At 70.9% G+C, this 56,516-nt stretch carries 49 protein-coding genes (2 of these 49 only partly in view); 25 read left to right on the top strand and 24 right to left on the bottom strand.

The window, feature by feature from the left end; all coding sequences use genetic code 11:
• Together hrpB and OWC43_RS13905 are read left to right on the top strand one after the other, a co-directional pair.
• Window positions 1-1,988, top strand: the 3' portion of a protein-coding gene (hrpB, locus tag OWC43_RS13910; protein ID WP_393957076.1) for an ATP-dependent helicase HrpB. The gene continues 496 nt to the left of window position 1, outside the view; 1,988 of the gene's 2,484 nt are visible here — the last part of the coding sequence; its start codon lies beyond the left edge, outside the window; it ends in the stop codon at window positions 1,986-1,988.
• Between the two features lie 64 nt (window positions 1,989-2,052).
• Entirely contained in the window at window positions 2,053-2,430 is a 378-nt protein-coding gene (locus tag OWC43_RS13905) for a hypothetical protein (RefSeq protein ID WP_137828698.1), read from the top strand.
• 175 nt (window positions 2,431-2,605) lie between these two features.
• On the opposite strand, the gene OWC43_RS13900 is transcribed toward OWC43_RS13905, so the two are convergent.
• Window positions 2,606-3,001, bottom strand: coding sequence for a VOC family protein (locus OWC43_RS13900; protein WP_393957075.1), 396 nt, complete (start codon window positions 2,999-3,001; stop codon window positions 2,606-2,608).
• Window positions 3,002-3,104: 103 nt separating this feature from the next.
• On the opposite strand from OWC43_RS13900, the gene OWC43_RS13895 reads away from it, so the two are divergent.
• Window positions 3,105-4,100, top strand: a complete 996-nt coding sequence (locus OWC43_RS13895; RefSeq protein ID WP_393957074.1) for a tyrosine recombinase XerC — start codon at window positions 3,105-3,107, stop codon at window positions 4,098-4,100.
• Between the two features lie 108 nt (window positions 4,101-4,208).
• Entirely contained in the window at window positions 4,209-4,346 is a 138-nt protein-coding gene (locus tag OWC43_RS13890; protein ID WP_171015435.1) for a hypothetical protein, read from the top strand.
• Between the two features lie 112 nt (window positions 4,347-4,458).
• Here OWC43_RS13890 and OWC43_RS13885 read toward each other — a convergent pair whose 3' ends face one another.
• From OWC43_RS13885 to OWC43_RS13875, 3 genes are all read right to left on the bottom strand, one after another.
• Entirely contained in the window at window positions 4,459-5,922 is a 1,464-nt protein-coding gene (locus OWC43_RS13885; RefSeq protein WP_393957073.1) for a sodium:solute symporter, read from the bottom strand.
• A complete protein-coding gene (locus tag OWC43_RS13880) occupies window positions 5,919-6,122 on the bottom strand; it encodes a DUF3311 domain-containing protein (protein WP_393957072.1) in 204 nt (67 codons plus the stop codon). The genes OWC43_RS13885 and OWC43_RS13880 overlap by 4 nt, the downstream gene beginning before the upstream one ends.
• A gap of 233 nt (window positions 6,123-6,355) precedes the next feature.
• Window positions 6,356-8,458 carry an ATP-binding protein gene (locus OWC43_RS13875; RefSeq protein WP_393957071.1) on the bottom strand — a complete coding sequence of 701 codons (2,103 nt, stop codon included), beginning with the start codon at window positions 8,456-8,458 and terminating at the stop codon, window positions 6,356-6,358.
• Between the two features lie 278 nt (window positions 8,459-8,736).
• Here OWC43_RS13875 and trpA point away from each other — a divergent pair, with 278 nt between their 5' ends.
• The 4 genes from trpA to OWC43_RS13855 all read left to right on the top strand — a co-directional run bounded on the left by trpA (window position 8,737) and on the right by OWC43_RS13855 (window position 13,083).
• Window positions 8,737-9,567, top strand: coding sequence for a tryptophan synthase subunit alpha (gene trpA / locus OWC43_RS13870; protein WP_238308015.1), 831 nt, complete (start codon window positions 8,737-8,739; stop codon window positions 9,565-9,567).
• Window positions 9,568-9,687: 120 nt separating this feature from the next.
• Window positions 9,688-10,581, top strand: a complete 894-nt coding sequence (accD, locus tag OWC43_RS13865; RefSeq protein WP_393958561.1) for an acetyl-CoA carboxylase, carboxyltransferase subunit beta — start codon at window positions 9,688-9,690, stop codon at window positions 10,579-10,581.
• Between the two features lie 134 nt (window positions 10,582-10,715).
• Window positions 10,716-12,041 (top strand): folylpolyglutamate synthase/dihydrofolate synthase family protein, encoded by a 1,326-nt coding sequence (locus tag OWC43_RS13860; protein WP_137828690.1) that lies wholly within the window; start codon window positions 10,716-10,718, stop codon window positions 12,039-12,041.
• A gap of 148 nt (window positions 12,042-12,189) precedes the next feature.
• Window positions 12,190-13,083 carry an outer membrane protein gene (locus OWC43_RS13855; RefSeq protein WP_393957070.1) on the top strand — a complete coding sequence of 298 codons (894 nt, stop codon included), beginning with the start codon at window positions 12,190-12,192 and terminating at the stop codon, window positions 13,081-13,083.
• A gap of 184 nt (window positions 13,084-13,267) precedes the next feature.
• Here OWC43_RS13855 and trxA read toward each other — a convergent pair whose 3' ends face one another.
• Window positions 13,268-13,588, bottom strand: a complete 321-nt coding sequence (gene trxA / locus OWC43_RS13850; protein WP_137828688.1) for a thioredoxin — start codon at window positions 13,586-13,588, stop codon at window positions 13,268-13,270.
• A gap of 358 nt (window positions 13,589-13,946) precedes the next feature.
• Here trxA and OWC43_RS13845 point away from each other — a divergent pair, with 358 nt between their 5' ends.
• Entirely contained in the window at window positions 13,947-15,245 is a 1,299-nt protein-coding gene (locus OWC43_RS13845) for a PQQ-dependent sugar dehydrogenase (protein WP_393957069.1), read from the top strand.
• Between the two features lie 85 nt (window positions 15,246-15,330).
• Here OWC43_RS13845 and addA read toward each other — a convergent pair whose 3' ends face one another.
• The 9 genes from addA to ahcY form a co-directional block, all read right to left on the bottom strand.
• Window positions 15,331-18,804 carry a double-strand break repair helicase AddA gene (gene addA / locus OWC43_RS13840; RefSeq protein WP_393957068.1) on the bottom strand — a complete coding sequence of 1,158 codons (3,474 nt, stop codon included), beginning with the start codon at window positions 18,802-18,804 and terminating at the stop codon, window positions 15,331-15,333.
• On the bottom strand, window positions 18,771-21,902 hold the full coding sequence (gene addB, locus OWC43_RS13835) for a double-strand break repair protein AddB (RefSeq protein WP_393957067.1): 3,132 nt from the start codon (window positions 21,900-21,902) through the stop codon (window positions 18,771-18,773). The genes addA and addB overlap by 34 nt, the downstream gene beginning before the upstream one ends.
• Before the next feature lie 18 nt (window positions 21,903-21,920).
• Entirely contained in the window at window positions 21,921-22,382 is a 462-nt protein-coding gene (locus tag OWC43_RS13830) for a hypothetical protein (RefSeq protein WP_137828684.1), read from the bottom strand.
• Entirely contained in the window at window positions 22,382-22,669 is a 288-nt protein-coding gene (locus OWC43_RS13825; protein ID WP_137828683.1) for a hypothetical protein, read from the bottom strand. The genes OWC43_RS13830 and OWC43_RS13825 overlap by 1 nt, the downstream gene beginning before the upstream one ends.
• Window positions 22,670-22,713: 44 nt before the next feature.
• Window positions 22,714-23,184, bottom strand: a complete 471-nt coding sequence (locus tag OWC43_RS13820) for a tellurite resistance TerB family protein (protein ID WP_137828682.1) — start codon at window positions 23,182-23,184, stop codon at window positions 22,714-22,716.
• Between the two features lie 53 nt (window positions 23,185-23,237).
• Window positions 23,238-23,987, bottom strand: coding sequence for a nucleotidyltransferase family protein (locus OWC43_RS13815; protein WP_393957066.1), 750 nt, complete (start codon window positions 23,985-23,987; stop codon window positions 23,238-23,240).
• A gap of 19 nt (window positions 23,988-24,006) precedes the next feature.
• A complete protein-coding gene (gene tsaE, locus OWC43_RS13810; RefSeq protein WP_393957065.1) occupies window positions 24,007-25,620 on the bottom strand; it encodes a tRNA (adenosine(37)-N6)-threonylcarbamoyltransferase complex ATPase subunit type 1 TsaE in 1,614 nt (537 codons plus the stop codon).
• A gap of 162 nt (window positions 25,621-25,782) precedes the next feature.
• Complete coding sequence (locus OWC43_RS13805) at window positions 25,783-28,410, bottom strand: ATP-binding protein (protein ID WP_393957064.1); 2,628 nt, start codon at window positions 28,408-28,410, stop codon at window positions 25,783-25,785.
• 499 nt (window positions 28,411-28,909) lie between these two features.
• The gene (gene ahcY / locus OWC43_RS13800) at window positions 28,910-30,316 is read right to left on the bottom strand and encodes an adenosylhomocysteinase (protein WP_137828678.1); all 1,407 of its coding nucleotides are present in this window, start codon (window positions 30,314-30,316) and stop codon (window positions 28,910-28,912) included.
• A 380-nt stretch (window positions 30,317-30,696) separates the two neighbouring features.
• Between ahcY and OWC43_RS13795 the strand changes: the two genes are divergently transcribed.
• Window positions 30,697-31,707 carry a glycosyltransferase gene (locus OWC43_RS13795; protein WP_393957063.1) on the top strand — a complete coding sequence of 337 codons (1,011 nt, stop codon included), beginning with the start codon at window positions 30,697-30,699 and terminating at the stop codon, window positions 31,705-31,707.
• Between the two features lie 163 nt (window positions 31,708-31,870).
• Here OWC43_RS13795 and OWC43_RS13790 read toward each other — a convergent pair whose 3' ends face one another.
• The 3 genes from OWC43_RS13790 to OWC43_RS13780 form a co-directional block, all read right to left on the bottom strand.
• Window positions 31,871-33,496: an acyl-CoA synthetase gene (locus OWC43_RS13790; RefSeq protein WP_393957062.1), complete on the bottom strand. Its 1,626-nt coding sequence runs from the start codon at window positions 33,494-33,496 to the stop codon at window positions 31,871-31,873.
• Window positions 33,497-33,616: 120 nt separating this feature from the next.
• Window positions 33,617-34,228 carry a nitroreductase family protein gene (locus OWC43_RS13785; protein WP_393957061.1) on the bottom strand — a complete coding sequence of 204 codons (612 nt, stop codon included), beginning with the start codon at window positions 34,226-34,228 and terminating at the stop codon, window positions 33,617-33,619.
• 99 nt (window positions 34,229-34,327) lie between these two features.
• Window positions 34,328-34,924, bottom strand: coding sequence for a TetR/AcrR family transcriptional regulator (locus OWC43_RS13780; RefSeq protein ID WP_393957060.1), 597 nt, complete (start codon window positions 34,922-34,924; stop codon window positions 34,328-34,330).
• 145 nt (window positions 34,925-35,069) lie between these two features.
• On the opposite strand from OWC43_RS13780, the gene OWC43_RS13775 reads away from it, so the two are divergent.
• The gene (locus tag OWC43_RS13775) at window positions 35,070-35,468 is read left to right on the top strand and encodes a RidA family protein (RefSeq protein ID WP_393957059.1); all 399 of its coding nucleotides are present in this window, start codon (window positions 35,070-35,072) and stop codon (window positions 35,466-35,468) included.
• An 18-nt stretch (window positions 35,469-35,486) separates the two neighbouring features.
• Here the strand turns inward: OWC43_RS13775 and OWC43_RS13770 are convergent, their stop codons facing one another.
• Window positions 35,487-36,278: a class I SAM-dependent methyltransferase gene (locus tag OWC43_RS13770; protein ID WP_393957058.1), complete on the bottom strand. Its 792-nt coding sequence runs from the start codon at window positions 36,276-36,278 to the stop codon at window positions 35,487-35,489.
• 84 nt (window positions 36,279-36,362) lie between these two features.
• Here OWC43_RS13770 and OWC43_RS13765 point away from each other — a divergent pair, with 84 nt between their 5' ends.
• The 4 genes from OWC43_RS13765 (at window position 36,363) to OWC43_RS13750 (ending at window position 39,369) form a co-directional block, all read left to right on the top strand.
• Window positions 36,363-36,809, top strand: coding sequence for an Rrf2 family transcriptional regulator (locus OWC43_RS13765; RefSeq protein WP_393957057.1), 447 nt, complete (start codon window positions 36,363-36,365; stop codon window positions 36,807-36,809).
• A 31-nt stretch (window positions 36,810-36,840) separates the two neighbouring features.
• Window positions 36,841-37,632, top strand: a complete 792-nt coding sequence (locus OWC43_RS13760) for an enoyl-CoA hydratase (RefSeq protein WP_393957056.1) — start codon at window positions 36,841-36,843, stop codon at window positions 37,630-37,632.
• A 274-nt stretch (window positions 37,633-37,906) separates the two neighbouring features.
• A complete protein-coding gene (locus OWC43_RS13755) occupies window positions 37,907-38,236 on the top strand; it encodes a hypothetical protein (RefSeq protein WP_393957055.1) in 330 nt (109 codons plus the stop codon).
• Between the two features lie 359 nt (window positions 38,237-38,595).
• A complete protein-coding gene (locus tag OWC43_RS13750; protein WP_137828668.1) occupies window positions 38,596-39,369 on the top strand; it encodes an endonuclease/exonuclease/phosphatase family protein in 774 nt (257 codons plus the stop codon).
• Here the strand turns inward: OWC43_RS13750 and cls are convergent.
• From cls to OWC43_RS13730, 4 genes are all read right to left on the bottom strand, one after another.
• On the bottom strand, window positions 39,260-40,696 hold the full coding sequence (cls, locus tag OWC43_RS13745) for a cardiolipin synthase (protein WP_393957054.1): 1,437 nt from the start codon (window positions 40,694-40,696) through the stop codon (window positions 39,260-39,262). The genes OWC43_RS13750 and cls overlap by 110 nt on opposite strands.
• A gap of 185 nt (window positions 40,697-40,881) precedes the next feature.
• The gene (locus tag OWC43_RS13740) at window positions 40,882-42,654 is read right to left on the bottom strand and encodes an MFS transporter (RefSeq protein WP_373324464.1); all 1,773 of its coding nucleotides are present in this window, start codon (window positions 42,652-42,654) and stop codon (window positions 40,882-40,884) included.
• A gap of 285 nt (window positions 42,655-42,939) precedes the next feature.
• Complete coding sequence (gene nudC / locus OWC43_RS13735; protein WP_393957053.1) at window positions 42,940-43,869, bottom strand: NAD(+) diphosphatase; 930 nt, start codon at window positions 43,867-43,869, stop codon at window positions 42,940-42,942.
• A complete protein-coding gene (locus OWC43_RS13730) occupies window positions 43,869-44,285 on the bottom strand; it encodes an HIT domain-containing protein (protein WP_137828664.1) in 417 nt (138 codons plus the stop codon). The genes nudC and OWC43_RS13730 overlap by 1 nt, the downstream gene beginning before the upstream one ends.
• A gap of 90 nt (window positions 44,286-44,375) precedes the next feature.
• Here OWC43_RS13730 and OWC43_RS13725 point away from each other — a divergent pair, with 90 nt between their 5' ends.
• Both OWC43_RS13725 and OWC43_RS13720 read left to right on the top strand, forming a co-directional pair.
• A complete protein-coding gene (locus OWC43_RS13725) occupies window positions 44,376-45,581 on the top strand; it encodes an HD-GYP domain-containing protein (RefSeq protein WP_393957052.1) in 1,206 nt (401 codons plus the stop codon).
• A gap of 93 nt (window positions 45,582-45,674) precedes the next feature.
• Complete coding sequence (locus OWC43_RS13720; RefSeq protein WP_137828663.1) at window positions 45,675-46,376, top strand: SDR family NAD(P)-dependent oxidoreductase; 702 nt, start codon at window positions 45,675-45,677, stop codon at window positions 46,374-46,376.
• A 10-nt stretch (window positions 46,377-46,386) separates the two neighbouring features.
• On the opposite strand, the gene OWC43_RS13715 is transcribed toward OWC43_RS13720, so the two are convergent.
• Entirely contained in the window at window positions 46,387-47,301 is a 915-nt protein-coding gene (locus OWC43_RS13715; protein WP_393957051.1) for an alpha/beta fold hydrolase, read from the bottom strand.
• A 267-nt stretch (window positions 47,302-47,568) separates the two neighbouring features.
• On the opposite strand from OWC43_RS13715, the gene OWC43_RS13710 reads away from it, so the two are divergent.
• From OWC43_RS13710 to OWC43_RS13675, 8 genes are all read left to right on the top strand, one after another.
• Window positions 47,569-49,665: a putative bifunctional diguanylate cyclase/phosphodiesterase gene (locus OWC43_RS13710; protein WP_393957050.1), complete on the top strand. Its 2,097-nt coding sequence runs from the start codon at window positions 47,569-47,571 to the stop codon at window positions 49,663-49,665.
• Window positions 49,666-49,827: 162 nt separating this feature from the next.
• The gene (locus OWC43_RS13705) at window positions 49,828-50,031 is read left to right on the top strand and encodes a CsbD family protein (protein WP_393957049.1); all 204 of its coding nucleotides are present in this window, start codon (window positions 49,828-49,830) and stop codon (window positions 50,029-50,031) included.
• A gap of 147 nt (window positions 50,032-50,178) precedes the next feature.
• Window positions 50,179-50,355, top strand: coding sequence for a DUF1328 domain-containing protein (locus OWC43_RS13700; RefSeq protein WP_082552349.1), 177 nt, complete (start codon window positions 50,179-50,181; stop codon window positions 50,353-50,355).
• A gap of 101 nt (window positions 50,356-50,456) precedes the next feature.
• Window positions 50,457-52,364 carry a pseudouridine synthase gene (locus OWC43_RS13695; protein WP_393957048.1) on the top strand — a complete coding sequence of 636 codons (1,908 nt, stop codon included), beginning with the start codon at window positions 50,457-50,459 and terminating at the stop codon, window positions 52,362-52,364.
• Between the two features lie 34 nt (window positions 52,365-52,398).
• Entirely contained in the window at window positions 52,399-52,953 is a 555-nt protein-coding gene (gene rsmD, locus OWC43_RS13690) for a 16S rRNA (guanine(966)-N(2))-methyltransferase RsmD (protein WP_393957047.1), read from the top strand.
• Between the two features lie 79 nt (window positions 52,954-53,032).
• On the top strand, window positions 53,033-53,950 hold the full coding sequence (locus tag OWC43_RS13685) for an aldo/keto reductase (RefSeq protein WP_137828657.1): 918 nt from the start codon (window positions 53,033-53,035) through the stop codon (window positions 53,948-53,950).
• Window positions 53,940-54,656, top strand: coding sequence for an NADPH-dependent F420 reductase (locus OWC43_RS13680; RefSeq protein ID WP_393957046.1), 717 nt, complete (start codon window positions 53,940-53,942; stop codon window positions 54,654-54,656). The genes OWC43_RS13685 and OWC43_RS13680 overlap by 11 nt, the downstream gene beginning before the upstream one ends.
• Window positions 54,653-55,996: an NTP/NDP exchange transporter gene (locus OWC43_RS13675; RefSeq protein ID WP_393957045.1), complete on the top strand. Its 1,344-nt coding sequence runs from the start codon at window positions 54,653-54,655 to the stop codon at window positions 55,994-55,996. The genes OWC43_RS13680 and OWC43_RS13675 overlap by 4 nt, the downstream gene beginning before the upstream one ends.
• A 14-nt stretch (window positions 55,997-56,010) precedes the next feature.
• On the opposite strand, the gene OWC43_RS13670 is transcribed toward OWC43_RS13675, so the two are convergent.
• Window positions 56,011-56,516 carry the 3' portion of a heme-binding protein gene (locus OWC43_RS13670; RefSeq protein WP_393957044.1) on the bottom strand. It continues 133 nt past the right edge of the window, so only the last 506 of its 639 coding nucleotides appear in the window; its start codon lies off the right edge, out of view — the gene reads right to left on this strand; it ends in the stop codon at window positions 56,011-56,013.

Below are 56,516 nucleotides of genomic sequence, written 5' to 3'. Positions count from 1 at the left end.
GCGCGCGGGTGGCGCGGCTCCTCGGCGATGCCCCGGTGATCGAATCCGAGGGCCGGGCCTATCCGGTCGAGACCCGTCATCTCGATCGGGCCGCCAACGAGCGCATCGAGGACGCGATGGCCGGCGCGATCCTGCGGGCGCTCCGGGCCGATCCGGGCTCCCTGCTCGCCTTCCTACCGGGGCAGGCCGAGATCCGACGGACCGCGGAGCGGCTGGACGGGCGCCTGCCCGAAAACACCGATCTCGCACCCCTCTACGGTGCCCTGACTCAGGGCGAGCAGGATCGGGCGGTCGCCCCGGCGGCGCCGGGCCGGCGCAAGGTGGTGCTCGCGACCTCGATCGCCGAAACCTCGCTGACCATCGAGGGCGTGCGCATCGTCGTCGATTCCGGGCTCGCCCGCGTGCCGGTCTACGAGCCCGGCAACGGCATGACCCGCCTCGTCACGGCGCGGGCCTCCCGCGCCTCGGTCGACCAGCGGAGGGGCCGTGCCGGGCGGACCGAGCCGGGGATTTGCTGGCGCCTCTGGCCCGAGGCCGCGACCGCGGCGCTGGAGCCCTTCGCCCGCCCCGAGATCCTGTCGGCCGACCTCGCCGGTCTCGTCCTCGACTGCGCCGCCTGGGGGCTCGCCGACCCGACCGCCCTGCCCTTCCTCGATCCGCCGCCCGCGCCCGCCTTGGCGGAGGCCCGCGCCCTGCTCGCCGATCTCGGTGCGCTGGATGCCGATGGGTGGCTCACCGCCACCGGACGGACCCTGCGGGCCCTGCCGCTGCCGCCGCGGCTCGCCCGGATGGTGGCCCGCGCCGCCGAGGCCGGGCATGCCCGCAGGGCCGCCGACCTCGCCGCCGTGCTGGTGGAGCGCGGCCTCGGGGGCGATGCCGTCGATCTGTCGGAGCGCCTCGACCGGTTCGGGCGCGACCGCGGCGGGCGGGCCGCCGACATGCGCCGCCTCGCCGAGGGCTGGGCGCGCCAGGCCGAGCGCGCCGCCGGGACGCCCCCTCCCGAACCCGATCCGATCCTGGCCGAGCCCGGCGCGCTCCTGGCGCTCGCCTATCCCGACCGGGTCGCCAGGGCGCGCGGTCGCGAGGGCGCGGTGCTGATGGCGAATGGCCGGGCCGGGCTCCTCGACCCGGCGAGCGCCCTCGCCCGCGAGACCTTCCTCGTGGTGGCGGACCTGACCGGCACCGCCGCCAATGCCCGCATCCTCGCCGCCGCCGCCATCGCGCCGCAGGCCATCGACACCCTGTTCGCCGGAGCCATCGCGACCGTGCGCAGCGTCGCCTTCGATCCGCAGGCGCGGGGCTTGCGGGCGCGGGAGAGCCGCCGCCTCGGCGCCCTCAGCCTCGACGAGCGGACGCTTCCCGTCCCGGCCGACGCGGATGCCGCGCGCGCTCTGGCCCGCGGCGTCGCCGGGCTCGGCCTCGAGCGCCTGCCCTGGACGCCGGCGCTGGCGCAGTGGCGCGCCCGCGTACGCTTCCTGCGCGCGGCGCAAGGTGCGGAATGGCCCGACCTCTCGGACGAGGCGCTGGAGGCATCCATCGAGGATTGGCTTGCGCCGGGGATCGTCGGGCGCACCACCCTCGCGGCGATCACCGCCGACGATCTCGGCCAGGCGCTGCACGCGCTGCTCCCCTGGCCCTTGCGCGCCCGGTTGGAGCAGGAGGCGCCGAGCCATGTCGAGGTGCCGACGGGCTCGCGCATCCCGGTCGATTATGAATCCGGCCCCGAGCCGTTCCTGGCGGTCCGCGTGCAGGAGCTGTTCGGCCTCGACCGGCATCCCGCGCTCGGCGGCGGGCGGGTGCCGCTGGTCCTGCACCTGCTCTCGCCGGCCCATCGCCCGATCCAGATCACCCGCGACCTGCCGGGTTTCTGGCGCGGCTCCTGGAGCGCGGTGCGCTCGGAGATGCGCGGGCGCTATCCCCGCCATCCCTGGCCGGAGGATCCCCTGGCCGAGGCGCCGACCCGGCGGGCGAAGCCCAGAGGCGCCTGATCCGGGACGTGACGGCGCCGCCCCGGGCCGGCTACGACGCCATCAAAAGGGAGGACGTGTGGTGATGCGGATGCGCGCGGCGTTGTGTCTGGCCCCGCTGCTGTGGTCGGCTTCGGCCGCGGCGCAGGAGAGGCCTCAGGACAAGCCCCAGGAATTGCCGCAGGGCAGGCCCCTGGTGATCCCGCAGGCCGAGGGCGAGCGGCACGGCAAGGTCTTCGGGCGCGCGCTCGCCTGCGGCGTACCGCGCGAGCGGGTCGATGCGGCGATCACCGCCGGCCGGACTCGGATGCAGGCGGCGGTCGGCCGCGCCCTCACCGACGAGCGCTACCTGCTCTCCCTCGACGACGCCATGCGCCTGGAAACCAGCCTGCCGGCCCCCTCGCCCGCAGCCTGCGAGAAGGGCATCGCGGCCTTCGAGCGCTTTGAGAAGACGGCGCCGTAAGGCACGACATTATCTTCGGTTTACGTCTCGCCCTCATCCTCATCCTGAGGTGCCGCGCAGCGGCCACGAAGGAGGGCTCCAGTTCGCTCAGCGATCCCTGAAGCTCCCCTCGAGGGCGACGCTTCGCGCCGCCACCTCAGGATGAGGGGGATGGGTTGGATGAGGGCGTCCCCGCTCAGGCGAAGCGACCGCCCTTCTGGATCACCTCGATCTTGTAGCCGTCCGGGTCGGTGGCGAAGAAGAAGGTCGCGAGCAGGGTGTCGCCGTGCTTGAGCGTCTTGAGGTCGGTGGCCGGAAAGCCCTCACGCGTGAAGCGGGCGTGCTCGGCCTCGACGTCGTCGACCACGAAGGCGATATGGCCGTAGCCGTCGCCGAGATTGTAGGGCTCGGAGCGATCCTTGTTGACCGTCAGCTCCAGCTCGAACGGCGAGGCCGGGTCGCGCAGGTAGAGCAGGGTGAAGTCCGGGAAATCGAACCGGTCGGCGGGTTCCAGGCCGAAGGCGCGGGAATAGTAGTCGCGCGAGCGCGCCTCGTCGCGGACGCGGATCATGCTGTGAACGGGCTTGGCCATCGGGGCTCTCTTTCGGGGATGATGGGCGGCCAGATGGCGCAGTCCGTCCTCGGGAAAAGGGGGTTTAACCGATCGTCAACCATAGGCGGTGCTTGCTCGCCGCATGTCCCCGAGCGCCCGACAGGCCGATGCCGATCCGCTCCTTCTCCCCGGCGACGCTGCGCTCCGCGCCGCCGCCGAGAGTTGGCGCCGGGCGCTGGCTCAGGAACGGCGCATGGCCGCCAACACCGTCGAGGCCTATGAGCGCGATCTGCGCCAGTTCCTGACCCATCTCGACGCCCGCTCCGGCACGCCGACCATACCGATCCTCATCGCCCTCAAGCCGCGGGACCTGCGCGCCTTCATGGCGGCCCGGCGCGCCGACGACATCTCCGGACGCTCCCTGATGCGGATGCTCGCGGGGCTTCGCTCCTTCGCCCGCCATCTCGAGCGGGAGGGGCACGGCAGCATCGCGGCGCTCGGCGCGGTGCGCCAGCCCAAGGTCGAGCGGCGCCTGCCGCGTCCGCTGCCGGTGACCGCCGCCGTGGCGATGACCTTGCCCGAGACCCGCCCCGATGCGACGCGGGAGCCCTGGGTGCTGGCCCGCGACGCGGCGGTGATCGCCCTCCTCTACGGTTCGGGCCTGCGCATCTCCGAGGCCCTGGGATTGTCCGCCCGCGACGCGCCGGTGCCGGGGATCGACGCGGTGCGGGTGATCGGCAAGGGCGGCAAGGTCCGCGACGTGCCGGTGCTGCCGGCCGTGTCGGCGGCCGTGGCCGATTATCTCGCCCTCTGCCCGCACCCGCTCGATCCGGAGGGCCCGCTCTTCGTCGGAACGAAGGGCGGCCCGCTCTCGCCGCGGATCGTGCAATACGCCGTCGCGGGCCTGCGCGGCGCCCTTGGCCTGCCGGAGAGCGCGACGCCGCATGCCCTGCGACATTCCTTCGCGACCCATCTCCTGGCCCGCCAGGGGGAACTGCGCGCGATCCAGGAATTGCTCGGCCATGCCTCGCTCTCGACGACGCAGCTCTACACGAAGGTCGATGCGGCGCGCCTGATGAGTGCCTTCGACGCGGCCCATCCCCGTGCCGGACGGTTGGCCGGCACGACAAACCCGTGAGGCTGTCGCATTCACGGACCGAATTCACCTTGGTCTTGCCGCGATTGAGTGGCGGACTGTGCTCCAGCCGGCGGTCGAGGCCGCCCGAGTCGCTCAAGGAAACAACCGATGCGCGTCAGCGGAATCTGCGTGGCGATCCTGCCGGTCCTCGCCGTCCTGGCCGTCACGGCCGTCGTGAAGACGGTGCTTCTCCCCGTCACCGCCCTCAAGGGCGCCCTCGCCCGCGGACGTACCGCGCGGGCCTGACATCCTCCGCGCCGGATCGTCCGGCGCAGCCGCGCACCCGGCGCGGCGACCGTTCGACGGCCCGTCCCCCCTCGTCCTGCCGGCAGGATGAGGGGGCGGGCTTTCGTCACCATCAAGCGGACCGGGCTGCGGTCCGCGCCCCCCGGCCCGCCAGACTCACCGCGAAGGCGACCGCGAGGTTCAGCGCGAGGGCCACGACGCCCGCGTTGAGATCCTGGATCGGCCCCGGCAGACCCGGAAACAGCTTCGCCAGCGTGTAGCCGCCGACCACCGTCACGGAGACGACGGCGACGCCCGCGAGAATTCCCGCGATGGCGCCGGCCTTCGTCAGCGGGTTCTTGCGCCACAGGCTGAAGAAGAAGGCCGGAAACAGCTGCGTGACGACGGCGTAGCCGATCAGCAGCAGCTGCACGATCGTCTCGCCGCCGTAGAGGGTGAAACCGACGCAGGCGAGGGCGAGCACCGGCGCCATGATCTTGGCGAGGCGCCCGGTCGAGGCATCGGTGGCGTCCTTGGCCAGCGGCCGGTAGAGGTTCTGGGCGATGAGGGTCGCCCCCGCGATCAGGATCATCGAGCCCGGCACCAGGGCGGTCAGCACCCCGGTGGCACCGATGACCCCGACGAACCACGGCGGGAAGGTCTCGAGCGCGATCTTGAACAGCGACAGGTCGACGTCGGGGCCGGTCAGGCCCGGCACCTGCAGCACCGCACTGAACCCGGCGAAGAACACGAACAGCAGCATCAGCTGGTAGAGCGGCAGGAACACTGCGTTGCGCCGGAAGGTGCGCGCGTCGCTCGCGGTGTAGATCGAGGCGAAGATGTGCGGAAACATCCAGCCGCCGAGCGCCGTCAGCACCGTGGTCGAGGCGAACCACGTCGCGCTCTGGCCCCGCTCGGGCAGGGCGAGGAAGCCGGGCTTGGCCTGATCGATCGCCGTAAACATCGGGCCGATGCCGCCGTAATAATGGTAGGGCAGGTACAGGCCCAGGAAGACCACCACGGCGAGGATGAGGATGTCCTTGACCACCGCGGTCCAGGCCGAGCCGCGGATGCCCGACACCATCACGTAGACGGTGACCGCCGCCGCCCCGATCCAGATCGCAAGCGTCGGCGGGATCGCGCCGTAGGAGGCGGTCGAGACGATGATGCCGAGCCCCTTGAGCTGGAGCACCATGTAGGGAACCAAAGCCACGAGGCCGACCAGGGCGACGAGGAAGCCGAGCGGCTTGCTGTCGTAGCGGGCGGCGAAATAATCGGGCTGCGAGAACAGGTTGTGCCGCTTGGCGAAGGCCCAGGCCGGCGGAAGCAGCCAGTAGGAGATCACGTAGATCAGCGTGAGGTAGCAGAGGATGTAGTAGGTCGGCCCGCCCTTGCCGTAGGCCCAGCCCGAGCCGCCGAGGAAGGTGAAGGTGGTGTAGATCTCACCCGCCATCAGCAGGAAGACCAGCAGGGTGCCGAAGCCGCGCTTGCCGACGCTCCACTGCTCCATGTCCATGTCGTGGCCTGCGCGGGCCCAGAGGCCGAGGCCGAGAGCCACCGCGAAGGCGAGGGCGATGACGGGAAGCGCCGCGTTCATGCGCCGTCCCCGGAATCGCGGTTGGCCGGATCGGTGAGGTAGATCAGCGCCATGATGGCCGAGGTCGCCACCGTGCAGGCGACGAGCCAGGCGAGCAGCAGCGGCATGCCGAGCACCATCGGCTCGACCCGGTTGAGGAAGTAGGGGCCGAGCAGCATGCCCGCGGGCGGCAGCAGGGCGAGCCATCGCATAGCCGTCACGGGCCGACCCTCCCCGGCTCGGAGGGGACGGATCCCCGCACGGGTCGCAAGGCATCTCCCGAGATGCCCCCCAAGGCGTGTCGCGTCATGCTCTCCCCATCGGCTCCCGGCGGGACCATGAGGCAGAAACCGCGCCAGGGCGAGAGGAAGGATCTTCTGTTTCCCCAAGCGCCACGCGGCATCTCGCGGAGCGTCCACGCGAATTCACCGTGGCTCGGCGCCCCCGGTGGGCGTCAGGCCGCCGCCTTGCGCCCCTCCAGGAGCCCCGGCAGTGCGCGCAGGTTCAGCGGCTTGGCGAGAAAGCCGTCGAAGCCCGCCGCATGGGCCGCATCCATATCCTCGCGGCCGGTATTGGCCGTGAGCGCCACCAGGTGGAGAGGCTCGGCTCCGGTCTCCGCCTCGCGGGCGCGGAGGTGCCGGGCGGTCTCCAGGCCGTCGAGGCCGGGCATGCGGATGTCGATCAGCGCGAGGTCGAAAGGCGCCTCGGCGGCCGCGAGCGCCAGCGCCTCCATGCCGTCGCGGGCGAGCGTCACCTGCGCCCCGAGCCGCTCCAGGGCCTTGGTGGCCAGCAGCGCGTTGATCGGATTGTCCTCGGCGAGCAGCACCCGGCGGCCCGCGCCCCCGGCGGAGGCCGAGACGATGCTTTGGCCGGAACCTTGGCCGGTGCTCGCGACCGGAGCGTCGGTGCGGACGAGGGCGACCGGTCGGGGGGGAGATCCGGCGGTCGCAGGGGCTTCCGCGGGGGGCGCTCCCGGCTCCAGCAGGCGGTCGAACAGGGAGCGGGCGCGCACCGGCTTGATCAGGTAGCCGTCGAAACCCGCCGCGTTCACCGCGCCGAATTCGCGCCGGTCGAAGGGCGAGAGCAGGATCAGGCGGGCGCGCACGCCGCAGCGCCCGGCCTCCGCCGCCAGGGCCCGCACGGGGGCGTCGCCGAGCCAGCGGTCGGCGATGACCGCATCGAAGGAGGCCGCCGCCAGGGCGTCGAGCCCGGCCTCGACGCTGCCGACCACCACCGCCGCCGCGCCGGAGCGGGTCAGGCGGCGGGCGAGATAGGGCGCCTGGAACGGGGAATCCGCCACGATCAGCACGCGCCGGGCTTGGAGCGGAGGCGTGGTGGCCGAAGCGGCGGCGCCCTCCGGTGCGGGAAGCGGCAGAACGACCCGGAAGGTGGAGCCGCGCCCGAGGGTCGAGCGCGCCTCGATCGTCCCGTTCATCCGCTCGACCAGGCGGCGCGTGATGGCGAGCCCCAGGCCCGTACCCTCGTGACGGCGGCTGGCGCTGCCGTCGCCCTGCTCGAACTCCTCGAACAGGATCGGGATGCGGTCCTCGGCCATGCCCGGACCGGTATCCTCGATGGTGAGCGCGATCCCCTCCCCTTCGCGGGTCAGGCTCACGCCGACGCCGCCGGCCTGGGTGAACTTCACGGCGTTGCCGGCGAGGTTGAGCAGGATCTGGCGCACCCGGTCGGCATCGCCGACCCGCAGGGGCACGAGGTCGTCGGCGATGTCGAGGGCGATCTCCAGGCCCTTGTCCTGGGCGCGCGGCGCCAGGAGTTCCACCACGCCCTCGACGAGGAGCGCGGCGTCGAACGGCTCGGCGGCGAGGTCGAGCCGTCCGGACTCGATCCGCGAGAAATCGAGGATGCCGTCGACCAGCGTCAGCAGGGCCTTCCCGCTGGTGCGCAGCGCCTCGACATAGGTGCGCTGCTCGGGGTCGAGGGAGGTGTCGAGCAGGAGGTCGGCCATCCCGAGGATGCCGTTGAGCGGCGTGCGGAACTCGTGGCTGACGGTCGCCAGGAAGCGGGATTTCGCGACGTTGGCGGCCTCGGCGCGGCTCCGGGCCTCGTCGAGCGAGCGCACCGCCTCGACCCGCTCGGTGACGTCGCTGCCGGCGCGGAGCCAGTTCGGGCCGCCCTCGCTGCCCGCGGCGGGCAGCTCGACGAAGGAGAACCAGCGCGGCTTGCCGTCGACCGGGACGAGCCGCTCCTCCACCTGCCGCACGCCGTCGGGGCGCACCTGCACCGGGCCGCGCTCCAGCACCTGGGGCGTCAGCGTCGAACCGATCAGATCGAGCGGCTGGGTCCCGAGCAGGGCGGCGAACCCCTCGCTCGCGAAGGTGATCCGCCCCTGCCCGTCGCGCTGGACCACCGCCTGGGTGGTGGCCTCGACGAGCACCCGGTAGCGCTCCTCGCTCTCGGCGACCTGCCAGAGCCGGTCCTGCAGGGATTCCGACGGAAAGGCCGTCACCGGCGTCGCACGCCGCCGCCACCCCGCGACGATCAGACCCGCGAGCCCGACGACGGCACTCAGGCCCATGATGGTCAGCGCGAGGTTCATCGCTCGGTACGCCGCTCCTGGGCCGCCGGATGTGGCGGCCGGTCGGTGGCGACCCTGACAGGCGCGCGTGAAGTCGGACTTGAGAAAGGCGGTTAGGGGAGCGTCACCGAAAACGGGGGGATTTGCGCATTTCGCCGAGTGCCGGGAGCCGACCCGATCCGCCGGTGCTTCACCTCGGCAAGCGGATGGTGTAGGCGCGCCCCTGGTCTGGGAACTGCGGAGCCGCACGGCCCCGTATGTCGCGAAAATCCCGGCCTTGCCGCCCGGGAGTACGACGGATGACCGCCCGCATCGACGCCGCCTTCGCCCGCTGCCGCGCGGAGAAGCGGGCCGCCCTCGTCACCTACGTGATGGCGGGCGATCCCGATCCCGAGACCTCGCTGAAGGTGCTGGAGGCGCTTCCGGCTTCCGGCGCCGACATCGTCGAGTTCGGCCTGCCCTTCACCGACCCGATGGCGGATGGACCGGCGATCCAGGCCGCGGGCCTCCGGGCGCTCAAGGCGGGCCAGGATCTCAAGGGCACCCTGGCGCTGGTGCGCCGCTTCCGCGAGCGCGACGCCGACACCCCCGTGGTGCTGATGGGCTACTACAACCCGATCCACACCTACGGCGTCGACCGCTTCCTGCCGGATGCCCGCGAGGCCGGCATCGACGGCCTCATCGTCGTCGACCTGCCGCCGGAGGAGGACGACGAACTGTGCCTGCCGGCGCGCGAGCACGGCCTCGCCTTCATCCGGCTCGCCACCCCGACCACCGACGACCGCCGCCTGCCGGCGGTGCTCGCGAACACGGCGGGCTTCGTCTACTACGTGTCGATCACCGGCGTGACCGGAACGGCGACGCCGGATTTCGGCAAGGTCTCCGAGGCGGTGTCGCGGATTTCGGCGCAGACCGATCTCCCGGTCGTGGTCGGCTTCGGCGTCCGGACCGGCGAACACGCCGCGGCGGTGGCGCGGGGCGCCGACGGCGTCGTGGTCGGCTCGGCGCTCGTCGATGCCCTCGCCCGGACCCTCGACACCGAGGGGCGCGGCAGCGAGGGCACGGTGGAGGCGGTCGCCGGGCTGGTGCGCGAGCTCGCCGCGGGCGTGCGCGGCGTGTCGAAGGGCTGACCGGGACCGAGAGGGGCCGACGGTCGGATCCGTCTTCCCGACGCCCCGGCCGCCCTGCCCATGGCGGAGCGGCGGCGGCGGTCCGATATCAGCGTGTCACGGCGTGAGGAGCGGAGCGACATGGTCGAGGCGATGAACTGGATCTCGGAGGTCGTGCGCCCCAAGATCAAGACCCTGTTCAAGCGCGAGACGCCCGAGAACCTCTGGATCAAGTGCCCCGATACCGGGCAGATGGTCTTCCACAAGGAGGTCGAGCAGAACCACTGGGTCATTCCCGGCTCGGAGCACCATCTCAAGATGGGGGCCCAGGCGCGCCTCAAGATGATGTTCGACGAGGGCACCTGGATCGACGTGCCGCTGCCCGAGGTCGCCGCCGACCCGCTCAAGTTCCGCGACGAGAAGCGCTACGTCGACCGTCTCAAGGAGGCGCGGACCAAGACCGGCATGACCGACGCCTTCAAGGTCGGTTTCGGCCGCGTCGGCGGCCTGCCGATGACGCTCGCGGTGCAGGAATTCAGCTTCATGGCCGGCTCCCTCGGCATGGCCGGCGGCGAGGCCTTCATCCGCGGCGCCGAGACCGCCCTGGAGAAGCGCACCCCCTACGTGCTGTTCGCGGCTTCCGGCGGCGCCCGGATGCAGGAGGGCATCCTCTCCCTGATGCAGATGCCGCGCACCACCGTGGCGGTCCGCCGCCTCAACGCGGCCAAGCTGCCCTATATCGTCGTCCTGACGAACCCGACCACCGGCGGCGTGACCGCCTCCTACGCCATGCTCGGCGATGTGCATCTGGCCGAGCCCGGCGCGCTGATCTGCTTTGCCGGGCCCCGTGTCATCGAGCAGACCATTCGCGAGAAGCTGCCCGACGGCTTCCAGCGGGCGGAATATCTGCGCGAGCACGGCATGGTCGATCAGGTGGTGCACCGGCACCAGCTCAAGGACACGATCGGCCGCCTCTGCGGACTTCTCATGGATGTGCGCCGGGAAGCCCCAGAAGCCCTGCCCGACGCGGCCTGAGCCGCCCCTCGGAGCCGGACCCGACCGCCCCGGATCGGATCACGGCTCCGGACCCCTGTTCTGACGCGCTTGCCTCCGGCGAACCGGTATCCACCCCGTCGGACAAACGCCCCCGCCGAAGGTTCGAGCGTGAGATGGAATCGTCCGACGCGCTGATGGCGCGCTTCCTCGCCCTGCATCCGCGCACGATCGATCTGTCGCTCGGGCGGATCGAGCGGTTGCTGGCCGCGCTGAATCATCCCGAGCGGCGCCTGCCGCCGGTGATCCACGTCGCCGGCACCAACGGCAAGGGCTCGACCATCGCCTTCATGCGGGCGATCCTCGAAGCGGGCGGCCTGGCCGCCCATGTCTACACCTCGCCCCATCTGGTGCGCTTCCACGAGCGCATCCGCCTCGGCGGCATCGGCGGCGGACAGTTCGTCGGCGAGGACCGTCTCGCCGACGCCTTCGCCCGCTGCGAGGCGGCCAACAAGTCGCAGCCGATCACCGTCTTCGAGATCACCACCGCCGCGGCGCTGCTTCTCTACGCGGAATGCCCGGCGGACGTGCTGCTGCTCGAGGTCGGTTTGGGGGGGCGGGTCGACGCCACCAACGTCATCGATCGGCCCGCCTGCAGCGTGGTCACGCCGATCGGACGTGATCACGCCGAGTATCTCGGCGACACCGTCGAGGCGGTAGCGACCGAGAAGGCCGGCATCTTCAAGCGCGGCTGCCCGGCGGTGATCGCCGCCCAGGACTACGCCCAGGCCGATGCCGTGCTGTGCCGCGCCGCCGAGCGGGTCGGGGCGAGCCCGGTGCGCGTCGGAAACCAGGACTTCTCCGTCCACGAGGAGAGCGGCCGGCTCGTCTATCAGGACGAGACCGAATTGTTCGACCTGCCCCGCCCGAAGCTCACCGGCCGTCACCAGCTCACCAATGCCGGCACCGCCATCGCGGCCCTGCGGGCGGCGGGCTTCGGCGATCTCGGCACGGCGGCCTTCGAGACGGGCCTGCGCAGCGTCGACTGGCCCGGCCGGCTCCAGCGCCTCCAGCGCGGGGCGCTGGCCGAACGGATGCCGCGGGATGCCGAGCTGTGGCTCGACGGCGGCCACAACGCCGATGGCGGGCGCATCCTCGCCGCCGCCATGGCCGATCTCGGCGAGCGCAGCGACGCGCCGCTCGTGCTGATCGTCGGCCTGCTCGGCACCAAGGACGCGGAGGGCTTCCTGAAGAACTTCGTCGGGCTGGCCCGCTCCCTCGTCGCGGTGCCGATCTCCGGCCAGATGGCGGCCCGGCCCGCCGAGGAGGTGGCCGAGATCGCCCGCTCCGTCGGCCTGCAGGCGGGCACCGCCCATAGCGTCGAGGCGGCGATCGCCGCCCTCGCCGACACCGTGTTCCAGCGCCCGCCCCGAGTTCTGATCTGCGGCTCGCTCTACCTCGCCGGCGCCGTCCTCGAGGCGAACGGGACGATTCCCACCTGAGGTTCAGGGGAGGCCGACCCGTCCGAGACGGTTTCGACCCCCGCGATTGCCCGAAACGCCATCAGCGGGTGTGGCTTGGCGGCTACATCCTGGGGGGCGGAAATGGTCTAGCTTCATGGCGATCGGGCACTCTGCTGGGGATCAAAAAATGAAAAAGCTTCTGACATCGCTCGCCGCCTTCACGGCGCTCACCACCGTCGCTTCCGCTGCCGACCTTCCGCGTCGCGCCGCTCCGCCGGTCTTCACCCCGGTTCCGGTGTTCACCTGGACGGGCTTCTACGCCGGTTTCAACGCCGGTTACGGCTTCAGCGTGCAGGATTCGCTGGGCGTGACGCAGGTCAACACTATCGACCAGCGCGTCATCAACGGCCCGCCCGGCACCGTCGGCGCCTTCCTGTTCGGCAATGGCGGCCGCCAGGATGGCTTCGTCGGCGGTGGTCAGATCGGCTACAACTACCAGTTCACCCCGGGCAACGGCATCGTCGTCGGTATCGAGGCTGACGCTCAGTACGCCGACCTCGGTGGCCGCAACGGCCGCGACGGCACCTGCGGCACCGCCGGCATCGGTTGCGTCTTCACCCCCGGTGGCGTGCTCCAGCCGGGCGTGACGCTGATCAACCCGACCGGTCTCCAGGGCCTCGACTTCTTCGGCACCGTCCGCGGCCGCATCGGTTACGCCTTCGACCGCGTCCTGTTCTACGGCACCGGCGGCTTCGCCTACGGCAGCTTCGGTGGCGGCCGCGCCGTTGACACCGACGACTTCAAGACCGGCTACGCCGTCGGCGGCGGTGTCGAGTACGCCCTCCCGACCGACTCGTTCCTGAACTTCTTCCGCTCCTCGGCGGTGACGCTCAAGATCGAAGGTCTGTACGTGAACTTTGATGGCAACCAGAGCCGCGGCGGCTTCGCCAACGCCAACGGCACCATCGTCACCGCCAGCCCGATCAGCAGCACCTCGGTGCTCGTCACCAACTTCGCCCGCCGCGACAACGACTTCGCCGTCGTCCGCGCCGGCCTGAACTACAAGTTCGGCAGCTACTAAGCCGAACCCATAAGGGTTTCGAAACCGAGGGAGCCCGGCCGCAAGGCCGGGCTCTTTTCTTTTTGTCCGTTGCCCGCCCACCGACGGTGCCCATCGCTCGCGAAGGTCGGTTCGGGCACGAAAAAGCCCGGCCGATGGGCCGGGCTTCGTCGTCAGTCGGTCGAGCCGATCCGATGGCCGCGGATCAGGCGCTCGCCTGGATCCAGCGGGAGAGATCGCCCTTCGGGGCGGCGCCGACCTTCTGGCTGGCGAGCTTGCCGTCCTTGAAGATCAACAGGGTCGGGATCGAGCGGATGCCGTAGGTCGAGGCGATCTGCGGATTCTCGTCGACGTTGACCTTGGCGATCTTCACCTTGCCCTGCAGGTCGACGGAGATCTCTTCGAGGGCCGGGCCGATCTGACGGCAGGGGCCGCACCACTCCGCCCAGAAATCCACCACGACCGGCTCGGCGGACTTCAGCACGTCCTGCTCGAAGCTCGCGTCGGTTACTTTCACCGTCGCCATCTCAACGTCCTTTCGACACGTAATCCTTCGGGGGCACCGGGGAGCGGGGTCGGCGCCTCCAGGCTGACCGGAGAATTGGCCACGCCCCCCGCGGCGGTCAAGGCGCCTTGCCCCGTCCGAGAAGTCCGCACGGGTCTGAGGCGCGGGTTGAGCATAGGTGTTCAACAGCACTTCACAGGCGGGGAGGGCGGACTGGAAGACAGACGGCGTCAGGCGTAAGGGGCCGCCGCGCCGGCCGCGGATCGGGCCGCCGCGCGGCTCGGATCCCCGCGATGCTGGGCCGCTCGCCCTCGCCATGGCGGCTCCGCGCCCCATTTGGCGGGCAGATGCCGGGACAGGCGGACAAGGAACCTACCACGTGACGCGCACCCTCCCCCTGCTGCTCGCCACCGTCGCGGCCCTCAGCCTCGACGCGTCGGCCTTCGTTCGGTCTTCTGCGGCGCAAGAGGCGACCCAGGAGGCGCGCCCCTCCCGCGTCGAGGGCGAAGCGTTCCAGGCGCCGGCCGCCCCGAGCGCGGGCACGACCACCGCGGAGCAGGGTCCGCCCAACACCGAGTACAAGCCGCTCCTGCCCAACCAGACCCGGGCGCCCGAGCCGACCCAGAAGGCGCAGATCGAGAGCGCGGTCTTCGCCAAGGGACTCGACAGTCCGTGGGCGATGGAATTCCTGCCCGATGGCCGCGTGATCGTGACCGAGAAGGCGGGCAAGATCCGCATCGTCGCCAAGGACGGCACGCCCGGCCAGCCGGTGGCGGGCGTCCCCAAGGTCGATGCCAGGGGCCAGGGCGGCCTGCTCGACATCGCCCTGAGCCCGAGCTTCAGCGCCGATCGCACGGTGTATGTCAGCTACGCCGAACCGCGCGACAAGGGCAACGGCACCACGGTGGCGAAGGCCAAGCTGATCGAGAGCGACGGCAAGGCCCGCCTCGACGATGTGAAGGTGATCTTCCGCCAGATGCCGACCTATGACGGCGACAAGCATTTCGGCTCGCGCTTGGTCTTCGCGGGGGACGGCAAGCTGTTCGTGACGGTGGGTGAGCGCTCCGACAAGCAGACACGGGTGCAGGCGCAGGACCTGTCGAGCGGGCTCGGCAAGGTGTTCCGCATCGATACCGACGGCAACGCGCCGAAGGACAATCCCTTCGTCGGCGGCGACAAGGCCAAGCCCGAAATCTGGTCCTACGGCCACCGCAACGTCCAGGCCGCGGCCCTCGACGGACAGGGCCGGCTCTGGACCGTGGAGCATGGCCCCCGGGGCGGCGACGAACTCAACCGGCCTCGCCCCGGCCTCAATTACGGCTGGCCGGTGGTGACCTACGGCATCGAGTATTCCGGCGAGAAGATCGGCGACGGGCAGACCCAGGCGGGCGGCACGGTGCAGCCGGTCTATTACTGGGATCCGGTCATCGGCCCGTCCGGCATGGCCTTCTACGACAAGGACCTGTTTCCGGACTGGAAGGGCGAGTTCCTGATCGGTGGCCTCGTCAGCACCGGCCTCGTGGTGCTCAAGGTCGATGGCGACAAGGTCGTTACCGAGGAGCGCGTCCCCCTCGACCACCGCGTCCGCGACGTGAAGGTCGGTCCGGACGGCGCGGTCTACGCGCTCACCGAAGACGATGGCCAGATCGTGAAGATCACGCCGAAGAAGAGCAATTGAGGACGCTCCCGCGCCCCATCGCAAATCCCCTCATCTTGAGGCCGCTTCGCGGCGCCTCAGGATGAGGGTCTAGATGGGATGACGGTCAGTCCCCCATCGCCGCCCCGTCGAGCCGCCGCACCACCGGCCCCGAGGTCCAGACCAGCAGCGATGTGATCCGCTTGCCCGGCCAGACTGCGGCGGCGAGCCGGGCATAGAGGGCCACCTGCGCCGCCTCGCGCTCCGGAATTGGGGCGCCCTCCTCCGGCGGGCGGCCGGTCTTGAAGTCGCAGAGGGTCACCGTGTCCGCATCGACGACGAGGCGGTCGATGCGGCCGGTCACGTCGCGCTCGACGCCGTCGATCATGAGACGACCCGAGAGCGCCACCTCGGCCCGGGCCTCGCGGGAGAACAGAGGCGCCAGATCCGGCGTCTCGATCAGCCGCAGCACCGCGCGCACCAACTCCCCGCGCTTGCCCTCATCCAGTGTCGGCGCCCTCGCCCCGGCGAAGCGGGCAGCGGCCTCCGTTCGGCGGACCGGGTCGATCCGCGGCAGGTGCTCCAACAGGGCGTGGATCAGGGCACCGCGGCGGCGGGCCTCGGCATCGCCCTGGCGCCGACGCGGTTCGCGCCGCCCGTCCGCAGCGCCCAGCGCGCTCGACGGGCTCAAGGGCGGCGCGGCCTCGACTTCTGGGGCGGCCGGGGCGAACAGCCAATCCGGCGCCGCCTCCGGCTCCGGCAGGACTTCGGGCTCGGCGCTCGCCAGAGAGGGCGCCCCGCCCTCGCGCCAGATCGTGGCCGGGCCGTGCGCCGTCTCCAGGCTCTCGCCGGGCCCGAGGCCCCGCTCCAGTCCGAGGCGCACCATCTCGCACCAGGAGGCCGGCGTCTCGCGGGTCGCGCCGCGATAGGGGGCGATGACGAGATGATCCGCCGCCCGCGTCATGGCGACGTAGAGGAGGCGGTTGTGCTCCTCTCGCGCGCGGGCCTGGAGCGCCTGCCGGGCGTTGAACGTCGCCGCGCAATCCTGCGTGCGCCCCCCGGTCCAGACCGGCGGCAGCGGACCGTCCACCGGCATGTCCGGGGGCCTCTCGAGAGGCAGGAGCGGCGGGTCGTTGCGCCCGAGCGGCTCGCAGCCGTCGATGATCACGACGACCGGCGCCTCCAGCCCCTTGGCGCCGTGCACCGTCATCACCCGCACCTCGTCGCGCCCGGCTTCCAGGTCGCGCTTGACCGAGAGGCCGGTGCGCCCGCGGCCGGGGCGCGTCACGTAATCGGCGAGGAAGGCGTCGAGGCAGGGGGCGGCATCGGCGCCGGCCTCGGCATCCGCGGCCTGGGCGAGGAAGACGTCGATGGCGTCGCCCGCCTCGCCGCCCAGCCGCGCCACCAGGCGGCTGCGCCCGCCATGGGCCCCGAGCAGGGCCGCGTAGAAGCCGAACGGGCCGTTCGTCGCGGCGAGCCCGATCCAGAGGGCCAGCGCATCGCGACCGCGGATGGCGGCCGCGTCGCCCGCTTCGGCGTGGCGGGTCAGGGCATCCTCCAGCGTCTCTGCGAGGGGACGGCGGGACGCGATGCGGGTCAGGTCGTCGTCGGTGAGGCCGACCAGCGGGGTCTTGAGGGCGGTGGCCAGCGTCAGGTCGTCGGCGGGGAGGAGCCCGGCGCGGCCGACCGCCACGAGGTCGAGCACGGCGATATGGCCGGCGACCTCCAGACGGTCCTGACCGGCCACCGGCACGCCGAGCCCCTTCAACGCCCGGATCACCTCCTCGAAGGCCGCCGAGCGCTTGCGCACGAGGATCAGCACGTCGCCCGGCCGCCAGACCCGGCCGCAGGCATCGCCCGTGGTGGTCCAGGCCTTGACCGCGCGGGCGATGCGGCGGGCCACCGTGATGGCCGGCGCGTTCGCCTCCGGCGCATCGACCGGGGCGGCCCAGGCATCGGGCTCCTCCGCCTCCGCGGGCTCCTCGATGCACCAGAGTTCGACGGCGCCCGGTACGCCGCCGCGGGCGGAGGCGTGAACGGTGCCGATCGCCCGGTCCTCGAAGGACAGGCCGGCGAAGTGCTCGGGAATGCGGAACACCGCGTCGACCGCCGCGAGGACGTGGGAGGCGGTGCGGAACGAGAGGGTGAGACCGACATCGGCGAAGCCGATCGCCGCGTCCGCCGCCGCCTTGCCCCAGGCCCGCCGGGTCAATTCGAACTCGCGCGGATCGGCGCCCTGGAAGCTGTAGATCGACTGCTTGGGATCGCCCACCGCGAAGCGGGTCCGGCGCAGCCCCCTCGCCCCCTCGCCCGCCGCGAACTCGGCGGTGAGCGTCCGCAGGATCTCCCATTGCTGCGGATTGGTGTCCTGCGCCTCGTCGACCAGCACGTGATCGACGCCGCGGTCGAGCTTGTACAGTACCCATGAGGCGCCGACCCGCGAGAGCAGATCGAGGGTCTTGTGGATCAGATCGTCGAAATCCAGCGCCCCCTGCCGCGTCTTCTGCGCCTCGATCCGGCGGTGGATCTCGGCCGCGAGCCGGTAGAGCCCCTCCGTGCGGGCAAGGGCGCGGGCGGCGCGCAAGGCATCGAACAGCGGGATCAGCCGGGCCTGCTCGTCGAGGAGCGCCTGCTTCACCTCCGGCGGCACCGCCTTGGTGCCCAGGGACTTTTCGGCCCGCGGCTCGTCCTTGTCGGTGAAGAAGACCGACCGATAGGGATCGAGCGCCTTGCCGACTTCGAGAAGGGTCTGCGCCTCGGTCAGCGCGTCGGCGAGCCGCTCGTCGGTCGCCTTGCCGGTGCGCAGTTTGGCGGCGAGCGCCGACCAGTCGCCGAGGTCGCCGCCTTCCAGAATCTCGGCCTCGATGCTCTCGACGCTGGCGCCGTCCTTGAGCGACAGGGCCCGCGGCAGGCGGGCGAGCGCGGGGCCGAGGGCCCGGTGGTCGGAGAAGAGGGCCCGCGTGCGCATGGCGGCGCGGATCGCATCCCGCAGCGTGTCGCCGGAGGCCTCCGCACCGACGATCGCCAGCGCCCGCGACAGGCTCTCGTCGCCGCCGAGGAACGCGTCGGCCAGCACGTTGTCGGTCTCAATCTCGAACATGTCGCGCGCCTGGGTCTCGTCGAGCACGACGAAGCGGGCCGGCACGTTGGCCTCGAAGGGGAACATGTGCAGCAGCCGCTCGCAGAGGGCGTGCAGCGTCTCGATCTTCAGGCCGCCCGGCGTCTCGACGGCGCGGGCGAACAGGCGGCGGGCGAGCCGCAGCGTCGCCCGCGCGGGGCGCTCGCCGGTGAGCGCGGTGAGCTCGGTCGTCAGCGCGGCATCGTCCAGCGTCACCCAGCGGCCGAGGCGCTGGAACACCCGGATCGACATGTTGGCGGCGGCCGCCTTGGTGAAGGTGAGGCAGAGGATGCGCCCCGGCGGGGCCCCGTCCAGCAGCAGCCGCAACACCCGGTCGGTCAGCACCTTGGTCTTGCCCGCCCCCGCATTGGCCGAGACCCAGGCCGAGAGGCGCGGATCGGCCGCCTGAAGCTGGGCCGATTTCGTTCGTTCGTCGACGATGAAGCCGCTCACGCCCCCTCTCCCTCGCCCGCCAGCGACCATTCGAGGACACGGGCCAGATGATCGTAGTCGCTGTAGGCGCGCACGTATTGCGGGAAGGGCCGCGACACGTAGGCCGCCTCCCCGGTCAGGTAGCGGGCGATGAGGCCGCGCAGTCGGGTCACGTGCTCCGCGACGATCGCGTCCACCGCCCGTCCCTCCCCCGGCGGCGGCTTGATCGGGATCGGCCGGAACGGTTCGCGTCCGCCGGAGGCGTGCACGTAGAGGAGGTCCGGCACGGCCTCCGACTTCAGACCCTCGAAGGCGCCGTGCATTAGCATCGCGGCCTCGAGCGTCAGCTGCGGTGAGAAGCCGGCGAACACGGTGCGGTTGGAGGGCGGCGTGCCGGTCTTGAAATCGACGATGCAGAAGCCGCCATCCGTGCGACGCTCGATCCGGTCGGCCCGGCCGGTGAGGGTGAAGGTTTCGGAGCCGAGCGGGATCACCCACTTCCCCGACATCTCCGGGTGGATCCCGGCGAGATCCGGGCGGCGGGCGCGCTCCCATTCCAGGAACTCGATCGCCATGCGCTCGTAGCGGGGGAACCACTCGGCGTAGAGTTCCGGATACTGGTCCTCGAGACGGCCGAAGGCTTCGAGGGCGATGGTATAGAGCAGCTCGTCCGCCCGCGGCGGCAGCGGCCCGGCATGGGCGGTGGCGAAATCGCCGAGGATCGCGTGGATCAGCGTGCCGCGCTCGGCCGCACCCGGCACCACGGCGACCGGCTCCAGCGCCTCCAGGCCCAGCACGTGCTTGGCGAAGATCGAATAGGGGTCGCGCACCAGCGTCTCGATCTCGGTGACGCTGAGGCGACGCGGAAACAGGGCGGGATCGGGCCGGGGCGCCGGGCGCACGAGGCGGGGCGGCGCGGGCTCCCGGCCCCGGTCGAGGATCGCCGCGAGGCCGCGCAGGCGCCGTCCGCGGGCCAGCACCGCCTCCCAGGGCCCCTCCCCGCCGAAGGCGCGCAGGCGCTGGAGGAAGCGCGAAGGCACGGTCGGCGAACCCTCGCGCTTGGCCGCCCGGGTCAGCACGGCGTCGTGGGTGCCGAGGAGTTGCACGAAGTCGTGCGCCGCCTGCCCGATGCGGCGCTCGGGCGGCGACAGGCCGACCTGGCCCCGCATCGGCCGGTTGAGGAAGGCGTCGGTGGTCTGGCGCACCGGCCAGACCGCCTCGTCGAGACCGCCGAGCACGACCCGATCGACGGTGAGCAGCCGCGCCTCCAGCGGCCCGAGCAGGCGCAGCCGCGGATGCGCCGTGTCACGTGCGCAGGCCACGGTGCGATCGCGGGCCAGAGCGGTGAAGACGGCGGCGTAATCGCCGAAACGGCCGGGCAAGTCCTCGTCGGCGGCGGCTTCGAGATCGTCGAACAATTGATCTAGGGTGTCGAGGGACGGATCCTCGATCTCGGGCTCCGGCGACGTCTCGGATCCCGCGATCATCCGCTCGCAGGCCTCGCGATGAAGCGCGGCGAGCGCGACGAGATTGCCGACCGCCGGCTGGCGATCGTCGCGGAATTCGCCGAGGGCGATCTCCAGCCGGTCGAGGACGGCGGCGGCGAGTTCCCAGTCGATCGGCTTGAGCCGCTTCTTGGCGCGCGGCACCCGCCCGGTGGTGGTGCGCTGGAATTCGAGCGCGACGCGCATGCCCTCGAAACTGTTCTTCGGAACCGGAGCCGGGCCGCGCAGGCCCCCGATCTCGAGGGCGGCGCCCGCCCGCACCACCTCGCTGCGGGTGAGCCCGAGCCGCACGAAGGGATGGGCGAGCAGCGAGATCACCCGGGACGGCGACGGCTCGGCGGCCAGTTCCGCCACGAGCCGGGCGAAGCGTCCGCCCTGCGAGCGGGCGAGCCCGAGGCCGGCCGAATCCTCCGCGACGATGCCCCAGCGGGCGAGTTCGGCGGAGACCCGGAGGGCCAGCCCCCGGTCGGGGGTCACGAGCGCCGCGGTCGCTCCGGGCGTCTCCAGGGTTTCGCGCAGGGCGAGCGCGGCCACCAGGGCTTCCTCGCGCTCGTCCGCGGCCTCGACGACGGTGAGGCCGGCGAGGCCGTCGCGGGCCAGCGCCAGCCGCTCGTCGGGGGCGAGGGCGGCCCAGGCATCGGTGGTCTCGGCCGGGCGCAGGGCCTGCGACAGCAATCGTTCCCGCGCGGTCGCTTCGTCCGAGGGCGCGCCGAGCGGCGCGACCGCCTCGCGCCCGACCCCGAGCGCGGAGCGACCCATCAGCTGCCGCAGGATCGCCTGCGGATGACCGTGGGCCACCTCTTCGGGATTGCCGCCGCCGTCGATCGCCTCCCAGCCCTCCGGGTCGAGATGGAGATCGAGGCCGGGCAGCACCACGGCGCCGCGGGGCAGGCGCGCCACCGCGGCGATCAGCCGGGCGGTGGCCGGGACCGATCCGGTCGAGCCCGCCACCACCACCGGATCGCCGGGCCGCTCGCGGGAGAGCCGGTCGGCCTCGGCCAGCACGAGGCGGCGGGCGCGCACCGCCGGATCGGCCAACGCGCGGGCGGCGAGGATGCCCGGCCAATTCTCGGCGGCGATTCGCAGGAAATCGAGGGTGAGGCCGAAATAGCGGGAATGCTCGGCCTCCACCGCCGCGCCGATCTCGTTCCACGGCAGGCCCTCGACGGTCAGCGCATCCATCAGGCCTTCCAGATCGGCGGCGAGCGCCACCGCATCGGCGGGCGAGGACGGCACGAGGAAGGGTACCTCGTCGTCGATGGGCAGGAGTTCACGGTCGACGGTCTCGGCCCATTTCTGGACGAGGCGGGCGAGGATCAGCCGCCGCTCCAGCGGCGCGACCGCCGGATGCAAAAGCTCTTCCGGCGTTTCCAGCAGAGCGTTGGCCGAGAGGTCGAGTTCGGCCTCGTCGGCCTCGCCGAGCGGGATCATCCGCGGCAGCAGGGCCGCGCCGCCGAGACGTTCGGCCAGCACGGTCGAGAGCGCCCGCACCGCGCGCTGCGTCGGCAGGTAGAGCGTCACGGAGGCGAGCGCGAACGGGTCGTCGCCGAGCGGACCGACGAGACGGCCCGAGACGAGCGCATCGGCGAGCGTCGGCAGGAACGGCGCACCGGGGGGGATGGTGAGAACGCGGGGGGCAGACATGGATTTCGCTTTTGGCCGTCACCCGAAACGGCGGGCGCGCTCATGCGTGAAGTTGATTGCGTCGAGCCCGGCGGCGACACTCGCAAGATAAAGGTCGAGATCGTCCGTGACGAGGCCGACATCGTCGCGTTGTGCGACCAGAATGCCGGCATCGGTCAGTCCGAGGCGGATAAACTCCGGCCGTGCCATCGCTGTCATACAGGGCAGATGGATTTCATCGGCCCTGGCGGCAAAATTCCGCAAAGCTTCGACGATCTTCCCGCGCCCGGGCTCCTGAAACTGTCTGATCAGGTTCGATGTCTCGCACAACACGTGCGGCGTCGTAACGAGCCGGGCGGCTCGTGCCAGGAGCGCTTCGAGCAGCGGCAGATCCTCGCTCCGGTAGCCGCGCGTCCGCTTATGCACCTCCACGAAAGCCGGCGAGGCGCGGCCGACGGCGAGCAACACCAGCAGATTGGTGTCGAGGAGGCATGCGCGCATCACCCATCGGCCATCAGGGGCACCCGGTCATCCAGCGCGAGGAGCCGCCCGTCCGGATCGGCGATCCGCAGCGTCTTGTAGGTACGATTGAGGTCGAGATCGCGCCCGAGGCGGTTGGTGACGATCTTCGGCGCATCCCAGGAGCGGGAGAAGCCGAGCGTGATCAGCCAAGCATCGGACTCTTCCTCGAAGCGGATCTCTTCGAGGCCCAGATCCCTCAAGCTCTCCCCGGCGAAAGCCTCCGCGACATACGTCTTCGCCTTCGCCACCGCTTCCTTCACGTCCATGACAACCTCCGGGCGTCACGCGCGAATGTAAGCGCTGCCGCGGGTCAGGGGGAGGCCCGATGAAGCGTTCCTTGCCCGAACCGCGCCAGCAGCCCCGCGCCATCGACCCCCAAGGCTTCGGCGATCTCGGCGAGCGCCGCCTGTTCCTGCGGGCCGATGCCCTCGTGGTCGGCGACGTCGGCGGCGATCAGGAAGACGTTGCGGCGCTGCTCCTCGGGCCGGTCGGCGAGGCCGGCGATGCGCACGAGGTTCTCGGCCCGGCCGGCGCGGGTGCGGGCGCGGCCCAGGCCCTCGTAGAGGGCATGTTCCAGCATCAGGCTGTCGTAGCCCTTCTCGAGGATCGGATTGGCGCGCAGGCCCGCCAGAGCCGTCTCGAATTCCTCGCTCATCAGCTCGCCATCGGCGACCGCGACGTTGGCGCAGGCCGAGACCGCCCCCTGCATCAGGCTCTCGTCGCCGGCATAGGCCGTCAGCGTGCGGCGGAACCGCTCCACCGTCTCCAACAGAAATCCCATTCCGAACCCCGCCGTCTCCCCGAACCGCCTCAACACGCCGTGCGGCGTTCGGTTCACGGCACTTGGGCGCTCCGACGAACCTGTGATTCGGCGGCCTCGATCGCCTCGGGCGTGCCGACATGCAGCCACTGGCCGTCGAGGCGAAGGCCGTGCAGCCGCCCCCGCTTGGCCGCCCGGTCGAACAGCAGGGTGAGCGAGAAGGACCCCTCGGGCGTGTCGGCGAACAGGTCCGGCTTCAGGATGGCGACGCCGGCATAGATGAAGGGCGCGACCTCGCGCTCGCCCCGCCAGGCGAGGCGGCCATCGGCGTCCATGTCGAAATCGCCCGCGCCCTCGTAGCCGAGGCTCGTCGCCGTCGGGGCGACGAGGAGCAGGATGTCCATGGTCTCGGCATTCCAGGCCTCGATCAGGCGCGGCAGGTTCGGGCGCGGGCCCTCCAGCCAGAACGAGTCGGAGTTGAACACCACGAAGGGGTCGGCGCCGAAATGATGGAGCGCCTTGCGGATGCCGCCACCGGTCTCGAGGAGCGCGTCGCGCTCGTCGGAGACGACGAGGGCGGGACCGCCGGTCCGGTGGGAAAGGTGCCCCTCCATCAGGTCGGCGAGCCAATGGACGTTCACCACCGCGGTCTCGACGCCGCCTTCCGCCGCCCGGTCGAGGGCATGGTCGATCAGCGCCTTGCCGGCGACCTCGACCAGGGGTTTGGGGACCGTGGCGGTGATCGGCCGCATGCGCTTGCCGAGGCCCGCCGCCAGCACGAAGGCGCGCGTGATTTTCTTGGGGTGTTCGGGTGCGTCGCTCATGGCGGCTTCGCTCGATGGGTCAGGAGGCGGCGGGGTTCACGAGGCTCGGAAGCCGAGTCTCGTGCCAGGCCCGCAGGGCGCCGAGCGCCGGATGGGCGAGATTGCGGGCGAGATAGCCCTCGATCCGCGGCAGGTGGGCGAGGTAGCCCGGCTTGCCGTCGCGCTTGTCCAGGCGGGCGAAGATGCCGAGGATCTTCGTGGCCCGCTGCGCCGCCAGCACCGCGTAGGAGCGGGCGAAGGCCTGAAGGTCGAAGCCGGGATCGCGGGCGCGGCGCTCGCGGATGTAGAGGCCGAGCAGCCGCAGCTCGAAATCCGCGCTGCAATCGACGCGGGCATCCTGCAGCAGCGAGGCGACGTCGTAGGCCGGGTGGCCCATCACCGCATCCTGGAAATCGATCACGCCGACCCGCTCCAGCCCCTCGCGTGCGGGCAGCCAGATCAGGTTGGGGGAATGGTAGTCGCGCAGCGTCCAAGTCGGGCGCTCCGTCAGCAGGTCCCTGAGCGCGTCGCTCCAGAGCGACAGGAAGTCCCGGCGGGCCTCGGCGGGCAGCTGGGTGCTGCGGATGGCCGGCGCGTACCATTCCGGCATCAGCTCCGCCTCGAACAGCAGCGCCTCCAGATCGTAGGGTGGCAGGACGTGCTCGATGCCCTCCGCCACGGGCACCCGGTCGGGCAGATCGGTGGCGTGCAGCTTGGCGAGCAGCCGGACGGCCTCCGCGTAGCGCTCGGGCCGCGGTGCGCCGTTCTCGACCACGGGCTCGGCGCCGAGATCCTCGAGGATCAGCAGTCCGGCCTTCAGATTCTCGCCGAGGATCCGGGGGGCCGAGATGCCGACCCCGCACAGGGCGCGGTCCATCCCGACGAAGGCGTGGATGCTCTCGGCGAGCTTGACGATCGCGCTGTAGGGCTTCCCGTCCTTGACCGGCGGGCCGTCGGGGCGGGGCGGGGCGATCATCAGCACCGCGGTCTCGCCGTCGGGCTTCACCAGCCGCTCGTAAGCGCGCGAGGACGCGTCGCCCTGCATAGGCACCCGGTCGGCCTCGTCCCAGCCGGTGCGGGCGATGAGGGCGCGCACCGCGCGGGCGCGGTCGAGGCGCTCGCGCATGCCCGCCGTGCCGTCGATGCGCACGAGGCGGGCGCCCTCGCCGTATTCGGCCCTCAGCGACAGATCCACGGACAGGATCTCGTTGTCGCGCGGGCCGAGCCGCTCCGGCCACTCGACCAGGGTGATGGCGGTCTCGGCCAGTTCGTCGAAGCCGAGTTCGATCAGCTCGTCGGGTCCGCGCAGGCGATAGAGGTCGGCGTGGATCACCGCTTGGCCGGTACGGGACTCGTAGGGCTGCATCAGGGTGAAGGTCGGGCTCGGCACTTCGAGGTCCGGATCGCCGGCGAGTTCGCGGATCAGGGCGCGGGCCAAGGTCGTCTTGCCGGCGCCGAGACCGCCGGACAAGGCCACGAGGTCACCGGGCAGGAGGAAGCCCGCGAGGAAGGCGGCCATGTCCTCGGTGGCGCCCTCCTCCGGCAGCAGCACCTCCCAGGCGGGCCGCCGCGCGGGCATCTCCGATGCGCTCGGCGAGGAATCCCGGGCCGTGCCGTCTGAATCCTCGCTCAACGCCTCACCCTCCGCACGCATCGCCGGACGCCCGATCCGACGATTTCGATCGATCCTAGCAGCGGATGTTTAACCGGAATCGACGCCGCAGGCGAAAACCGCGTTTCCCCGGCCAAGTCCCGGGTCAAGTCCCGTGCTCGGCCAAGTCCCGGCGGACCCGCGGCTTTCGGCGCTCGGCCCGCCCTACTCGGCGGCCTCCAGACCTGAATCGGCCCGCCCGTTCGGCTTCGCTCCGTCGGGATGTCCGCGGGTGGTCCCGGCTTCCGCGGGCGGGCCGGGAAGCCGGCCGCCGCCCGGCGATGGCTCGGCGGGAAACAGGCAGGAAACCCGGGTGCCCCGGCCCGGCGCCGAGCTGATCTCGACCCGGCCGCCATGCAGCTCGACGAAGGAGCGCACGATGGAGAGGCCCAGGCCGACGCCGCGGTGCTTGGTGCCCAGCGTGTTGCTCTCGAACCGGTCGAACACCCGATCGATCACCTCGGTGGGAATGCCGCGGCCCTGGTCGATCACCGCGAGGGTCAGCGCGCCGCCCTGGCGCCGCGCCTCGACGCGGACATGCTGGCCGGGTTCGGAGAAGCCGACGGCGTTCGACAGCAGGTTGAACAGGATCTGCCGCACGCGCTTGCCGTCGGCGAACACGCTGCCGACGCCCTCCGGCACGTCGAGGTCGAGGGTGATGTGGGATTCGGCGAGCCGATCCTCGATGCCGCGGGCGGCGGCCTCGACCGTGGCGCGCACGTCGATGGTCTCGCGCTGCAATTCCAGGGAGCCGGCATCGATCGAGGCGAGGTCGAGGATGTCGTTGATGATGACGAGCAGCGCCGCCGAGGAGCGCATGATGTGCTCGGAATATTCGCGCTGGCGCTCGTTCAGAGCCCCGACCGTCTCATCGCCGAGAAGCTGGGTGAAGCCGATGATGTTGGTGAGCGGCGAGCGCAGCTCGTAGGAGACGTGGTGCACGAAGGTGTCGCGCAGCTGCGAGGCGCGCTCCAGGGCATCGTTCTTCTCGGTGAGCGCCCGCTCGACATTCGCGCTCGCGGTCACGTCGATGAAGGTGAGCAGCGTCGCGCCGAGCGGCAGCGGCTGGGCCGAGCAATCGAGAACCGTGCCGTCGCTCATGTCGAGGCGGCAGGAATGCCCGCTGCGGGTCTCCGACAGGCCCGTGATCGCCTGGCGGATGCCGGCCCAGGGCCCCTGATCCGGGGTGAGCGCCCGGCAGGCGGCGATGACGGCATCGACATGCGGCTTGCCCGCGAGCGTCGCCGGATCGACCCGCCACGTCACCGAGAAGGCGCGGTTGGCCACCGTGAGGCGTCCGTCGGCGGCGAACACCGCCACCGGCTCCTTCAGGGCCTCCAAGGTCTCGGCCTGCTCCTTCATCAGCGCGTCGTAGCGCGAGGCGAGCTTCATGCTCTCGGAGACGTCCTGATACAGATAGGTCAGGCCGCCCTGGGGATTGGGATCGGCCAGGACGCGCAGCGTCCGCCCGTCGGGGAGGTACCAGGGCGTGTCGGTGGCCTCCACGGCCCGGTAGGCGGCCAGCACCTCGGTCTTCCACGAGCGGAAATCGGCCTGTTCCGGCAGTTTGCGGGCGGCGCGCAGCCGGTCGAGGATCTCGCCGTCGAGGGGCTTGGCGTCGAGGAAGGCCGGATCGAGGCCCCAGAGCCGCTGGTAGGCGGCGTTGTGGAAGATCAGGCGCTGGCGCGCGTCGAACATCGCGACGGCGGTTGGCAATTGGTCGAGGGTGCGGACATTGGCATCCATCTGCCGCTGCAGGTCGGCGCGCACGCTCTCGAGTTCCGAGACGTCGACGGCGATGCCGACGCGTCCCGTCTCGGTCGCGGTCTCGCAGACATCGAGGATGCGCCGGGCGCCCGCGACCACGGCGGACAGGCGCAGGGGTTGCGCCGGTGCCCGGGCTGCGGCGCCGACCGGCCGGCGGGCGATCTGCTCGCGGGCGGCGCGGTCGAGCAATTCCAGCCCACCCTCCAGTACCGCCTCGCGGCCCGGGGCCTCCACGGCGGCGGCGTAGGCGGCGTTGGCGAAGTCCAGGCGCCCGTCCGGGGCGCGGTGCCAGATCGGCTGCGGGATGGCGTCGAGAAGCCCGGCGAGCGCCGCGAGGCCGCTTTTGGTCTCGTCGAGCGTGCCGCGCAGCTCGATCAGCTCGCGCCGCTCTTCCGTGGTCTCGCGCAGTCGCAGCAGGGCGCGTCCGCCGACCGCTCCACCCTGCGCCTCGATATAGCGGCCGGCGAGGCTGCGCAGGTTCATCCGGAAGCCGGTGCCGCGCTCGCGCAGGGCGGCCACGGCGCCGTCGAGGAGGTGCGCGTCCTGGGCCGCGAGCCAAGTGCCGAAAGCGAGGAGCCGCCGGGTCCCGTTCTGGGTGCCGCGCAGGTCGGCGGCGCGGAGATCGCCCGCCCGCAGCTCCGCTGCCCTGAGATCCTGCGCGAAGCCGGCATCGCCCTCCACCGCCGGCTCGCCGCGCCCGGTCCAGGTGACGAGCACCTGCCGCTCGGAATGGAGCAGCATCTCGGCCCGGTCATGGGCGCCGCTGAGGCCGGCCAGCGCGTCCTGCAACGCGCGCTCGCGGCGCATCCAGCGGGCGCGCTCGCGCATGTGCAGCAGGGAGAGGATCGTCGCGAAGACGGTCAGCCCGATCAGCACGGCGAGGCCGGCGACGTTGTGCGTGTGCATCGGCCCCAGCATCGACCCCGCGCCACCGGACGGAGCGCCCTCCGCGGCCGCCGCAAGCGGCGCCGCGATCACGAGGACGCCGACACGCGCGAGGGCGCGCGCCGCCCGTTCCAGACCCATCCTCAAGCCCTTCGAACACCCGGCCGGACGGCAGGCGAGCGCCGCCGTCCGGGCAAAGGATTCCCGACACGCCCGGTCTTGCAACCGGGGCGTCGGGCATCCGCTCCGTACCAATCACCCCATCCTAACGCGGGCGGGATTCCGGCTGAAAGCGCCTTTGTGGTTCGGAGGGCGACCGGGTCGCATTCGGATGACGCGGGGCGCAGAAAAGACACAGTGCCGCGTCGGTCCCGGCGTCAATCCCGGCTTCAATCCCCGCTTGGGCCTCAGCGTCGATATCCCGCGTCGCGCGGCGCCCCGGTTCACGTTCGGACCCCAGCGGGGCGCGCCCGACCATCCGGACGGCGGTGGGCGCCGCCTGTTCCGAGCGCTGGCCCCTGCCTGCACGCCGAACCCAGGGCGCGGAACGATTCGGGCCAAACGAAGAGAGCCCGGCCAAGCGGCCGGGCTCCCAGGATCGCGTCGATCAATCGCCGGCACTAGGCCGGCGACGCCCCGATCAGTAGCGGTAATGCTCGGGCTTGAACGGGCCGGTCTCGGAGACGCCGATATAGGCGGCCTGATCGGGGCGGAGCTTGGAGAGCTTCACGCCGATCTTTTCCAGGTGCAGGGCCGCGACCTTCTCGTCGAGGGTCTTGGGCAGCGTGTAGACCTGCTTCTCGTACTTGCCCGGGTTCGTCCAGAGCTCGATCTGAGCGAGCGTCTGGTTGGTGAAGGAGGCCGACATCACGAAGGACGGGTGGCCGGTGGCGTTGCCGAGATTCACCAGACGACCCTCCGACAGGAGGATGATGCGATGGCCGTCGGCGAACTCGATCTCGTCCACCTGCGGCTTGATGTTCTGCCACTTGAGGTTCTTCAGGCCGGCGACCTGGATCTCGTTGTCGAAGTGGCCGATGTTGCACACGATCGCGCGGTCCTTCATGGCGCGCATGTGCTCGATCGTGATGATGTCCTTGTTGCCGGTAGCCGTCACGAAGATGTCGGCGCGGGGCGCGGCGTCTTCCATGGTGACGACCTCGTAGCCCTCCATCGCGGCCTGGAGCGCGCAGATCGGGTCGATCTCCGAGACCATCACGCGGCAGCCGGCATTGCGGAGCGAGGCGGCCGAACCCTTGCCGACATCGCCGAAGCCGGCGACCATGGCGACCTTGCCGGCCATCATCACGTCGGTGCCGCGACGGATGCCGTCGACGAGCGACTCCTTGCAGCCGTAGAGGTTGTCGAACTTCGACTTGGTGACCGAGTCGTTCACGTTGATCGCCGGGAAGAGCAGCTTGCCCTCCTTGGCGAGGTTGTAGAGGCGGTGCACGCCGGTGGTGGTCTCCTCGGAGACACCCTTGATCGAATCGGCGAGACCCGCGAACCAGCCCTTCGGCTTCTCGGCGAGCTTCTTCTTGAGGAGCGCGAAGAAGATCTCCTCCTCCTCCGACTCCGGCTTGTCGAGGAAGGCGGTGTCGCCGTTCTCGGCGCGCAGGCCGAGATGGACGAACATCGTGGCGTCGCCGCCGTCGTCGAGGATCATGTTCGGCATGCCGCCGTCATGCCAGTCGAACAGCTTCGAGGTGTAGTCCCAGTACTCGGTCAGGGTCTCGCCCTTCACGGCGAAGACCGGGATGCCGGCGGCGGCGATGGCGGCGGCGGCGTGGTCCTGGGTCGAGTAGATGTTGCAGGACACCCAGCGGATGTCGGCGCCGAGAGCCTTGAGCGTCTCGATCAGCACCGCGGTCTGGATCGTCATGTGCAGCGAGCCGGCGATCTTCGCGCCCTTGAGCGGCTGACTCGCGCCGTATTCGGCGCGGGTCGCCATCAGGCCCGGCATCTCGGTCTCGGCGATCGAGATTTCCTTGCGGCCGTAATCGGCCAGCCCGATGTCGCGGACGATGTAATCGTTGGCAGCGGCCATATGGTGTCCCTCTTCAGTCTCGGTCGCCGCGCCTGCGGCGTGCGGCGACCCGGCGCTTCGGCCGGTCTGCGAACCCGGCCGGGTCGGCCGTTCCTGTAGCAGGGCTCTGGCTATGGAGCAATCAAGACATAAAGATGTCTTTATGCGTTTTGCCGGCATTGCGGTTCAGGACAACCGTCACGATCGGCCGGCTGGTGCGGGTCGCGCTCAGGCCCTAGAGCCGTAACCCGCCCGCCTCGGGCCGGGCCGCGCCCTCGGCCCAGTTCTGGCGGTACTCGTGGCGCGGCGGCCCTCGCTTCGCCGAAGACCTTGTGAGGACGTCGCTCATGAGATTGCCGCGCCTCTTCCGGAAGCGACGCCCCGCGCCGGAACCGCACCGCATGCCGGGCTTCGACGAGGCCTATTATCTGCGGGCCTATCCCGATGTGGAGCGGTTCCCCGGACCGCCGCTGCAGCATTATCGCCTGTTCGGCTGGAGGGAAGGCCGCGATCCGAGCGCCGGGTTCAGCAGCAACGGCTATCTCGCCGCCAATCCCGATGCCCGGGGCAGCGGGTCCGACCCGCTGACGCATTTTCTGGAGATCGGATTGTCGGCGGGGCGGACGGGCTGGCAGAAGGATCCGGCCTTGCCCCCGCCGGCTCCGCGCTTCCCCATCGATCAGTTCGAGGGGCCGCTCAGAGCCTTCGTCGAGGAGGCCGCAATCTTCATGTACTGGACCAGCCAGGACCTCGCGGAGCCTCCTGGGGCCCAGGCCTGGAGAGCTCTCTATCCGAAGTTCAAAGTCTTCACCGATCGGGACGTCATTCCGCTCCTGCCCGAAGACTTCGTTCCCGTCTTCACGTCGATTCGGCTGCCTTCGGCCAAATCGGACATCGCGCGGATTTTCCTGCTGCGGGCCCATGGCGGACTCTACGTGGATGCGCATGTCGGGCCGGCGGCACCGCAGCAGCTCGTGGAGACGATGCGCGATCTCGATCATCGCGACATCATCGTCTTCGGCAAGGGCTGGGCCATGAAGACGGAGACGGATTTCGATCTGATGAACACGGTCATGGCAGCCCGGCGCGGCGCCCGCGAGCTCGACGGGATCATCGATCAATTGATCCACAACGTGCTCGAGCAGGAGAAGAAGGAAGCCGTGACGGACGATTACGTGCCGTATGACTTGTTCCACGTGACCGGCACTGCACTCATCGTCAGCGCCTTCTTCGATCACAGGCCGCCTCGGCCGCAGATCAAGACCGAACTCCAGAATCGGGTCGCCGTCCATTTCATGAAAAACAACGGCGATTCCGGTTTCACTCTGTACGCCCATGATTCTTACCGGTTGCCGGACAGTCATTGGAGCGAGCGCCAGCGTCGCGAGCGCTTCTTTCTCGATGCCGGATGAGGCACCGCGCTGCGGCGGGTTCGAGGCTCTCACGCGGGCATCGCGGCTATCGAGCGCATGGTCGGCCCGCCCCCTCCGGCCCCGGTCGCGGTCAGCCGCGAGGCACCGGGTGACCCAACTCTGAGCCAAGAGTCGGCGCGCCGCTCTCGACGGCAAGCGCGGGTCAGGTCGGATCGTTGCGCAGGGCCCGGCGAATGATCTTGCCCGTCGTCGTCATCGGTAAGCTGTCGCGGAATTCCAGGCTGCGGGGCACTTCGTGGCCCGAGAGATGGCGCTTGGCGAAGGCCAGGATGTCGCTTGCCAGAGCTTCGGAGGGGACGACCCCGTCGCGGGGAACGACGAAGGCCTTCACGATCTCGGTGCGCAGTGGATCGGGCACGCCGATTGCTGCGGCGAGCGCCACCGCCGGGTGGCGCAGGAGGCAATCCTCGATCTCGGTCGGGCCGATGCGATAGGCCGCCGAGGTGATGAGATCGTCCTCGCGGCCGACGAAATGGACGTAGCCGTCCGCGTCCCGCCGGGCCGTGTCGCCGGTGAGCCACCAGCCGTCGCGGAATTTCCGGGCCGTCGCCTCGGGCTGATTCCAGTAGCCGAGGAACAGCACCGGATCGGGAGCCCTCACGGCAATCTCGCCGGGTTCGTCGATATCCGCCTCGCTCCCGTCCGCTCGCAGGACCGCGACGCGATGGCCCGGTACCGGCCGCCCGGTCGAGCCGGGGCGCGCGATGCCCGCCCTGCGGCAGGCGGCGAGGACGAGGTTGCACTCCGTCTGCCCGTAGGCCTCGCCGATGGTCAGGCCGAGCGCCTCCTGCGCCCAGGCGAAGGTCTCCGGCCCGAGGGCCTCGCCCGCCGAGGCGACGTTGCGCAGGGCCGAGAGGTCGAAGTGCGTGCGGGGTGCCGCCACGGCGCGGAGCATTCGCAGGGCGGTCGGGGCCAGGAAGGCGTGGCTGACCCTCAGATCGGCCATGAGCCGGAACGCGGCCTCCGGCTCGAACCGGGTGACGGCGCGTGCCACCACCGGCATCCCGAGGCTCAGGCTCGGCATCACCACGTTGAGTAGGCCCCCGGCCCAGGCCCAATCGGAGGGCGTCCAGATCGGCCCGTCCCCGGGCCCGGGGAAATCGTGCATCATCAGGAAGCCCGGCATGTGGCCGAGCAGCACCCGATGCCCGTGCAGCGCCCCCTTGGCGAGGCCGGTCGTGCCGGAGGTGTAGATCATCAGGGCCGGGTCGTCCGGCCCGGTGGCCCGCGTCTCGAACCTGTCCGGGTTTCCCGCCGCTTCGATCTCGGCGAGGCTCTCGGCGCCATCGGCGGGACCGTCGACGCGGATGACCAGGGCGAGGTCCGGCAGGGCGGCACGCAGGGGCGCGATCTTGGCGAAGCCGGCGGCGTCGGTGACGATCGCCCGCGCCCCGGCATCGCCGAGGCGGTAGCGCAGGGCCTCGGCACCGAACAGGCCGGCAAGCGGCAGCGCCACCGCGCCGAGGCGGTAGGCCGCCAGATGCGCCACCACCACCTGCGCCGATTGCGGAAGCAGCACGGCGATGCGGTCGCCCACCCCGACACCGCGGGCGGCCAAGCCGGCGGCGAGGGCGAGGGAGCGGGCGCGCAGATCTCCCTGCGTGACCGTCGCGACCGTACCGTCGTGGCCGACTTCGAGGATGGCCGGGCGTTCCGGCTCCGTCAGGGCCCAGCGATCGCAGACGTCGCCGGCGATGTTGAAGCGCTCGGGGATCTCCCAGCGGAAATTCTCGGTCAGCGCCTCGTAGGTGGCGGCCGGCTTCAGCACCGCGATATTCCTCGATCCCGGCGGGGCGCCCGCGTCGCCGGACCCCGCGCCTTCCCGTTCATCCGAAGCGGGCCGTCTCTTCGCCGCGCGAGCCGGCCCGCCGCAATCCGTACCTTCGGCTTACGCCCCCGGCTTCGGAAAGCCGCCGGCATGGACGAAATCGGTGATCGGACGGCGGCTGTTGGGGCGCTCCTTCTCCCGCTGCTCCTCGCTCAATTCGGCCCAGGGCACAGCGCGGCCGACCCCGTAGGCGGCCTCGATCCGGTGATGCTCGGGCACGTTCAGAACGCCGGGCGCCCGGTCCCGGTCGAACCCGCCTATGCCGTGGACATGCCAGCCCAGGCGGTTGGCCTGCAGCGCGAAGGCGAGCGAGGCCGCGCCCGCGTCGAGCGAATGGCTCGCGGAGGGCTTCAACTCGTCGCCGACCTTCATCCGGCTGTTGGAGACGAGGAAGACCAGCGCCCCGGTGTCCACCGCCCATTTGCGGTTGCCCGGCACCAGCAGGTCGAGGAAAACCGCCCAATCGGGCGTGTCGCGCAGGGCGTAGACGAAGCGCCAGGGCTGCGAATTGTACGAGGAGGGCGACCAGCGCGCCGCCTCGAACATCCGCATCAGATCGGTCTCCGGCACCGCCTCGCCGGTGAAGGCCCGGGGCGACCAGCGCTCGACGAAGAGCGGATCGATGGCGTGGTCCGGTGTGCGGGTGGTCGGGCGGTCCGTTTCGGTCGTCACCTTCGCGCGGTCTCCTGTCTTGACCGGCGCCGCCGGGCGCCGCCGTGCCAAGAGGTAGGGCAGAGCGCGGTGCGGTGCAAAAGGGTGGCGTCGTTCACCCTATCCGTCTGTCCTGAGCAGACCGGAAGCGAGGCAGCGGAAGGCGTCGACGGCCCTGGGCAGGACGGCGCGGGGCTCGTCCGCCGCGGCGACCCAGAGGGCGGCGTCGAGGGCCGCGCCGTTGATCAGCCGGGCCGCGGCCTCGGCATCGACCGGCCGCAGCAGGCCCGACTCGATCAAGGTCTGGATCGTCTCCGTCGTGGTGCGCAGGCAGGCGGTCTGCTCCGGCCATTGCGAGGGGTCGCCGAGCACCGCCGGTCCGTCCAGCAGCATGATCCGCTGGATCTCGGGCTCCAGCGCCAACTCGATATAGGCGACGCATTCCTCCAGGAAGCCGAGCCAGGGCGTCGCCGCCCGGTCGCGCGCGGCCCGTGCCTTGGCCACCATCTCGGCATCGAGCTGCGCGATCACCGCGCGCAGCAGGCCCTTCTTGTCGCCGAAATTGTGATAGAGCGCCCCGCGCGTCAGCCCGGCCGCGGCGGTCAGCTCGTCCATCGATGCCGCCGCGTAGCCCTTCTCGGCGAAGGCTGCCCGCGCCGCCCGGAGAAGCTTGGCCCGCGTCTCCTCCATCATGCGCGCGCGCTGTCCAACCGTCATCGTCATCCTCGAATATTCGCATACATCGCGTATGCGAATTGACATACGCGCCGTATGTCGACAATCTCGCGGCATACGGCGCGTATATGAAGCGCGTCGCAGCGTCGGGGAAGAGACCCCGGTGCGCAATGGAGGAAACGAGATCATGGCGAAGCGCGACGCGATCGTTCCGCCCGGCCGACAGGCGCTCTACGACCGGCACCGCTACTCCGCCGCGATCCGCTCCGGCGACCTGCTGTTCGTCTCCGGCCAAGTCGGCAGCCGCGAGGACGGCTCGCCGGAGCCGGATTACGCGACCCAGGTGCGGCGTGCCTTCGAGCGGCTCGACGCGGTGCTGACGGCGGCCGGCTGCAGCTTCGACGATGTGGTGGACGTGACCACCTTCCACACCGATCCGGAGACGCAGTTCGAGACCATGATGACCGTGCGCGACACCGTGATCGGCACCCCACCCTATCCCAACTGGACCGCCGTCGGAGTCACGTGGCTCGCGGGCTTCGACTTCGAGATCAAGGTCATCGCGCGCATCCCGCCCGTTGCCTGATCGGGCGGCAGCCGGCCCTCAGCGCCGCGCCGCGCCGATCAGGGCGGTCGAGGGGACCGGGAGGACCGGGCGCCCCTTCGCCATCCGGCGGATCTCGCCGATGATCGCCGCGCGCTGCGACTCGGTCAGACGCGCCCAGTCCTGCGACATCCCGAACAAGGCCTCGGGGTCGGCGAGGGCGGCGACCTCGAGCGCGTAATCGTACGTGACCACCTCGATGCACGGATCGCGGTAGCCCGCTTCGACGAGCGCATCGGCGAAGGCCTCCGGATCGCTCAGGCCGATCACGCCGTCGGGCATCGCCATCCCCTCGATCCCGGGAAACAGCCGCCGGCGCACCTCGCTCAGCAGCAGGAACGTCGCCGCGCCTTCACGCCGCCACGTGGCGACCACGCCGTAACCGCCGGGCCGGGTCACCCGCGCCATCTCGGCCAGCCCCCGGCGCCAGTCGGGGAACATGATCACGCCGAAGATCGAGAAGACCGCGTCGAAGCCGCCATCGACGCTCCCGTCGGGCAGGCCCAACGCCTGACCGTCCATCACGCGGGCCTCGATAGTGGGGAGCCCGGCCTCGGCGATCCGGGCGACCATGCCGGGCGAGAAATCGATCGCCAGCACCTGCGCACCCGTCCGCGCCGCCGCCAGGGCCAGGGCGCCGGTGCCGGCCGCCACGTCGAGGACCCGATCCGCCGGGCCCAGGGGCACCCGCTTCAGGGCCGCCTCGGCGTAGCGCGCAGTGAAGGGATGGGCCGTCGTGGCGTAATGGCGGGCCGCCGCATCCCACCGGCCCGGATCCTCGAAATCGCGCATCGCCGATCCTCCAGTCACGTAACATCTAGAGTATCGTGATAGCCGCCACTTGCCAATCGTGGCCGTCCTGCGAAGGATCGCGGTGTGCGAAGCGACAGCCGCCTTTCCCGGATGCTCCACGTGCTGCTTCACATGGCGCGGCACGAAGGGCCGATGACGTCGGAGGCGATCGCGGCGATGCTGGGCACCAATCCCGTGGTGGTCCGGCGCACCATGGCAGGCCTCCGCGAGGCGGGATACGTGCGCTCCGACAAGGGCCATGGCGGTGGCTGGGCGATCGCCGCCGACCTCGGCACGGTGTCGCTCCTCGATATCCACCGCGCCGTCGGCGGACCACGCATCTTCGCGATCGGCAACGATCGTCCGCATCCCGATTGTGCGGTCGAGAAGGTCGTCAATGCGGCGATCGAGGAGGCCTTGGCCGAGGCCGAGGCGCTGCTGATCGCCCGGCTCGGCCGGATCAGCCTCGCGGAACTTGCCCGCAGCTTCGACGCGCATTGCGCCGGTGCGGCCGATTGCGGCGTTGGGTGATCCGGCCCCCACGGAATGCGAGGAGACGCCCATGATCGAATCCGCCGCGGCCCCTCTTCTTCTGCACGAGGACAGGGACGGCGTCGCGACGCTGACGCTCAACCGGCCGACGGCCCGCAACGCGCTGTCCTTCGCCCTGCTGGAGGCCCTGCGCGACGCCTTCGCGGCGCTGGCGGAGGACGAATCCGTGCGCGCCGTGGTGCTGGCGGCGTCGGGGCCGGCATTCTGTGCCGGGCACGACCTCAAGGAGATGACCGGCTACCGCGGCGAAGCCGACCGCGGGGCGGGCAAGTTCGCGGAGCTGTTCGATCTGTGCTCGGCGGTGATGATGGCGATCCCCGCCCTGCCCCAGCCGGTGATCGCGGCGGTGGAGGGCGTGGCCACCGCCGCCGGCTGCCAACTCGTGGCCGCCTGCGACCTTGCGGTGGCGGGCGGGCAGGCGCGCTTCGCCACGCCCGGCGTGCAGATCGGTCTGTTCTGCTCGACCCCGATGGTGGCGCTCTCGCGTAACCTGTCGCGCAAGGCGGCGATGCGGATGCTGCTGACCGCCGAGATGATCGAGGCCGAGGACGCGCGCACCCTCGGCTTGGTGAGCCACGTCGCCGAGCCCGGCTCGGCCCTGTCCGCCGCGCAGGATCTGGCGGGGGGAATCGCGGCCCGCAGCCCCGACACCGTGCGGGTGGGCAAGCGCGCCTTCTACGCGCAGATCGAGATGCCGCTCGCCGACGCCTACGCCCATGCCGGCCGGGTGATGGCGGAGAACATGCTGGCCCGGGCGGCGGAGGAGGGCATCGGTGCCTTCCTCGCCCGCAAGGGGCGCTAGAGCACGATGCGGAAAAGTGGAATCCGGTTTTCCGGAATCATCGTGCGATCACAAAGAGATAGAGCGTGCCTCTGTTTCTGTAGAAATGCAGCACGCTCTAGCGCGTTTCGCGAATCGATCGGGGGCGCCCGCATCCGGTAGGGTCGCGCGGGCCGTGCGCGTGACCCCCTCGACCTGACGAGAATTCTGGGGATCATGCTTGGCCGTGCCGCGACGGAGCCGAACCAAAATCCTTCCGTCGCGTTCCTAGCTCCTAACGAGGAGAATACCCGTCATGAAGGCAGTGTTTGCAGTGGCGGCCGTCGGCCTGACCATGCTTGGCACCATCGCCTCAGTCTCGGCTCAACCCTATGGCGGCCGTGACTATGGATATGAGGGTCGTGGCTACGACCGCGGCTACGATCGGGGCTATGACCGGGGGTACGATCGCAATTATGATCGCGGCTACGATCGTGGCTATGACCGCGCTTACGGTTTCGATGAGCGCGAGTACCTGCGCTGCAATCCGGACGTCCGTCGCGCCGTCCGTCGGGGCCAGATGGAATCCGGCATCGTGCATTACCAAGTGTTCGGTCGCCGCGAAGGCCGACGCCTCTCGTGCTGATCGGCCGGACAGGCGCACGGCTCGAAGCATCGCCGCGAGGAGAGATGCCGGCCTGAGGAAGGTGCCGTTGCGGCGCCAGAGCTGAGAGACATCGCAGCGGAAGAGCATCCGGCACGATGCTCTCGCCCGGCAGGCTGTCGGGCATGCGCTGAATCGCCGACGTCCGGACACCTTCGGTGGCCGGACGGATCGTATGTGCGTTCGAACGGTTCGGAGGGGGCGTCGCCGCGCCCCATCTCATCGGGCCGATTTGGGGCTTATCCCGAGGCCCTGGTTTTGACGCGCATTCCGGCGACGAAGCGGCGCCCGCCGCATCGAAACGCGCTCCGGGCCGCCACGAGTCTTCGCGAACGGACCCCATGCTGCTGCGACGCCCTCCCCTCCCCGAGCCCGGCCCGAACGCGAAGAAGATCGTGAGCTGGAACCTGCTGCGCCGGACCGGCGCGGCGGTGGATTGCCTCGTGGAGTTGATCGAGCGGGAGCAGCCCGACCTCCTGCTGATGCAGGAGGCGACCCGCGAGATCGGCGCCCTGCCGGAACGGGTCGGCGGGGTCTATGCCTGGGCGCAACTGCCGGGGCGCATTCACGGGCTGGCGATGTGGAGCCCGACGCCGTGGGAGCGTCCGCCCGCGATCGTTCCCCTGCCGCCGGGCGTCTTGATCGATCGGGTCTGCCAAGTGCTCGACTGGGGCGGCTTCGGCGTCGGCAACGTCCATCTCTCGCACGGGCAGGTGCTCAACCGCCGCCAGCTCCGGCGCATCGAGAGTCACCTGCCGGCGCGGGCAGCGGTGCTCGGCGACTACAACATCGTCGGCCCCGCCCTCTTGCCCGGCTTCCGCGATGTCGGCCCGCGGCGGGCGACCCACGCCATGGTCGACGTGCTGCCGTTGCGTCTCGATCGCTGCCTCGTGCGCGGCCTCGTCTGCCACGAGCGCACGGTTCTGCCGCGCGGCTTGTCCGACCATCATCCGATCGCGGTGCGGCTCTCGCCCGCGCCGGAGGGGGGCATGGACGGCGGGCGGTTCAGAGGTATGGCAGAAGCAGTCGCACGGCTGCGTCGCGCAGGCGCACGAGATGCGGGCGGGCGTCGAGGTCGGCCCGGGTCAGCGGCGTCTCGCACTTGTCCAGGATGAACGTGTCGAGCCGGCGGGCCAGTCCCGGATCGTAGACCTCGACATTGAGTTCGAAATTCAGGCGGAAACTGCGGGAATCCCAGTTCGCGCTGCCGATGAAGCACCATTCGCCGTCGATCGAGAGCGCCTTCGAATGGTCGAAGGGCGGCTCGTCGAGCCAGACCCGGACGCCGTTCTCCAGCAGCGGATCGATATGGGCCCGCGTCGCCCAATCGACGATGCGGTGGTCGCTCCGGCGTGGGATCACCACGTCGACGGCGATGCCGCGGGCCGCCGCGAGGCAGAGCGCGCTGACGATCAGGTCGTTCGGCAGGAAATAGGGAGTCGTCAGTCGGATCGAGGTCCGGGCGCAGGCAATCGCCTGCAGGACCACGGTGGCGATCTTCTCGATGTCGGCGTCGGGCCCCGAGGTGACGATACGGGCGGTGAGATGTCCCGCAGGCGAGAGGCGTGGCATCCACGCCTCGCCCTCCAACTCCTCCCCGGAGACGAAGGCCCAATCGACGAGGAAGGCCTGGGTGAGCTGCTCGACCACCGGCCCCTCGATCCGGAAATGGGTGTCGCGGATCGGGAATTTGGGTTTGCGTGCGACGCGGTTGCCGTCGGAAATGTTGACGCCGCCGGTGAAGGCCACGCGCCCGTCGAGGATCAGCAGCTTCTTGTGGGTGCGCAGATTCAGGAACGGCATCCGCCAGGGCAGCACCGAGTGCATGAACAGCCCTGCCGGCACACCCAAGCGCCGGAGCCGACGCCAGGCCGCCGGGTAGAAGTAACCGCTGCCGATGCCGTCGAGGATGACGCGAACTTGGCAGCCGCGGTCCATCGCCTGCTTCAGCGTCGCGATGAAGGTCTGTCCGATCTCGTCGTCGAGGAAGATGTAGCTCGACAGGGCGATGCTGCTTCGCGCCCCCGCGATCGCCTCGAGCATCGCCGGATAGGCTTCGTCGCCGTTGCGGTAGACGGTGATGTCGGTGCCGGCGACCGTCGGCAGGTTCGTGATCGCCCGCACCGCCCGGTCGAGGGGCGCGTAGGCCTCCGGCACGGAAGCGGGCGCCTGGGGCGTCTCGTCATATTGCTGGGAGGGCCGCCGCTTGAGCTTGCGCGCCCGGCGTTCGACCCGGTTGAGGCCGAAGGTGAGGTAGAGCGCGGTGCCGAAGACCGGCGAGAGCCACACCAGACCGGTCCAGCCGATCGCCGAGCCGACGACGCGCTTGCGCATCAGGATGTGGAGGCTGACGCCGAGTGAGATCAGGACGCCCGCCGCCGTCAGCAGGTCCGCGCGCAGCACGCCGGGATAGACGAGCCAACGGGTGAGGGCCTCTTCCACTGTCTGCCCGCCGCTCCGTGCCTTACCCAGAATCGTGCCGAGGCGCGCCGCGCCGTCATGGGGCCTGCCGCCGCCCCCGGCCATAAGCCAAGCCGGGGCCCGCGAACAGCCGAACGCGTCCGAACGGAAAAGGGCTCCGCCTCGCGGCGGAGCCCCCTCCTCTCTTCTCGCTGTGACGGCGACGATCAATCGTCGGCGAAGATGTCCCGGTCCTTGGTCTCGGGGACGAAGAGCAGGCCGATGACGGCGGTCATCAGCGCGATGACGATCGGGTACCAGAGGCCGAAATAGATGTCGCCGGTCTGGGCCACCATGGCGAAGGCGGTCGCCGGCAGAAGGCCGCCGAACCAGCCGTTGCCGATATGGTAGGGCAGCGACATCGAGGTGTAGCGGATGCGGGTGGGGAACAGCTCCACCAGCGCCGCCGCGATCGGCCCGTAGACCATCGTCACGTAGAGGACGAGGATCGTCAGGATGGCGATGATCGTCAGCTTCTGCGCGGAGAAGATGTCGACCACCTTGGCGAAGTTCGACAGGCCGTCCTTGGGATCGATCGCGATCTTGACGATGCCCGGATCGGTCGCGGCCGGGTAGCCCGCCGCGGTGAGCGCCGCGCCGACATCCTTGGCGAAGGTCGGGTCGGAGGCGGCGAACTCCTTACCGGCGACGTTCACGGTCGCCTTGGTGCCGGCCGGTTGGTTCTCCGTGGTGTAGTTCACCGCGCCGCGGGCGAGCAGCGCCTTGGCGATGTCGCACGAGTTGGTGAACTTGGCCGTGCCGACCGGATTGAACTGGAACGAGCAATCCGCCGGGTCGGCCTTCACGACGACCTGCGTGTTCTGCTGGGCCGCGTGCAGGGCCGGGTTGGCCGCCGCGGTCAGCGCCTTGAACAGCGGGAAGAAGGTCAGCGCCGCCAGCACGCAGCCGCCCAGGATGATCGGCTTGCGGCCGATCTTGTCCGAGAGCGAGCCGAAGAACAGGAACCCGCCGGTGGCCAGGATCAGCGACCACGCGATGAGGACGTTGGCCGTGAACTGGTCGACCTTCAGGATCGATTGCAGGAAGAACAGGGCGTAGAACTGGCCGGTGTACCAGACCACCGCCTGGCCGGCGGTGAGGCCGAGCAGGGCCAGCAGGGCCCAGCGGGCGTTCTTCCACTGGCCGAAGGCCTCGGAGAGCGGCGCCTTGGAGCCGGTGCCCTCCTCCTTCATCTTCTTGAAGGCGGGGCTCTCCTGCATCTGCATCCGGATCCAGACCGAGATGCCGAGCAGCACGATCGAGACCAGGAACGGGATGCGCCAGCCCCAGGCGGCGAATGGCGTGATGGTCGAGGCGCTGCCGTCGGCGGCGGTGACCGGGACGGGGGCGTAGTTGGCGTTGACGTAGATCTGCGTGAACAGAATCACCATCAGCGACAGCAGCAGGCCGAGCGTCGCCGTCGTCTGGATGAAGGCGGTGTAGAAGCCGCGCCGGCCCTTCGGCGCGTGCTCGGCCACGTAGACCGCCGCGCCGCCATACTCGCCGCCGAGGGCGAGGCCTTGAAGCATGCGCAGCGCCAGCAGCGTCACCGGGGCGATCCAGCCGACGCCGTAGGCGTTGAGGGTGGTGTAGGAGGGCAGCAGGCCGACGCAGAAGGTCGAGATGCCCATGATCAGGATGGTGACGAGGAAGGTGTATTTACGCCCGACCAGATCGCCGAGCCGGCCGAACACCAGCGCACCGAACGGACGGACCAGGAAGCCTGCCGCGAAGGCGAGCAGCGCGAACACGTTGCGGGTCGCTTCCGGATAGGCCGAGAAGAACTGGGCGCCGATGATCGCGGCCAGGGAGCCGTAGAGATAGAAGTCGTACCACTCGAAGACCGTGCCGAGGGAGGAGGCCAGAATGACCTTCTTCTCGTTTCCGGTCATCGGTCTGACGTCCGCGTCCGTCCGCGGTATTGCGGCTGCTGTCGCCATCCGGCGTTCCTCCAGGTCTTGAACTTGTTTTTTTGACACCGCTCGTGGTGCACGGCGACGCTATGTCAACACGCTCTAAGGAAGAAGAGGGCCGGAGGGGCCGGAATCGGTTTTTTCATCAAGATTTTTATGGGCTTCCGTGGTCGTCTCTCAAAAACGACTGAGGGTGTGCTGTTCAATGCTCACTTGGAGCGTGAGCGTACGTTCGAGATGTACGTTTATTCCCCGCTTTTTCTTGATTTTTGCAACGAGTGGCGCCAGGCCTGGGCGCTGGTCGACCGACGCTCAGATCCGGCCTTCCACCCAGTCGCGCACGAGCAGGTGGGCGATGGCCGTGGCCGGCGGCAGGCTGAGGCCGTCGGGCTGCGTGCCCGCCAGCATCCGGGCCGCGTCGTCGCGGGTGATCCAGCGCGCGTCCTCCAGTTCGGCGGGGTCGATCGCGATGTCCTCGGAGACGGCCTCGGCGATGCAGCCGATCATCAGCGATGAGGGGAACGGCCAGGGTTGCGAGGCGTGATAGGCGACGGCGCCGACCCGGATGCCGGTCTCCTCGACGGTTTCGCGGCGCACCGCGTCCTCGATGGTCTCGCCGGGCTCGATAAAGCCCGCGAGGCAGGAATACATCCCCGGCTTGAAGTGGGGGCTGCGCCCGAGCAGGCAGGAATCCCCGCGCCGCACCAGCATGATCGCCACCGGATCGGTGCGGGGGAAATGGTGCAGGCCGCATTGCGGGCATTCCCGCCGGAAGCCGCCGGCCCCGACATCGGTCGGGCTACCGCAACGGCCGCAGAAGCCGTGCCGGGCGTGCCAGGCCAGCAGCGATTTCGCCGTGGCGGCGAGGCCGAGTTCGGCCGGCGCCACCTGTCCCTCGCTGGCGAGCGCCCGCAGGTCGACCGCCCGGTGGTCGGGCTCGGCGAACAGGTCCGCGGCCTCCGGCGGTGCCGCGGCGGCGAAGACCGGCCGGTCCTCGAACCGCCCGAGAAACACCTCGTGGCTGAGGGGGCCGACCCGTCGCCCCTCGCCGGGGTCGAGCAGCACCGTCGCCGGACCGGGGGTGGCGCGCAGGATCACCTGCTCGCCGACCATCAGGACCAGCCCGGCCCCCGCCTCCGCCTCCGCGAGGGCTGGGGCGGCCCCGGCCTCCGTCGAATGGCGCACGAGGCGATTCTGAACATAGGCGAGGGCCGCGCGCCCGCTCGTTGCCCGGCGGTCCATCAGGCGTCCGCGAAGAGCTGGGCGGCGCGCTCCAGGATCTGGGCGCGGGCATGCGGCGGATAGGGCTTGCGCTCCCCGCGGCCCCAGACCGGATCGGGCCAGGCGGGGTCCGAACGGAAGCGGGCGATCACGTGGACGTGCAACTGCGCCACCACGTTGCCGAGCGCCGCGACGTTCACCTTGTCGGGCTTTGCGAGCGCTTGTATCACCTTGATGGTCAAACGAATCTCCCCGGTCAAGGTCGCCGCGTCCGCGTCGCTCAGATCGGTCAGCTCGCTCGCGGCAGGCCGGCGCGGTACGAGAATCAGCCACGGAAAGCGCGCGTCGTCCATCAGCAGGACCGAGCACAGGGCGAGGTCGCCGACGGCGTGGGTGTCGGCGATCAGCCGCGGGTCGAGGGAGAAGTCTTCGCTCATGAGGGGGGGATCTAGCGCACGGGTTCGAAAGGTGGCGAGCGGGACCCGCAAAAGTCCGCGTCGTCCCTCCGCCGCGGAGCATGAGACGCGATGATCCCGGCGCCCGTCCAGCGCGTTCTCGCCCGGCTCGGCGCGGCGCTCGAATCCCGGCGCCTGCTCCCGGCGGGCGAGGAACATCCGGTTCAGCCGGTGCCGCCTCTGGCCCGCCTGTCCGATCCCGCCCCGGCCGGGCGGGCCGAACCGCCGGACGTCGATGGCCCCGATCAGAGCCGCGCCCTCGTCGCCATCGTGGCGGCGCGCACGCCCGCGCCCCTGGTTCTGGCGCTGCACGGATTGCCCTGTGCCACCGGCATCGTGGCGGTCGGTGCCCGGGTGATCGAGGATCTGATCGCGCAGGCCCCCGACGTGATCGTGGTCGAGGCCGAGCCCGCGCGCTTCGATGCCCCGGCCCTGATCCGCGCCCTGCGCGCCTGCGAGGATCTGGCGCGGACGCCCGTGCTGCTGGTCGCGGAGGGAGCCCCCCGGACCCTGCGCCGCCTCGCCCGCGAGGTCGGTGCCAGCGACGTGGTCGCCAAGCCCTTCGACGAATGGGAGCTTCAGGACCGGGTCGGCGTGCTGATCGCCCTTGCCCAGGCCCGCGCCGACAGCGAGCGCCGGGCGCTCGCCATGCGCCGCGACGCCGCCCGCGCCATTGCCGAGACCTCGGCCCGCGAGCGCGAGATCATTCGCCGCCTGATGCTGGCGGCCGAGTTCCGCGACGATCAGGCGGGCGACCACCTCACCCGCGTGGCGGGTGGCGTGATCGCGGTGGCGGAGGGCCTCGGCCTCAGCCAAGCGGAGGCGGACGACATCGCGCTGGCCTCGACCATGCACGACATCGGCAAGATCGGCGTGCCCGATCACATCCTGCTCAAGGCCGGCCCCCTCACCCCGGAGGAGTGGACCGAGATGCGCCAGCACGCCCTGCGCGGCTACCACATGCTGCACGACAGTCCCTCGCGCCTGCTCCAGATCGCGGCGGAGGTCGCCCTCACCCATCACGAGCGCTGGGACGGGACCGGCTATCCCCGAGGCCTCAAGGGCGAGGAGATCCCCCTGTCCGGGCGGATCGTGGCGGTCGCCGACGTGTTCGACGCGCTGATCTCGGCCCGCAGCTACAAGGCGGCCTGGCCGCTGGAGAAGGCCCGCGCCCATATCGAATCGGAAGCCGGCCGTCATTTCGATCCGGCCTGCGTCGCGGCCTTCCTCTCGCGCTGGGACGACATCGTCGCCCTGGTGCAGGAGCGGGCGGCCTGAAGCATCGCCCCTCGGCTCCGCGACCCGGCCGGAACAAGCCGCCCCGGTCCGGTTTCTGCCCTTCGATCGACCCGTCGCACGTGGAGGCGTCCCATGGTCCCGACCTATGAGCGTGCCCTGATCGTCGGCGCCGGACCGGGCCTGAGCGCGGCCCTGGCCCGGCTCTTCGCCGCGGAAGGGCTCGCGGTGGGACTCGCCGCGCGCAACGTCGAGAAGCTCGGGCGGCTCGCGGCCGAGACAGGCGCCGCGCTCCATGCATGCGACGCCACCGATCCGAACGCGGTCGAGGCGCTGTTCGCCCGTCTCGAACCGGCGCTCGGGGGCTCGCCCGACGTGGTGGTCTACAATGCCAGCGCCCGGCTGCGCGGCGGGATCGCCGATCTCGATCCCGCAGCGGTGGCCCGGTCGCTCTCGGTCACGGCCACCGGCGGATTCCTCGTCGCTCAGGCGGCGGCGCGGCGGATGCTGCCCCACCGCCACGGCGCCATCCTGTTCACCGGCGCCTCGGCCAGCGTGAAGGGCTTCTCGGGCTCCGCCCCCTTCGCCATGGGCAAATTCGCCCTGCGCGGCCTCGCCCAGAGCCTGTCCCGCGAGCTGCAGCCGAAGGGCATCCACGTCGCCCATATCATCGTCGACGGCGCGATCCGTTCCGAAACCCGCCCCGATCCGGAGGACGCGCCCGACGCCACCCTCGACCCGGAGGCGATCGCCAAAACCTATCTCGCGCTGCTGCGCCAGGATCGCAGTGCCTGGAGCGACGAGGTCGCCGTGCGGCCCTGGGTGGAGCGGTTCTGAAGCCGCTCGCTCACCTTGCGAAGAACGCCTCCAGCGCCGCCAGCGTCGCTTCCGGCGCCTCCTCGGCCATGAAATGGCCGCTCGCGATCGAGACGCCCTCGGCCTTGGGGGCGAAGCTCCGCCGCCACACGTCGAGGGCGGGTTCGGGCTTGTCCCGGTCGAGGTAATCGCGGCTCGCCAGCAGGAGGACCGGCATCGGCAGGGTGCGGCCCGCCGCCAGGTCTGCGCGATCGGCGGCGCGGTCCGCCCCCTCGGCGCCGCCCGCCCGGTAATCCTCGCACATCGCGTGGATGCGCTCGGGAACGTTCCAGGCCTGCGCGTAGAGCCGGAGGGCGCGCGGGTCGAAGGCCGACAGATCCTTGGCCGCGCTCCACTGGCGCAGCAAACCCTCGAAATAGCCGTCCGGGTCGCGGCCGATCTCGCGCTCCGGCTCCGGCGCGGGGCGCGCCAGGAACGGCCAGTGCGGGTTCATCCCCGGATTCGCCTCGATCCGCTCCCACTGGACGAAGGTCGGCACGATGTCGAGGAGGGCGAGGCGCTCGACCCGGCCCGGCGTGTCGAGGGCCAGACGGTAGGCGACGCGCCCGCCGCGATCATGACCGGCGAGCCCGAAGCGGACATGGCCGAGCCGCTCCATCACCGCGACGATCTCGGCCCCGACCTGGGCCTTGGCGTAAGCCGCTCCACCCTCCGAGTCGGGGGCGGCCGACCAGCCGTAGCCCTTGAGGTCGAGGGCGATCACCCGGTGCGTCCGCGCCAGGGCGGGGGCCAGCCGGTGCCACATCGCGTGGCTCTGGGGAAAGCCGTGCAGCAGCAGGAGCGGTGCTGCGTCCTCCCGGCCCCCGGCCCGGGCGAACCAGCGCCCGGATGGGCCATCGATCCAGAGCGATTCGAAGCCGGGAAACAGGTCGTCGCCGTCCGCCATCGACAGGGTCCTCGCAGGGCGTCCAAGGGTCGGTGACAACGGCGCCGGATCGCGAAGGCTCCGATGACATCTATGCCCACAGGCCGCTGAGGAGGAGTTTCGTTGTTCGATCAATGCCTCAGCATATTGCCTATGTATTGGGCATGATGAAAATTAAGACTTATCGGTCACCTTCGATGGCGACACAGTTGTTCTGCCCCGGATCCACTCCGACGGCCTCATGACGACGCTTCACGGTGAGCGCCGTCACGACTTGGGCCTTTCGACATGACGATGACGCCCCTCGAAGATTTTGCTCAAATCGCTGCCGACTGGATTTGGGAAACCGATGTCGGCGGGCGGTTCTGCCACCTTTCGCCCGAGGCCGAGCGGTTCTTCGGGCGCCCGGCCGCGGCGCTCGTCGGCGCGGCGCGGGCGGATCTGGCCTGGGAGACGGAGGCCGAGGGGCTGCAGGTCTATCGTGCGGCGCTCGATGCCCGGCGACCGTTCCGCGAGCTGACCTACGTCTACCGCCACCCCGACGGCGCCCCCCGCTGGTTCGAGATCAGCGGGCGCCCGCGCCATTCCGCGGAGGGCACATTTCTCGGCTATCGCGGCGTCGGCAGCGACGTGACCGAACAGCACCGCACCCGCGATGCCCTGGTCCGGGCTCATGCGGAGCTGTCGGAGCAGAACCGGCTTTTCGACGCGGCGCTGGAGAACATGAGCCAGGGCCTGTGCCTGTTCGATGCCGGGCAGCGGCTGCTGGTCTGGAACCGGCGCTACCTCGAGATTTTCGGGCTCGAACCCGACGCGCTGCAGGTCGGCATGAGCCAGCGGGCGGTGATCGAACGCCTGGTCCGTCTCGGGTGCTACCGGAGCGGGGCGACGGTCGATTCCGTCAGCGAGGGCACGCGCACGTCGCTCGCCGCCGACGGCCCGAAATCGCTGCTGCGCGAACTGGCCGACGGGCGGGTGATCGCGGCGACACACCGGCCGATGCCGGGCGGCGGCTGGGTGGCGACCTTCGAGGACATCACCGAGCGCCGCCGCAACGAGGCCCGCATCATCCACATGGCCCGCCATGACGGGCTGACCGACCTGCCCAATCGCACGGCCCTGCGCGAGATCGGCGCCGAGCTGCTGCGCGAGGCGCGCGAAGCCGGAATGGGCGGGCTCGCCGTGCTGTGCCTGGATCTCGACCGGTTCAAGCCGATCAACGACAGCTTCGGCCACGCGGTTGGCGACGGTCTGCTCAAGGCGGTGTCGGCGCGTCTGCGGGCGCAGGTGCGCGGTCGCGACGTGGTGGCGAGGCTCGGCGGCGACGAGTTCGCCGTGCTCTACGCCGTGGACGACGCGGAAGGGGCGGCCGCCCTTGCCCAGCGCCTGATCCGGGTCGTCAGCGCCCCCTACCGGCTCGACGGCGTCACCGCCGAGATCGGCATGAGCGTCGGCGTCGCGCTGGCCGCTCCCGGCACGCCGGGCGGCGATATCGAGCGCCTGCTCAAGGAAGCCGACATGGCTCTCTACGAGGCCAAGGCCGAGGGGCGCGGCACCTTCCGTCTCTTCGAGCCGAAGATGGACGAGGTCGCTCGCGAACGGCTCGCCCTGGAGCGCGAGCTGCGCGAGGCCCTTCAGGGCGACCGGTTCGAGCTGCATTACCAGCCGCTGGTCGATCTCTCCGACAATCGCATCAAGGGCATGGAGGCGCTGGTGCGCTGGCGCCATCCCGAGCGCGGCCTCATCAGCCCGGCCCTGTTCATTCCCCTGGCCGAGGAGACGGGCCTGATCGTGCCGCTGGGCGATTGGGTGCTGCGGCAGGCCTGCCGCGACGCCGTCGGCTGGCCCGGCGACATCAGCGTCGCGGTCAACGTCTCGCCGCTGCAACTGCGCCATCGCGGCTTCGCGCAGACGGTGGTCGCCGCTTTGGCCGCCAGCGGGCTCGACGCGACGCGGCTCGAACTCGAGATCACCGAGAGCGTGCTCCTCGACGACACCGAGACCAATCTCGAGACGCTGCACACCCTGCGCAAGCTCGGCATCCGGATCTCGATGGACGATTTCGGCACCGGCTATTCCTCGATCAGCTACCTGCGCCGCTTCCCCTTCGACAAGATCAAGATCGACCGCTCCTTCGTGCGCGATTGCGCCGGCAACCCCGATGCGGGGGCGATCATCCGGGCCATCGTCAGCCTGGGGACCAGCCTCGGCATCACGACGCTGGTCGAGGGGGTCGAGACCGAGCCGCAGCTCGCCGCCATCCGGGCGGAGGGCGCCCGGGAGGTGCAGGGCTTCCTGTTCAGCCCGCCGCGGCCCGCCGGCGAGATCGCCGCTCTCTTGATTGCCCAGGATGAAACGGCCGGGCCGGTCGCCCGGGTGGCCTAGATCCGTGATCTGACGAGAGGCCGGATGGCTCCTCGGAGCGGGCCTTCCGATCCGCGGGGCAATGTTAATCGACGGAACATGAGCACGGGAGCTTTCGTTGCCGTCCGTCCCCCCGAGCCCGACGCCACCGTCGGGACGGGCCGTGGATACGGGAGACGCGCCATGAGCAGCACCGCCGACAAGGTGAAGGGCCTCGCCAACGAGGCCGCCGGCAACGTCAAGCAGGGTCTCGGCAAGGCCACCGGCAACGAGAAGCTTCAGGCCGAGGGCAAGGCCCAAGAGGTGAAGGGCGAGGGCCAGCAGCTCAAGGGCAACGCCAAGCAGGCCGTGAACGACACCGCCGACGCGATCAAGGGCAAGCACTGATCGCGGAGTGATCCGGCCTCGCCGGCACGGGATCGCCCCCGCGTCGGCGAACCGTTTTGCCCGGAAGACGTTTTCCGGACCATCAACGGAACGAACCGGGCAGCTTGACAATTCTTCAAGCCAGAACGGACCTTTCAGGAGGATACCATGATCGGTTGGGCAGTCACTTTCCTCGTCGTCGCCCTGGTTGCCGCGCTGCTCGGTTTCGGCGGCATCGCCGGCACCGCCATGGAAGCGGCCAAGATTGTCTTCTTCGTCGCCATCGCGCTGTTCCTGATCTCGGCGGTGATGGGCGCGGTGCGCGGTCGCTCGCCGCGACTCTGACGTCGTATCGCTTCGGGCCTTAAGGGGCCCGATCGAGGAGAGGCGGTCCTGAGGGCCGCCTTTTCCTTTTGCGCGGCCCCTCGCTCTGCTAAGGGGCCAGGATGACCGACACCACCGACCCCACCCAGGCCGCGCCCGCGGAGGCCCCCGCCGCGCCCGAGGGCGAGCGCATCGCCAAGGCCATTGCCCGCGCCGGCATTGCCTCCCGACGCGACGCGGAGGCCATGATCGAGGCCGGCCGCGTCAGCCTGAACGGGAAGGTGCTGACCTCGCCCGCCATCAACGTGACCGAGGTGGACCGGATCGTCATCGACGGCGAACCGCTGCCGGCCCGTGAGCGCACCCGGCTCTGGATCCTGCACAAGCCCCGCGGCGTCGTCACGACCGCCCGCGATCCGGAAGGTCGCGCCACGGTGTTCGACGGGCTGCCCGACGAACTGCCCCGCGTCGTCGCCATCGGGCGCCTCGACATCAACACCGAGGGCCTGCTGCTGCTCACCAATGACGGCGGCCTCGCCAAAGTGATCGCCCATCCGGATACCGGATGGCTGCGGCGCTACCGCGTGCGCGCCTTCGGCGATGTGACCCAGGCCGATCTCGACAAGCTCCGGAAGGGCGTGACCGTCGACGGGATGGAATACGGTCCCGTCGAGGCGACGCTGGACCGGGCGCAGGGCGACAATGTCTGGCTGACGTTGGGCCTGCGCGAGGGCAAGAACCGCGAGGTCAAGCGCATCCTCGAGCATCTCGGTCTGTCGGTGAACCGGCTGATCCGCCTCTCGTTCGGGCCGTTCCAGCTCGGCGACCTGGAAGTCGGGCTCGTCGAGGAGATCCGGACCAAGGTGCTCAAGGAGCAGCTCGGCAAGACCCTCGCCGAGGAGGCCGGCGTCGATTTCGAGAGCCCGGTGCGCGAGGCGATCGCCCCGTTCGGCAGCCCCAAGAAGGCCGCGAAGGTCGCGACCCGCGGCGCCGAGGAGGGCGAGCGCTCCGGTGCCCCGAAGGCCCGCAGCGCGGGCCGTCCGCCGCGCGACCCCGCGCGACCGGCTTCCGCTCCGAGAGGCGCGGAGCGGGCTCCGGCCAAGACGTCGATGGCGCCGGCGCGGGCGCCTTCCCCCACCGTATGGCGGGCCGACGACGAGGAGCGGCCCCGCGCCGCCAAGGTGCCGCGCCGGGGCGGCGATCCCAAGGCCGCCCGTGCGGCGGCGGCCGAGCGCGGCCGCGAGCGCGTCGGCGCCATCAAGGCGGTGGGCGAGCGTCGGGTGCTGGTCGAGCGGCTTCAGGCATCCCCGGAGGCCCCGGCCGCCGAGCCGCATCGCCGCGTCCGCTTCCGCAACAACGAGGAGGGCGCCGAGCGGCAGGACCGCCGTCCGCGCGAGGATCGTCCGGAGCGCAATTCGGAGCGCGGCGACGCACGGTCGGCCGCGCCGCGCCGGGCGCCCGCGGGCGATGCCCGCCCCCGCCGCCGCGACGAGGACAGTGGTGCCGAGCGCCGTGGGCCGCCCCGCGAGCACCGGACCGACGGCGAGGGCCGTCCCCCCCGGGAGCGCAGCGAGGGCGCGCCCCGTCGCGAGCGGTCGTTCGATGCGGGTGCCCCCGAGCGCCGCGGTCCTCCGCGCGACCGGCCGCGGCCCGACCGTTCGGGCGGTGACGCGCGCCCGCCCCGCGCTCCGCGCGGCGAGGGGCGTTTCGAGAACAGGCAGGAGGGTCGTCCGGAGCGCAGCGGCGGCTTCAAGGGCGCCGGCCGGCCTGCCGGCGGCGGCGGTAAGCCGGGCTTCAAGGGTGGCGCGCGCCAGGGCGAGGCCCGCGACGGCGGCAAGGGCGGTTTCAAGGGCGGGTTCAAGGCCGGCGGCGGCGGCGGTGGCGGCGGTCGCCCGGGCGGCGGGTTCAAGTCCGGCGGTGCGCGGCCCGGCGGCGGCGGTCGTCCCGGCGGTGCGGGCGGTGGGGGCCGCCCCGGCGGCAAGCCCGGCGGGTCCCGCGGTGGAGGCCGTCCGCCGCGCGGCGGCGCCTGATGCGGCTGGCCGCACAGTCGGCTGAGGGTGAAGCGTGAGGATCGTCGGCGGGGAATGGCGCGGGCGCCGGCTCGCCGGCCCGAAGGGCGAGGGCATCCGCCCGACCTCCGACCGCCTGCGCGAGGCCCTGTTCAACGTGCTGGCCCATGCCTACGACGACGCGGTCGAGGGCGCCGTCGTGCTCGACCTGTTCGCCGGGACCGGTGCCCTGGCCTTCGAGGCGCTGTCGCGGGGTGCCGCCAGCGCGCTCCTCGTCGATGACGGCCGCGAGGCCGGCGGCCTGATCCGCGACACCATCGCGGCCCTCGCCTGCGGCGACCGCGCGCGGCTCATCCGCCGCGACGCGACCCGACTCGGCCCCACCGCCGACACGCCGGCGACGCTGGTCTTCTGCGATCCGCCCTACGGCAAGGGTCTCGCCCCCGCCGCCCTCGCGGCGGCGGCCAAGGGCGGCTGGCTCGCGGGCGGTGCCCTCGTCCTCGTCGAAGAGGTGGTGAGCGCCGGTCCGGTTCTGCCGGATCGCGTCTCGGAGTTGGAGCGGCGGGCCTACGGCGAGACGGTCGTGACCATCGGGCGCTTCGAGGGTTGAGGCGCAGCCCGGTGCCTGCGCCGGGTCGCGTCATCGGCCTGCCGCCCTATCTCCCTCGGGCACGCCCGAAGGAGGCCCCATGCCGATCTCCCGCCGAACCCTCCTGCACGGAGCGGCCATCGCCGCTGCCGGTGCCGGATTCAGGGCGATCCCGCCCGCCCGCGCCGCCGACGAGCCGCTGATCGTCCGGACGGTTCCCGCCACCGGCGAGCGCCTGCCGGCGATGGGGATCGGCACCTCGCGCCGTTACGAGGTCGCGGTGACGCCGGAGGCGACGGCGCCCCTGCGCGAGGCGGTGGAGCGCTTCGTGGCGCTCGGCGGCAAGGTCATCGACACCGCGCCGAGCTACGGGACCGCCGAGGACGTGCTCGGCGTGATCCTCGAAGGGCTTCGCGACAAGATCTTCCTGGCCACTAAGGTCGCCGCGACGGGCCGCGCCGCCGCGGAGGCCGAGATCGAGCGCTCGTTCAAGCGCCTGCGCACCAACACGATCGATCTGATCGCCGTGCACAACCTGATCGACACGGAATCCAACCTCGCGATCCTGCGCGGCCTCAAGGACAAGGGGCGCATCCGCACCGTCGGCGTCACGGTCTGGCGCGACGACCAGTTTCCGGAACTCGAAACGGTCCTGAAGCGCGAGACGCTCGACTTTCTCCAGGTCAACTACGCCCTCGACAGCCGCAAGGCCGCCGAGCGCATCCTGCCGCTGGCGCAGGAGCGGAGCGTGGCCGTGATGGTGAACGTGCCGTTCGGCCGCGACCGGCTGTTCACCGCCGTGAAGGGGAAGCCCGTGCCGGATTTCGCGCGGGAATTCGGCTGCGCCAGCTGGGCGCAGTTCTTCCTCAAATACGTGCTGGCCAACGAGGCGGTGACCTGCCCGATCCCCGGCATGGCCAAGGCGGCTTATGTCGAGGACAACCTCGGTGCCGCCCGTGGGCGCCTGCCGGACGCCGCCGAGCGGCGCAAGATGGAGGCCTTCATCGATGCGGTTTGATCGTCTTGCGCGACGCAGCGTCCTCGCGGTCCTGCTCTGTACCCTCGCCGTCCCGGCGATGGCACAATCCGAAAGTCCCAGACGGATCGGGATCGTCGGGGCGGGGAATATCGGTGGCACGCTCGGGCGGCTCTGGCTCAAGGCCGGTTACGAGGTGTTCTTCTCCTCCCGTCATCCGGAGGAGCTGAAGGCGCTGATCGAGGAACTCGGTCCCAAGGCCCGGGCCGGCACGCCGGCGGAGGCGATCGCCTTCGGCAACGCCGTGCTGATCGCGGTGCCCTACAAGGCCTATCCCGAACTCGGGAAGGAGAATGCCGCCGCCCTCAAGGGCAAGGTGGTGATCGATGCGGGCAATGCCGTGAAGACCCGCGACGGCGCGATCTACGACGAGGTCGAGAAGGACGGGATCGGCGCCGTCTCCGCCAAGTACCTCGCCGGCGCCCGGATCGTGCGCGCCTTCAATGCGGCCAATTACAAGATCTTCCTCAAGAATGCGGCCCGGCCCGATCCGCGCATGGCGGTGCCGATCGCGGGCGACGACCCGAAGGCGCTGGAGACCGCCCGCACGCTGGTCACCGATGCCGGCTTCGATCCGGTGGTCGTGGGCGAACTCGATGCGGCCAAAACCTTCGCGATGGGCTCCCCCGGCTTCGGTCATGAGCTGTCGGCGCCGGAACTCAGGGCGAAGCTCGGGGTCGCGCCTTGAGCCTGCGTGCCCGGCTCGCGCGCCTCGTCGATGTGCGGCCGGGCGAGGGGCCGGCGCTCGCCTGGTCCTGGGCCTACATCTTCGCCCTGCTGGCGAGCTACTACGTGCTGCGCCCGATCCGCGACCAGATGGGCGTGGCGGGCGGGCTCGAGAACCTGCCATGGCTGTTCCTGGCGACCCTCGTCGGAATGCTCGCCCTCAACCTGCCCTTCGCGTGGCTGGTCAAGCGCCTGCCGCGGGCGCGGTTCGTGCCTCTCACCTACCGGTTCTTCATCCTCAACATCCTCGTCTTCGCCGGGCTGATCGCGGTCACCGAGGGTGAGGCGGCGCTCTGGGTCGGGCGGGCCTTCTTCGTCTGGCTCTCGATCTTCAACCTGTTCGTGGTCTCGATCTTCTGGGCCACGATCGTCGACGTCTTCACCACCGAGCAGGGCAAGCGCCTGTTCGGCTTCATCGCCGCAGGCGCGACCTTGGGCGCCATCTGCGGCTCGGCGGTGACCGCGACACTCGCCCGCGACGTGCCGACTTGGGTGCTGCTCGTCGCGGCGGCTCTGTTGCTGGAGGCCGCCGTCTTCGCCATGCGCGGGCTGGCCGGCATCATCGGGCGCCTGCACGCGGTGCCGGAAGCCTCCCGCGCGGGTGAGACCATCGGCGGCGGCGTGCTGGCGGGCATCCAGCGGACCGTGTCCGCGCCCTATCTCCTCAACATCGCGCTGTTCCTGGCTCTGTTCTCGGTGACGGCGACGTTCCTGTATTTCGAGCAGGCGGCGGTGGCCAAGCGCAGCTTCCCCGACCGGGGGGCGCAGACCGCCTTCTTCGCCACCGTCGACCTGGCGGTGAACGCCCTGACGCTCGGCGTCCAATTGTTCTTCACCGGCCGGATCGTGCGGCGCCTCGGGGTCGGCGCGACGCTGGCGCTGCTGCCGGCGGCGAGCATCGTCGGTTTCGCCGCGCTCGCCCTCTCGCCGACGGTGGGCGTGGTGGTCGTCGTCTACGTCCTGCGCCGGGCCGGCAACTTCGCCATCGCCCGGCCGATCCGCGAAGTGCTGTTCACGGTGGTCGCGCGGGAGGATCGCTACAAGGCCAAGAGCTTCATCGACACGGTGGTCTACCGCCTCGGCGATCAGGTCGGCGCGTGGTCCTATGCCGGGCTCGGCGCCCTCGGCTATGGCGGCCACGCGGCGGCCATCGTCGCGGTGCCGCTGTCCGCGGCGTGGCTTGCCAACGCGCTCTGGCTCGGACGGGCGCAGGCGGCCCGGCAAGCCGCGAGCGACCCGGAGAGCCCCCTCCCCCCGGCGGGCCGGGAGGAGGACGCATCCGTGTCCGTCGCGCCGCGCTGAGCGGCGCGGACAGCTCAGTTCGTCGCCGTCTGGCCCTGCGTGCCCGTGTCGTTCGGGCAGCGCGGATGACCGCCGGTGGCCGGGGTGGCGCCCGCGGTCAGGGTGATGGTGTCGGTCGGCGACGGCGGCACCAGCTTCAGGATGGAGCGGATGCGCCACGCCACCGAATGGTCGGCGCAGGCGGTGTCGCCGGACACCCCGACGCCGCCGATGGCGCGCTTGCCGTCGTAGAGCGCGAGGCCGCCGCCGAAGGTGATCGTGCCGCCGACGCGCCGACCGATCATCGGGTCGCGCGGGGTGCCGAACTCGGCGACGTTGCCGTCATAGGCCGCCCTGGCGTCGAGGACGTTGCCGCCCTCCAGGCCGAACAGCGGGTTGCCACCGCTCGGGCTCGGCTGCACGAAGCCGTAGAGCTGCGCGGTCGAGAGCGGGCCCTTCGGTGCGTCGAGGCTCAGGCCGTTGGCGGTGTAGGCCTTGGCCGCCGCGATCTGGCGGCTCAGGAGCCATTGCGCGTAGACGT

The organism is Methylorubrum sp. POS3 (genome assembly GCF_043352485.1).
In the GTDB taxonomy this organism is placed as follows: Bacteria; Pseudomonadota; Alphaproteobacteria; order Rhizobiales; family Beijerinckiaceae; genus Methylobacterium; species Methylobacterium suomiense.
This window is presented reverse-complemented; position numbering and strand designations above follow the sequence as displayed.

Coding starts and splice junctions, on each gene's coding strand:
- addA (WP_393957068.1), bottom strand. CDS start 18,804: ATGGTCGCTGGCGGGCGAGGGAGAGGGGGCGTGAGCGGCTTCATCGTC.
- OWC43_RS13770 (WP_393957058.1), bottom strand. CDS start 36,278: ATGCGCGATTTCGAGGATCCGGGCCGGTGGGATGCGGCGGCCCGCCAT.
- OWC43_RS13730 (WP_137828664.1), bottom strand. CDS start 44,285: ATGAGCGAAGACTTCTCCCTCGACCCGCGGCTGATCGCCGACACCCAC.
- tsaE (WP_393957065.1), bottom strand. CDS start 25,620: ATGCGTGCGGAGGGTGAGGCGTTGAGCGAGGATTCAGACGGCACGGCC.
- OWC43_RS13875 (WP_393957071.1), bottom strand. CDS start 8,458: ATGAACCTCGCGCTGACCATCATGGGCCTGAGTGCCGTCGTCGGGCTC.
- nudC (WP_393957053.1), bottom strand. CDS start 43,869: ATGGACCGCCGGGCAACGAGCGGGCGCGCGGCCCTCGCCTATGTTCAG.
- OWC43_RS13900 (WP_393957075.1), bottom strand. CDS start 3,001: ATGGCCAAGCCCGTTCACAGCATGATCCGCGTCCGCGACGAGGCGCGC.
- OWC43_RS13860 (WP_137828690.1), top strand. CDS start 10,716: ATGGAATCGTCCGACGCGCTGATGGCGCGCTTCCTCGCCCTGCATCCG.
- OWC43_RS13830 (WP_137828684.1), bottom strand. CDS start 22,382: ATGCGCGCATGCCTCCTCGACACCAATCTGCTGGTGTTGCTCGCCGTC.
- OWC43_RS13885 (WP_393957073.1), bottom strand. CDS start 5,922: ATGAACGCGGCGCTTCCCGTCATCGCCCTCGCCTTCGCGGTGGCTCTC.
- OWC43_RS13705 (WP_393957049.1), top strand. CDS start 49,828: ATGAGCAGCACCGCCGACAAGGTGAAGGGCCTCGCCAACGAGGCCGCC.
- OWC43_RS13855 (WP_393957070.1), top strand. CDS start 12,190: ATGAAAAAGCTTCTGACATCGCTCGCCGCCTTCACGGCGCTCACCACC.
- OWC43_RS13700 (WP_082552349.1), top strand. CDS start 50,179: ATGATCGGTTGGGCAGTCACTTTCCTCGTCGTCGCCCTGGTTGCCGCG.
- trpA (WP_238308015.1), top strand. CDS start 8,737: ATGACCGCCCGCATCGACGCCGCCTTCGCCCGCTGCCGCGCGGAGAAG.
- ahcY (WP_137828678.1), bottom strand. CDS start 30,316: ATGGCCGCTGCCAACGATTACATCGTCCGCGACATCGGGCTGGCCGAT.
- OWC43_RS13720 (WP_137828663.1), top strand. CDS start 45,675: ATGGTCCCGACCTATGAGCGTGCCCTGATCGTCGGCGCCGGACCGGGC.
- OWC43_RS13725 (WP_393957052.1), top strand. CDS start 44,376: ATGATCCCGGCGCCCGTCCAGCGCGTTCTCGCCCGGCTCGGCGCGGCG.
- OWC43_RS13715 (WP_393957051.1), bottom strand. CDS start 47,301: ATGGCGGACGGCGACGACCTGTTTCCCGGCTTCGAATCGCTCTGGATC.
- OWC43_RS13740 (WP_373324464.1), bottom strand. CDS start 42,654: ATGGCGACAGCAGCCGCAATACCGCGGACGGACGCGGACGTCAGACCG.
- OWC43_RS13750 (WP_137828668.1), top strand. CDS start 38,596: ATGCTGCTGCGACGCCCTCCCCTCCCCGAGCCCGGCCCGAACGCGAAG.
- OWC43_RS13685 (WP_137828657.1), top strand. CDS start 53,033: ATGCCGATCTCCCGCCGAACCCTCCTGCACGGAGCGGCCATCGCCGCT.
- OWC43_RS13795 (WP_393957063.1), top strand. CDS start 30,697: ATGCCGGGCTTCGACGAGGCCTATTATCTGCGGGCCTATCCCGATGTG.
- accD (WP_393958561.1), top strand. CDS start 9,688: ATGGTCGAGGCGATGAACTGGATCTCGGAGGTCGTGCGCCCCAAGATC.
- trxA (WP_137828688.1), bottom strand. CDS start 13,588: ATGGCGACGGTGAAAGTAACCGACGCGAGCTTCGAGCAGGACGTGCTG.
- OWC43_RS13825 (WP_137828683.1), bottom strand. CDS start 22,669: ATGGACGTGAAGGAAGCGGTGGCGAAGGCGAAGACGTATGTCGCGGAG.
- OWC43_RS13820 (WP_137828682.1), bottom strand. CDS start 23,184: ATGGGATTTCTGTTGGAGACGGTGGAGCGGTTCCGCCGCACGCTGACG.
- OWC43_RS13755 (WP_393957055.1), top strand. CDS start 37,907: ATGAAGGCAGTGTTTGCAGTGGCGGCCGTCGGCCTGACCATGCTTGGC.
- OWC43_RS13780 (WP_393957060.1), bottom strand. CDS start 34,924: ATGACGGTTGGACAGCGCGCGCGCATGATGGAGGAGACGCGGGCCAAG.
- OWC43_RS13890 (WP_171015435.1), top strand. CDS start 4,209: ATGCGCGTCAGCGGAATCTGCGTGGCGATCCTGCCGGTCCTCGCCGTC.
- OWC43_RS13905 (WP_137828698.1), top strand. CDS start 2,053: ATGCGGATGCGCGCGGCGTTGTGTCTGGCCCCGCTGCTGTGGTCGGCT.
- OWC43_RS13710 (WP_393957050.1), top strand. CDS start 47,569: ATGACGATGACGCCCCTCGAAGATTTTGCTCAAATCGCTGCCGACTGG.
- OWC43_RS13775 (WP_393957059.1), top strand. CDS start 35,070: ATGGCGAAGCGCGACGCGATCGTTCCGCCCGGCCGACAGGCGCTCTAC.
- OWC43_RS13680 (WP_393957046.1), top strand. CDS start 53,940: ATGCGGTTTGATCGTCTTGCGCGACGCAGCGTCCTCGCGGTCCTGCTC.
- OWC43_RS13760 (WP_393957056.1), top strand. CDS start 36,841: ATGATCGAATCCGCCGCGGCCCCTCTTCTTCTGCACGAGGACAGGGAC.
- OWC43_RS13695 (WP_393957048.1), top strand. CDS start 50,457: ATGACCGACACCACCGACCCCACCCAGGCCGCGCCCGCGGAGGCCCCC.
- OWC43_RS13805 (WP_393957064.1), bottom strand. CDS start 28,410: ATGGGTCTGGAACGGGCGGCGCGCGCCCTCGCGCGTGTCGGCGTCCTC.
- addB (WP_393957067.1), bottom strand. CDS start 21,902: ATGTCTGCCCCCCGCGTTCTCACCATCCCCCCCGGTGCGCCGTTCCTG.
- OWC43_RS13895 (WP_393957074.1), top strand. CDS start 3,105: ATGTCCCCGAGCGCCCGACAGGCCGATGCCGATCCGCTCCTTCTCCCC.
- OWC43_RS13815 (WP_393957066.1), bottom strand. CDS start 23,987: ATGAGCGACGCACCCGAACACCCCAAGAAAATCACGCGCGCCTTCGTG.